General features: G+C 71.5%; 48 protein-coding genes and 8 pseudogenes (2 of these 56 running past the window's edge). 39 read left to right on the plus strand and 17 right to left on the minus strand.

Annotated elements, in window-relative coordinates; all coding sequences use genetic code 11:
- On the plus strand, positions 1-823 hold the end of the coding sequence (locus ACZ4W9_RS13120; RefSeq protein ID WP_467935249.1) for a fibronectin type III domain-containing protein. Its footprint begins 1,445 nt before the window's first position; only the last 823 of its 2,268 coding nucleotides appear in the window; the start codon falls outside the window, past its left edge; it ends in the stop codon at positions 821-823.
- Positions 824-1,114: 291 nt separating this feature from the next.
- Here ACZ4W9_RS13120 and ACZ4W9_RS13125 read toward each other — a convergent pair whose 3' ends face one another.
- Entirely contained in the window at positions 1,115-1,342 is a 228-nt protein-coding gene (locus ACZ4W9_RS13125; protein WP_229926847.1) for a ferredoxin, read from the minus strand.
- Positions 1,339-2,529: a cytochrome P450 gene (locus tag ACZ4W9_RS13130; protein ID WP_467935250.1), complete on the minus strand. Its 1,191-nt coding sequence runs from the start codon at positions 2,527-2,529 to the stop codon at positions 1,339-1,341. The genes ACZ4W9_RS13125 and ACZ4W9_RS13130 overlap by 4 nt, the downstream gene beginning before the upstream one ends.
- Before the next feature lie 176 nt (positions 2,530-2,705).
- Here ACZ4W9_RS13130 and ACZ4W9_RS13135 point away from each other — a divergent pair.
- Positions 2,706-3,200, plus strand: a pseudogene (locus tag ACZ4W9_RS13135) (IS701 family transposase); the annotation flags it as partial.
- 56 nt (positions 3,201-3,256) lie between these two features.
- Here the strand turns inward: ACZ4W9_RS13135 and ACZ4W9_RS13140 are convergent.
- Both ACZ4W9_RS13140 and ACZ4W9_RS13145 read right to left on the minus strand, forming a co-directional pair.
- Positions 3,257-3,364, minus strand: a pseudogene (locus ACZ4W9_RS13140) (IS5 family transposase); the annotation flags it as partial.
- 43 nt (positions 3,365-3,407) lie between these two features.
- Positions 3,408-4,346, minus strand: a complete 939-nt coding sequence (locus tag ACZ4W9_RS13145; protein WP_467935251.1) for an AEC family transporter — start codon at positions 4,344-4,346, stop codon at positions 3,408-3,410.
- Between the two features lie 677 nt (positions 4,347-5,023).
- Between ACZ4W9_RS13145 and ACZ4W9_RS13150 the strand changes: the two genes are divergently transcribed.
- From ACZ4W9_RS13150 to ACZ4W9_RS13230, 17 genes are all read left to right on the plus strand, one after another.
- Entirely contained in the window at positions 5,024-5,767 is a 744-nt protein-coding gene (locus tag ACZ4W9_RS13150) for an SDR family NAD(P)-dependent oxidoreductase (RefSeq protein ID WP_467935253.1), read from the plus strand.
- 41 nt (positions 5,768-5,808) lie between these two features.
- The gene (locus ACZ4W9_RS13155) at positions 5,809-7,233 is read left to right on the plus strand and encodes a 3-isopropylmalate dehydratase large subunit (RefSeq protein ID WP_467935254.1); all 1,425 of its coding nucleotides are present in this window, start codon (positions 5,809-5,811) and stop codon (positions 7,231-7,233) included.
- Between the two features lie 108 nt (positions 7,234-7,341).
- Positions 7,342-7,977 (plus strand): 3-isopropylmalate dehydratase small subunit, encoded by a 636-nt coding sequence (locus tag ACZ4W9_RS13160; RefSeq protein ID WP_467935256.1) that lies wholly within the window; start codon positions 7,342-7,344, stop codon positions 7,975-7,977.
- Positions 7,947-8,912, plus strand: coding sequence for an NAD(P)-dependent oxidoreductase (locus ACZ4W9_RS13165; protein ID WP_467935257.1), 966 nt, complete (start codon positions 7,947-7,949; stop codon positions 8,910-8,912). The genes ACZ4W9_RS13160 and ACZ4W9_RS13165 overlap by 31 nt, the downstream gene beginning before the upstream one ends.
- 70 nt (positions 8,913-8,982) lie before the next feature.
- A complete protein-coding gene (locus tag ACZ4W9_RS13170; RefSeq protein ID WP_467935259.1) occupies positions 8,983-10,011 on the plus strand; it encodes an NAD(P)-dependent oxidoreductase in 1,029 nt (342 codons plus the stop codon).
- A 90-nt stretch (positions 10,012-10,101) separates the two neighbouring features.
- On the plus strand, positions 10,102-10,743 hold the full coding sequence (locus ACZ4W9_RS13175) for an L-threonylcarbamoyladenylate synthase (RefSeq protein WP_467935260.1): 642 nt from the start codon (positions 10,102-10,104) through the stop codon (positions 10,741-10,743).
- 107 nt (positions 10,744-10,850) lie between these two features.
- Positions 10,851-12,587 (plus strand): GH3 auxin-responsive promoter family protein, encoded by a 1,737-nt coding sequence (locus ACZ4W9_RS13180; RefSeq protein ID WP_467935262.1) that lies wholly within the window; start codon positions 10,851-10,853, stop codon positions 12,585-12,587.
- 116 nt (positions 12,588-12,703) lie between these two features.
- Positions 12,704-13,525, plus strand: coding sequence for an alpha/beta fold hydrolase (locus ACZ4W9_RS13185; protein WP_467935263.1), 822 nt, complete (start codon positions 12,704-12,706; stop codon positions 13,523-13,525).
- Positions 13,525-14,769, plus strand: a complete 1,245-nt coding sequence (locus ACZ4W9_RS13190; protein ID WP_467935264.1) for an enolase C-terminal domain-like protein — start codon at positions 13,525-13,527, stop codon at positions 14,767-14,769. Before ACZ4W9_RS13185 ends, ACZ4W9_RS13190 begins: the two co-directional genes overlap by 1 nt.
- Entirely contained in the window at positions 14,766-15,518 is a 753-nt protein-coding gene (locus tag ACZ4W9_RS13195; protein WP_467935266.1) for an SDR family NAD(P)-dependent oxidoreductase, read from the plus strand. Before ACZ4W9_RS13190 ends, ACZ4W9_RS13195 begins: the two co-directional genes overlap by 4 nt.
- A gap of 129 nt (positions 15,519-15,647) precedes the next feature.
- The gene (locus ACZ4W9_RS13200) at positions 15,648-17,231 is read left to right on the plus strand and encodes an FAD-dependent oxidoreductase (RefSeq protein WP_467935267.1); all 1,584 of its coding nucleotides are present in this window, start codon (positions 15,648-15,650) and stop codon (positions 17,229-17,231) included.
- The gene (locus ACZ4W9_RS13205; RefSeq protein WP_467935268.1) at positions 17,228-19,174 is read left to right on the plus strand and encodes an ABC transporter ATP-binding protein; all 1,947 of its coding nucleotides are present in this window, start codon (positions 17,228-17,230) and stop codon (positions 19,172-19,174) included. The genes ACZ4W9_RS13200 and ACZ4W9_RS13205 overlap by 4 nt, the downstream gene beginning before the upstream one ends.
- Complete coding sequence (locus ACZ4W9_RS13210; RefSeq protein ID WP_467935270.1) at positions 19,171-21,018, plus strand: ABC transporter ATP-binding protein; 1,848 nt, start codon at positions 19,171-19,173, stop codon at positions 21,016-21,018. The genes ACZ4W9_RS13205 and ACZ4W9_RS13210 overlap by 4 nt, the downstream gene beginning before the upstream one ends.
- A 64-nt stretch (positions 21,019-21,082) precedes the next feature.
- The gene (locus ACZ4W9_RS13215; protein ID WP_467935271.1) at positions 21,083-21,379 is read left to right on the plus strand and encodes a phosphopantetheine-binding protein; all 297 of its coding nucleotides are present in this window, start codon (positions 21,083-21,085) and stop codon (positions 21,377-21,379) included.
- Between the two features lie 8 nt (positions 21,380-21,387).
- Positions 21,388-23,019, plus strand: coding sequence for a class I adenylate-forming enzyme family protein (locus ACZ4W9_RS13220; RefSeq protein ID WP_467935273.1), 1,632 nt, complete (start codon positions 21,388-21,390; stop codon positions 23,017-23,019).
- Positions 23,016-24,494 (plus strand): condensation domain-containing protein, encoded by a 1,479-nt coding sequence (locus tag ACZ4W9_RS13225; protein ID WP_467935274.1) that lies wholly within the window; start codon positions 23,016-23,018, stop codon positions 24,492-24,494. Before ACZ4W9_RS13220 ends, ACZ4W9_RS13225 begins: the two co-directional genes overlap by 4 nt.
- Positions 24,495-24,496: 2 nt before the next feature.
- Positions 24,497-25,363 carry a fumarylacetoacetate hydrolase family protein gene (locus ACZ4W9_RS13230; protein WP_467935326.1) on the plus strand — a complete coding sequence of 289 codons (867 nt, stop codon included), beginning with the start codon at positions 24,497-24,499 and terminating at the stop codon, positions 25,361-25,363.
- A 153-nt stretch (positions 25,364-25,516) separates the two neighbouring features.
- Here the strand turns inward: ACZ4W9_RS13230 and ACZ4W9_RS13235 are convergent.
- Positions 25,517-25,663 (minus strand): annotated as a pseudogene (locus tag ACZ4W9_RS13235) (IS701 family transposase); the annotation flags it as partial.
- A gap of 290 nt (positions 25,664-25,953) precedes the next feature.
- On the opposite strand from ACZ4W9_RS13235, the gene ACZ4W9_RS13240 reads away from it, so the two are divergent.
- From ACZ4W9_RS13240 to ACZ4W9_RS13250, 3 genes and pseudogenes are all read left to right on the plus strand, one after another.
- Positions 25,954-26,379 (plus strand): MarR family winged helix-turn-helix transcriptional regulator, encoded by a 426-nt coding sequence (locus tag ACZ4W9_RS13240; protein ID WP_467935275.1) that lies wholly within the window; start codon positions 25,954-25,956, stop codon positions 26,377-26,379.
- A gap of 98 nt (positions 26,380-26,477) precedes the next feature.
- A complete protein-coding gene (locus ACZ4W9_RS13245) occupies positions 26,478-27,368 on the plus strand; it encodes an NmrA family NAD(P)-binding protein (RefSeq protein WP_467935276.1) in 891 nt (296 codons plus the stop codon).
- 476 nt (positions 27,369-27,844) lie between these two features.
- Positions 27,845-29,322, plus strand: a pseudogene (locus tag ACZ4W9_RS13250) (NF041680 family putative transposase).
- A gap of 212 nt (positions 29,323-29,534) precedes the next feature.
- Here ACZ4W9_RS13250 and ACZ4W9_RS13255 read toward each other — a convergent pair.
- Positions 29,535-30,473, minus strand: coding sequence for an alpha/beta hydrolase (locus tag ACZ4W9_RS13255; protein ID WP_467935278.1), 939 nt, complete (start codon positions 30,471-30,473; stop codon positions 29,535-29,537).
- A gap of 107 nt (positions 30,474-30,580) precedes the next feature.
- Between ACZ4W9_RS13255 and ACZ4W9_RS13260 the strand changes: the two genes are divergently transcribed.
- Positions 30,581-31,216, plus strand: a complete 636-nt coding sequence (locus ACZ4W9_RS13260) for a TetR/AcrR family transcriptional regulator (protein ID WP_467935279.1) — start codon at positions 30,581-30,583, stop codon at positions 31,214-31,216.
- Between the two features lie 18 nt (positions 31,217-31,234).
- On the opposite strand, the gene ACZ4W9_RS13265 is transcribed toward ACZ4W9_RS13260, so the two are convergent.
- Both ACZ4W9_RS13265 and ACZ4W9_RS13270 read right to left on the minus strand, forming a co-directional pair.
- Positions 31,235-31,732 (minus strand): DUF6233 domain-containing protein, encoded by a 498-nt coding sequence (locus ACZ4W9_RS13265; protein WP_467935327.1) that lies wholly within the window; start codon positions 31,730-31,732, stop codon positions 31,235-31,237.
- 231 nt (positions 31,733-31,963) lie between these two features.
- On the minus strand, positions 31,964-32,110 hold the full coding sequence (locus ACZ4W9_RS13270; protein ID WP_467935281.1) for a hypothetical protein: 147 nt from the start codon (positions 32,108-32,110) through the stop codon (positions 31,964-31,966).
- Between the two features lie 102 nt (positions 32,111-32,212).
- Between ACZ4W9_RS13270 and ACZ4W9_RS13275 the strand changes: the two genes are divergently transcribed.
- From ACZ4W9_RS13275 to ACZ4W9_RS13290, 4 genes are all read left to right on the plus strand, one after another.
- Complete coding sequence (locus ACZ4W9_RS13275) at positions 32,213-33,043, plus strand: tyrosine-type recombinase/integrase (protein WP_467935282.1); 831 nt, start codon at positions 32,213-32,215, stop codon at positions 33,041-33,043.
- On the plus strand, positions 33,040-33,318 hold the full coding sequence (locus ACZ4W9_RS13280; RefSeq protein WP_467935283.1) for a hypothetical protein: 279 nt from the start codon (positions 33,040-33,042) through the stop codon (positions 33,316-33,318). Before ACZ4W9_RS13275 ends, ACZ4W9_RS13280 begins: the two co-directional genes overlap by 4 nt.
- Positions 33,315-35,534, plus strand: a complete 2,220-nt coding sequence (locus ACZ4W9_RS13285; RefSeq protein WP_467935284.1) for a tyrosine-type recombinase/integrase — start codon at positions 33,315-33,317, stop codon at positions 35,532-35,534. Before ACZ4W9_RS13280 ends, ACZ4W9_RS13285 begins: the two co-directional genes overlap by 4 nt.
- Positions 35,535-35,696: 162 nt before the next feature.
- Positions 35,697-36,068: a hypothetical protein gene (locus ACZ4W9_RS13290; protein ID WP_467935286.1), complete on the plus strand. Its 372-nt coding sequence runs from the start codon at positions 35,697-35,699 to the stop codon at positions 36,066-36,068.
- 269 nt (positions 36,069-36,337) lie between these two features.
- Here ACZ4W9_RS13290 and fxsT read toward each other — a convergent pair whose 3' ends face one another.
- Positions 36,338-39,193: an FxSxx-COOH system tetratricopeptide repeat protein gene (gene fxsT, locus ACZ4W9_RS13295; RefSeq protein WP_467935287.1), complete on the minus strand. Its 2,856-nt coding sequence runs from the start codon at positions 39,191-39,193 to the stop codon at positions 36,338-36,340.
- Positions 39,190-39,645 carry a hypothetical protein gene (locus ACZ4W9_RS13300; protein WP_467935289.1) on the minus strand — a complete coding sequence of 152 codons (456 nt, stop codon included), beginning with the start codon at positions 39,643-39,645 and terminating at the stop codon, positions 39,190-39,192. Before ACZ4W9_RS13300 ends, fxsT begins: the two co-directional genes overlap by 4 nt.
- Positions 39,646-40,619: 974 nt before the next feature.
- On the opposite strand from ACZ4W9_RS13300, the gene ACZ4W9_RS13305 reads away from it, so the two are divergent.
- Positions 40,620-40,874, plus strand: coding sequence for a hypothetical protein (locus tag ACZ4W9_RS13305; protein WP_467935290.1), 255 nt, complete (start codon positions 40,620-40,622; stop codon positions 40,872-40,874).
- 1,036 nt (positions 40,875-41,910) lie between these two features.
- Here the strand turns inward: ACZ4W9_RS13305 and ACZ4W9_RS13310 are convergent.
- Together ACZ4W9_RS13310 and ACZ4W9_RS13315 are read right to left on the minus strand one after the other, a co-directional pair.
- Positions 41,911-42,501 carry a hypothetical protein gene (locus tag ACZ4W9_RS13310; RefSeq protein WP_467935291.1) on the minus strand — a complete coding sequence of 197 codons (591 nt, stop codon included), beginning with the start codon at positions 42,499-42,501 and terminating at the stop codon, positions 41,911-41,913.
- Positions 42,502-42,876: 375 nt separating this feature from the next.
- Positions 42,877-42,978 (minus strand): annotated as a pseudogene (locus tag ACZ4W9_RS13315) (IS5 family transposase); the annotation flags it as partial.
- A gap of 76 nt (positions 42,979-43,054) precedes the next feature.
- Between ACZ4W9_RS13315 and ACZ4W9_RS13320 the strand changes: the two are divergent.
- On the plus strand, positions 43,055-43,654 hold the full coding sequence (locus ACZ4W9_RS13320; RefSeq protein WP_467935293.1) for a hypothetical protein: 600 nt from the start codon (positions 43,055-43,057) through the stop codon (positions 43,652-43,654).
- Positions 43,655-43,673: 19 nt separating this feature from the next.
- Here ACZ4W9_RS13320 and ACZ4W9_RS13325 read toward each other — a convergent pair whose 3' ends face one another.
- Together ACZ4W9_RS13325 and ACZ4W9_RS13330 are read right to left on the minus strand one after the other, a co-directional pair.
- Positions 43,674-43,976: a hypothetical protein gene (locus ACZ4W9_RS13325; RefSeq protein ID WP_467935294.1), complete on the minus strand. Its 303-nt coding sequence runs from the start codon at positions 43,974-43,976 to the stop codon at positions 43,674-43,676.
- Between the two features lie 152 nt (positions 43,977-44,128).
- Positions 44,129-44,725: a TetR/AcrR family transcriptional regulator gene (locus tag ACZ4W9_RS13330; RefSeq protein WP_467935295.1), complete on the minus strand. Its 597-nt coding sequence runs from the start codon at positions 44,723-44,725 to the stop codon at positions 44,129-44,131.
- Between the two features lie 271 nt (positions 44,726-44,996).
- Between ACZ4W9_RS13330 and ACZ4W9_RS13335 the strand changes: the two genes are divergently transcribed.
- Genes ACZ4W9_RS13335 through ACZ4W9_RS13350 form a run of 4 tightly spaced genes read left to right on the plus strand, consistent with a single transcriptional unit; the run spans position 44,997 to position 49,825 of the window.
- Positions 44,997-45,569: a 2Fe-2S iron-sulfur cluster-binding protein gene (locus tag ACZ4W9_RS13335; RefSeq protein WP_467935296.1), complete on the plus strand. Its 573-nt coding sequence runs from the start codon at positions 44,997-44,999 to the stop codon at positions 45,567-45,569.
- A complete protein-coding gene (locus ACZ4W9_RS13340; protein WP_467935298.1) occupies positions 45,566-46,558 on the plus strand; it encodes an FAD binding domain-containing protein in 993 nt (330 codons plus the stop codon). The genes ACZ4W9_RS13335 and ACZ4W9_RS13340 overlap by 4 nt, the downstream gene beginning before the upstream one ends.
- On the plus strand, positions 46,555-48,690 hold the full coding sequence (locus ACZ4W9_RS13345; RefSeq protein ID WP_467935299.1) for a xanthine dehydrogenase family protein molybdopterin-binding subunit: 2,136 nt from the start codon (positions 46,555-46,557) through the stop codon (positions 48,688-48,690). Before ACZ4W9_RS13340 ends, ACZ4W9_RS13345 begins: the two co-directional genes overlap by 4 nt.
- The gene (locus tag ACZ4W9_RS13350; protein WP_467935300.1) at positions 48,683-49,825 is read left to right on the plus strand and encodes an XdhC family protein; all 1,143 of its coding nucleotides are present in this window, start codon (positions 48,683-48,685) and stop codon (positions 49,823-49,825) included. The genes ACZ4W9_RS13345 and ACZ4W9_RS13350 overlap by 8 nt, the downstream gene beginning before the upstream one ends.
- 32 nt (positions 49,826-49,857) lie before the next feature.
- Here ACZ4W9_RS13350 and ACZ4W9_RS13355 read toward each other — a convergent pair.
- A pseudogene (locus tag ACZ4W9_RS13355) lies at positions 49,858-50,467 on the minus strand (class I SAM-dependent methyltransferase); the annotation flags it as partial.
- Positions 50,468-50,503: 36 nt separating this feature from the next.
- Between ACZ4W9_RS13355 and ACZ4W9_RS13360 the strand changes: the two are divergent.
- Positions 50,504-51,597: pseudogene (locus tag ACZ4W9_RS13360) on the plus strand (IS630 family transposase).
- Between the two features lie 185 nt (positions 51,598-51,782).
- On the opposite strand, the gene ACZ4W9_RS13365 reads toward ACZ4W9_RS13360, so the two are convergent.
- Positions 51,783-52,154: a hypothetical protein gene (locus ACZ4W9_RS13365; protein ID WP_467935302.1), complete on the minus strand. Its 372-nt coding sequence runs from the start codon at positions 52,152-52,154 to the stop codon at positions 51,783-51,785.
- 93 nt (positions 52,155-52,247) lie between these two features.
- Positions 52,248-52,661, minus strand: a complete 414-nt coding sequence (locus ACZ4W9_RS13370) for a winged helix-turn-helix transcriptional regulator (RefSeq protein WP_467935303.1) — start codon at positions 52,659-52,661, stop codon at positions 52,248-52,250.
- 233 nt (positions 52,662-52,894) lie between these two features.
- Between ACZ4W9_RS13370 and ACZ4W9_RS13375 the strand changes: the two genes are divergently transcribed.
- The 5 genes and pseudogenes from ACZ4W9_RS13375 to tpg form a co-directional block, all read left to right on the plus strand.
- On the plus strand, positions 52,895-53,788 hold the full coding sequence (locus tag ACZ4W9_RS13375; protein ID WP_467935328.1) for an NADP-dependent oxidoreductase: 894 nt from the start codon (positions 52,895-52,897) through the stop codon (positions 53,786-53,788).
- On the plus strand, positions 53,785-53,961 hold the full coding sequence (locus ACZ4W9_RS13380) for a hypothetical protein (RefSeq protein WP_467935304.1): 177 nt from the start codon (positions 53,785-53,787) through the stop codon (positions 53,959-53,961). The genes ACZ4W9_RS13375 and ACZ4W9_RS13380 overlap by 4 nt, the downstream gene beginning before the upstream one ends.
- 40 nt (positions 53,962-54,001) lie before the next feature.
- Complete coding sequence (locus ACZ4W9_RS13385; protein ID WP_467935306.1) at positions 54,002-54,652, plus strand: NAD(P)-dependent oxidoreductase; 651 nt, start codon at positions 54,002-54,004, stop codon at positions 54,650-54,652.
- Positions 54,653-54,805: 153 nt separating this feature from the next.
- Positions 54,806-57,029: pseudogene (gene tap, locus ACZ4W9_RS13390) on the plus strand (telomere-associated protein Tap).
- Positions 57,026-57,054 carry the 5' portion of a telomere-protecting terminal protein Tpg gene (tpg, locus tag ACZ4W9_RS13395; RefSeq protein WP_467935307.1) on the plus strand. Its footprint extends 529 nt past the window's final position, so the window shows 29 of its 558 coding nt (coding positions 1-29); the start codon lies at positions 57,026-57,028; its stop codon lies beyond the right edge, outside the window. The pseudogene tap and the gene tpg overlap by 4 nt, the downstream one beginning before the upstream one ends.

Genomic DNA, 57,054 nt, shown 5'->3' on the forward strand with positions numbered 1-57,054 from the left:
GACGCCCAACACCGACGACACGGACCACTACCTCGTCATGCGTGCGTCGACGTTCGGCGCGTGGGAGCAGATCGCCGTGGTGCGGGACGGCAAGTACCTGGACACCAGTACCCCGGCCGGCGTGCAGTTCGGCTACACCGTCCGCGCCGTCGACGCGGCCGGCAACGTCTCCCGCATGCCCGAGCCCGGCTACGGCACCGTCTACGGCAAGCGCCTGACGGTCTACGAGAAGCCGGCCGCGCCCGCCTCGGTCACCGCGACGGCCGCCAACGGCAACGTCAAGGTGGAGTGGACCGCGAGCACGTCGGCCGATGTGGCCGGCTACTACGTCTACCGTACGACCGGCACGGACCCGGCGACGGCCTACTCGGTCTCCCCGCTCATCACAGGGACGACCTTCACGAACGAGAACGTGCCCGCCGGCAAGACCTGGCACTACGTGGTGCGCGCCGTCAGCACGCACAGCCAGTGGTCCGACTTCTCGCCGATGGCCGAAGTCACCGTGCCCTGCTCGGTCATCACCGCACCGGCCACTCCCCGGATCACCGGGGGCGGCAGGGGCGCGGACCACGTCCAGCTCAACTGGGAGGCCGGTGCGTGCGACCAGGAGGCGACCGTCTCGTACAACGTCTACCGGTCCACGTCCGGCTCGGACGTCTTCACCCCTGAGCGCCGCATCGCCACGGGGGTTACGGCACTGACGTACAAGGACGCCGGTCTGGCGCGGGCGTACTACTACTACGTCGTCACCGCCGTGGCCGCCGACGGCGCCGAATCGGCCCCGCAGGCCGTGCCGTTCGGGATATCGATGATGGCGCCCTGACGCACCGCTCGATCCTCGGCCCCCGCCCATCCGGTCACCTCATGCTTCCGGACGGCGGGGGCCTTCGCGCCGGAGGACGGCAGCGCGATCAAGGTGCGTTCCCGCGTGCCCGGAGTCCGCCGTCACGGCCCCGCGCTCACCCGGACGGACCAGACGCCAGCCCCAGCGCCGCCGCTCTGGCCGGCGGGACGCCCTTGACGCCGGTATCCCCTGGGGGAGGGCCGTCGCCCGACCGCGAAGCCGCGCGACGAGGCATCGCGGTCACGGCGGGGGAGGCTTCGGACGCACTGCTCACGGGCGTGGCCCGATCAGCCGTTGCCCGGCACGTACTGAGATCGCCGTCGCCGGGCAGGAGTCCGCGGCGTCCAGCGCACGTTCGTCCTCGGGGATGTCCGCGGCGAGCGGCTCCGCCCGGCCCTCGTCGTCCAGCCGGTACAGCTCGGGAGCGATACCGGCGCACATGCCCGATCCCATGCACAGGGCGCGGTCCACCCCGGTCGTCCAGGACACCGCCCTCACCACCCCACCGGCATCTCGCGCGGACCACGGACCAGCATCTGGTCCTTCCACCGCACGTCGCCCGCGAGACGCAGACCGGGGAAGCGTTCGAGCAGGGCCCCCAGAGCCTCCTGAAGCTCCAGCCTGGCGAGCGGTGCGCCGAGGCAGTGGTGCACCCCGTGTCCGAACCCGAGATGCTGGACGCCGGTCCGGGTGATGTCGAGCCGGCCGGGGTCCGCGAACTTCAGCGCGTCGCGGTTGGCGGCGCCGATCGCGACCAGGACGGGCTCACCGGCACGGACGAGGGTACCGCCGACCTCCACGTCCTCGGTGGCGTACCTGGGGAAGCTCGCGCCGCTGCCCAGGGGCACGAAGCGCATGAGTTCCTCGACCGCGCCGTGCAGCAGCTCGGGGCTCTTGCGGAGTATCTCCATCTGCTCGGGGTGGTCGAGCAGCGTGTGCACGAAGTTGGGGATCTGTGTGGCCGTCGTCTCGTGACCGGCGACGAGGATGCCGTCGCACAGATCGACCAGTTCCAGTTCGCTCAGCCGGTCACCGGTGTCACGTGCCTCGATCAGGCCCGTCATCAGGTCGGGCCGCGGGTTGCGCCGGTGGTCCGCCACCAGTCCGGTCATGTAGGCCCGCAGTTCCTGCCTGTTGCGTTCCGACTCCGCAGCCGTCAGGGAGCTGGTGGAAAGCGCCGCGTCGCTCCACGCCCGAAACCTGGGGCGGTCCTCCTCCGGCACTCCCAGCATGCGGCAGATGACGGCGACCGGGATCGGCAGCGCGTAGTGTTCCACGAGGTCGGCAGGCTGCCCCATGGCCTCCATCTCGTCGAGCAGCCGGTGCGCCAGCTCCCGGACCGCCGGACGCATTTTCTCCACTTGGTGCACGGTGAACGCCTTCGCCACCAGCGTGCGCAGCCGCGTGTGCCCGGGCGGGTCCATGCTGAGGATGCCGCTGTCCTGGCTGCCCTCCGAATGACGTGGTGCGTCGTGCCGTAGCGCCTCCGCCCTGCTGAAGCGGCGGTCACCCAGAACGAGGCGCGCGTCGGCATACCGAGTGGCCAGCCAGGCGGGCTCCCCGTACGCCAGACGCACGCGTATCAGGCCCGGTTCCTCCAGCGCCGCCTGGTACGCGTCCGCCAGGCTCAGCCCGTCGGGCTCGTTGAACGGATAGGGGACGGGCTGTTCGGCCGTGACCGTCATGCCGTGACCTCCCGGTGGCTCGGTGGATGCCACTCGATGATCACGGCCGTTCACCGGCGTCGGCAACAGCGCTTTATCAGCCACCGGGCGGCCCCCCGTGGCAGCGCCACCGGACGATGGGGGTCGCTGCCGCCGGACGCCTGCACCTCAGCGTTACGCGTCCTTGCGGATCACCACCGTCCAGCCGCGCCGGCCACGTCGCCCTGGCCGAGAATCGGCTTCCCAGGCGGCAGGGCTCGCGCGGCCAGTTACGGTCCCGCTTCGCCGCCGTGCGCGTCCGCCCGGCCGGCCAGGCCGTCGAGCGTCCCATCCGGGCCGCCGCCTCGGCCGAACGATGCCGGTGGGACGGAGTGCTGCCCGACTGCTGGCTGCTGGTCGAGTGGCCCGGGGGCGCCGAGACGCCCGCCGACGACTGGCTGTCCAGCCTGTCTGCCAACACCCCGAAAACCGACCTGATCCGTGTGGCCAAGGTCCGCTGGCGCATCGAGCACGACTACCGCGAACTCCAGCACGGCCTGGGCCTGGACTACTTCGAAGGCCGGTCCTGGCCCGGCCGGCACCACCACGTCACCCTCGTGACCGCCGCCCACGCCTTCCACACCGAACAGCGTCTGACCCCAAAAACACCCACACCGGGCTCACTCTCCACCAGACCCTCGACGCCCTCCAGACGTTCGGGCACGTCCCGCCGGGGAGCGCCGGTCCGGGTCCGCCACCGTATGCCGTCTGCCAACTGCCGCCGCGTCCACACCTGCGGCCGACCTGGCTTGATGCCCGTCGGCAGCAGAGGCTCAAGCCGGGCCCACTGGCCGTTCGTCAGATTCCCACGTCCCACAGGACGTGATCAGCAACGAACAAGATCCACTTTCGCAACAGACCTAAGCGTGCAGGAGCGTCAGGACGATCGGCGTGGTGAGTGAGGAGAGCCCGGTCGACACCAGCAGGCTGGCTGCGATCGGACCCTCCATGACCTGGAAGCGGGTAGCCATCAGGTAGACGTTCGCGCCGACGCTGATCGAGGCGAGCAGCGTGACCACCTGCACCTCCAGGGTGGGCAGACCGAGGGTGACGGCCAGGCTCCACACGGCCAGCGGCTGGACGACGAGCTTGAGCACGCAGATCCCGGCGGTGAACCGCCACTGGGTGCGCGCCTGGTAGCCGGTCAGGGTGGCGCCGAGGGCGACCAGCGCGAGCGGCGTCGCGGCGGTGGCGAGCATCCCCAGCGGCTGGTTCACCACCGTGGGCACCGGTAGGCGCAGCAGCCCGACTGCGGTGCCGGCCAGGATCGACATCACCACCGGGTTCTTCGCCAGGCTCAGCGCCATCGCACGCAGCCCGGCGGCCGAGACCGAGCGGGTGCGGGTCCACTCGATGGAGACGGTCGCCAGGGTCCACAGCACCAGCGAGTTGAAGACCAGCACCATCGCCACCGAGGGCAGCGCCCGGTCGCCCAGTGTCGCCTCGGCCAGCGGGATGCCCAGCAGCACGTTGTTGGAGAGGACCCCGCCGAGAGCGAAGAGGATCTGCTCCGAACCGTCGCACCCCAGGATCCGCCGGGCGACGATCCGGCCTGCCACGAAAACAACGAGACAGCCGCCGAAAAAGGCCAGCAGGAGTTTCGGCTCCACCGAACCGAGGTCCGAAAGTTCGGTCATCTGCCGGAACAGCAGCGCGGGCAGTGCGACCGCGAACACAAAGCCACTCAGCCCTTTCCATCTCTCCTGCGGCCACGTGCCCCAGCGCGCCAGGCAGTAGCCCACCAGTACCAGGACAAAGAGAGGTACGGTCAGTCCGATATTTCGCGAAAGTGTATCCACGTCAATCCATTCATGTCATGTGTGCGCATGGGCAAGACTGCCGTCACGACACAGTCGCCCGCCACGCTTGTATCACCATGCGAGAAGCCAGCTTCGATCCGACCTGTCCATCTAAAACTGCTCCCAGCAGCGACTTTGCCTGCATTTCGAAAGGTTTCGTCCATCATTCGGACGAGACTTGCAGGGGGATCGGCAACGGTGCAGCATTCTGACTGAAATTACGGAGGCAGTTCCCGAGGGGTCGGACGCGATGCCGCACAGGCCGCCACGACGATTGATGGGAGCGCTCCCACGACGGGAGTGAAAGCTTCCACGCAGAAGTGAAGGGGTTTGTCTTGAGAGCAGCACTCATGAGAAGTGGAAACCCCAGACGCGCTTTCTGACGCCCCTGCGGGTAGAACCGCCGTATTATTTTGCGTGCCGTTCTGATCCTTTTTCAGATGCCGTCCGTTTTCGTCGGCGGCATTGTTGTGGCAGTCGCCACGGGAGTGGTCGCGGAAGTCGTCACGCGCCGTTGCGCGGCGGGTCGGCGCGCCCTGCCCGCCCGCTGCCGCCGTGCGCGTCTGCCTGCCCCCTTGCGCACCCTTCTCACCGTCACACGTTCCAACCTGGAGGTCACGTTGTCCGAGGTCGTAGACCCTGCGTTACCACTCACCCCTCACTCCGGCCTGGCCGGAATGTCCGTTATGGTCACGGGCGCGGGCAGCGGCATCGGTCGCGCGGCGGTCGCCGCGCTGGTCGCCGCGGGCGCCCGGGTGCTCGCGGTCGGCCGCACCGAGCAGACACTGAAGGAGACCGCGGCCGAGGCGGCCGGCCCCGGCGAGGCGTCCTGGACCCGGGCCGACATCCGGCGGAGTGAGGACGTGGAGGCCGCGGTGCGGGTCACCGAGGAGCGGTACGGCCCGCTGCGGGGCGCGTTCAACGCGGCCGGCACGTTCGGCCGCTTCGGCCCGCTGCACGGGGACGACCCGGAGAACTTCGCCGACGTGGTCGGCACCAACCTGGGCGGCGTCTGGGACTGCATGCGCCACCAGCTCCCCCGCATCCGCGAGGCCGGGGGCGGCTCGATCGTCAACTGCGCCTCGGTCGCCGCCCATCTCGGCCATGCCAGGAGCCCGCTCTACTCGGCCACGAAGCACGCCGTGATCGGGCTCAGCAAGTCCGCCGCCCTCCAGTACGCGGCCGACAACGTACGCGTCAACGTCGTCAGCCCCGGCTCGACCGACACGCCGATGCTCCGGTCGCTCTATCCGTCCGAGGAGGCGCTGGACGCCCGTCGCCACCGGGCGCCGCTGCGCCGCCTCGGCACCTCGCAGGACGTCGCCGGCGCGGTCCTGTGGCTGCTGGACTCCACCGCGAGCGGCTACGTCACCGGCCAGACCGTGATCGTCGACGGCGGCGTCACCGCCGGTTCCTCCTGAACCCCGTTCCGCCGTTCACCCCCACCCCAGAAAGGCCAGCCATGCCCGGCACCCTGTACGACAAAGTCTTCGACCTGCACGTGGTCCGCGAAATCGGCGAGGACCAGTACCAACTCCTGGTCGGCCTGCACCTGTTCCACGAAGCCACGAGCCCGCAGGCGTTCTCGATGCTGAGCGAGCGCGAGCTGCCGGTGGCGTACCCGGAGCGGAACGTCGCCACCGCGGACCACGTCGTGCCGACCGCGGACGTCGCGCGACCGTTCGCCGACCCCGAGGCCGAGGCCATGCTGTCGGCGATCGAGCAGAACACCGCCCGGCACGGGCTGCGCTTCTTCTCCCCGGCGCAGAAGGCGAACGGCATCGTCCACGTGCTGGGCCCCGAGAAGGGTCTGACCCAGCCCGGCATCACGCTGGCCTGCGGCGACTCGCACACCGCGACACACGGCGCGTTCGGCGCGCTGGCCTTCGGCATCGGGACCACGCAGCTGCGCGACGTATTGGCCACCCAGACCGTCATCATGAACCGGCTGCGCACCCGGCGCATCGAGATCAACGGCGAGCTGCGCGAGGGCGTCACCGCCAAGGACGTCATCCTGCACGTCATCCATGTGATGGGCCCCAACAGCGGGGTCGGCTACGCGCTGGAGTTCGCCGGTGAGGTCATCGACCGGATGTCGATGGACGAGCGGATGACGATCTGCAACATGGTGGTGGAGGCAGGTGCCCGGATCGGCTACTGCAACCCGGACCGCACCACCTTCGACTACCTCAAGGGCCGTGCGTTCGCGCCGCAGGGCGAGGACTGGGACACCGCGGTGGCCTGGTGGAGCTCGCTGGCCTCGGACGCCGACGCAAGCTGGGACGACGTGGTGGTGATGGACGGCTCCGCCATCGCGCCGATGGTCACCTGGGGCGTGCACCTGGGCCAGTCGGTACCCGTCAGCGGGCAGGTGCCGGGCGAGGACTCCGCCGACCCGGTGTCCAGCGCGGCGCTGGCCGACGCCCGCGAGTTCATGGGCGTGGAGGCCGGGCAGCCGGTGCAGGACATCGCCGTGGACGTCGCCTTCATCGGCTCGTGCACCAACGGCCGGGTCTCGGACTTCGTCGAGGTCGCCGAGGCGCTCCGGCGCAGCGGGCGCCGGGTGGTGCCCGGGGTGCGGGCCATCGCCGTGCCGGGCTCGGTGGCCGTGCGCAACGAACTGGTGGCGCTCGGGGTGGACAAGGTGCTGGTTGAGGCCGGGTTCGAGTTCCGCGAGGCGGGCTGTTCCATGTGCATCGCCATGAACCCGGACCGGCTGGTCGGCCGCGAGGTCGCGGCCAGCTCCTCCAACCGCAACTTCAAGGGCCGCCAAGGGTCCCCGACCGGCCGGACGCTGATCATGTCCCCGATCTCGGTGGCCGCCGCGGCGGTAAGCGGCCACGTGGCCGACCCGCGCGAGGTGTTCCCCGTCGCCGTTCTCGGCTGACGGCTCCCCGGCCGCCCCGCACAAGAACTCCGGACCTGACAGGTCCAGCAGACCTGCCACGCCCGACGAGCCCGACAAGCCCGACAAGATACAGAAGAGAGCACCGCCATGACGACTGCCACCGCGGTCCGCGACGTGATCTCCGGCCCGCCGATCGTGCTGGACGGGGACGACATCGACACCGACCGGATCATCCCCGCCCGGTTCCTCAAGAGCCTGACCTTCGACGCCCTGGGCAAACACGTCTTCGAGGGCGAGCGGGCCAACGCCCGTGCCGCCGGCCAGATCCACCCCTTCGACGACCCCCGCCACGAGGGCGCCAAGGTGTTGCTGGTCGGCGAGAACTTCGGCTGTGGCTCCAGCCGCGAGCACGCCGCCCAGGCCATCAACCGCTGGGGTGTGGACGCCGTGGCCGGGGTCAGCTTCGGCGAGATCTTCCGCGGCAACTGCGCCACGATCGGCCTGCCCTGCGTGACCCTGTCCCGCCAGGACTCGGCCGCGGCTCGCGCCGCGGCCCTGGCCGAGCCGACCGCCACCACCACCGTGGACCTGGCCGCCCGGGAGCTGCGGGTCGGCGCACAGAGCTGGCCGATCGACCTCAACGAGTCGCTGCGGCAGCGCTTTCTGACCGGCACCTGGGACACCCTGACCACGCTACTGGCCGGTGCCGAGGACGTGCGCCGCACCATGGAACGGCTGCCCTACCTGAACGGGTGGCGGACCGCCGCCGCTCCGACCGGCTGAGCGCCGCGGTGACCGGCGGCACAGAGATCACCGTCCCCGTGCCCAGCAGGCACGACCGGGTCCGGCGGCTCCTCGCCGCACCGCCGCCGGGCACACGGGTCCTCGGCTTTCCCGGCCCGCCCACCGACCGGGCCCAGTGGCGGGCCCGGCTGCGCGGCGCGGACACCGTGCTGCACTTCTTCGACGACGGCCGACTGCCCACCGACCTGCTGCTGGCGGCGGCCCCGCGCACCGTCGCGATCGCGGGTCCCGCGGGCGGCTGCGTGGACGCGGCGGCGCTGCGCGGGGCCGGGATCACCGTCCTCGACACGCCGGGTGCCGCCGTCCGGGCGGTCGCCGAACACACTGTCTCGCTGATCCTCCAGGCGGCCCGATCGCCCCTCGGCCACCAGCCGTGGGGCGGCCGGCCACCGCCGCCCGGCGTCGAACTGGAGGACGCGGTGCTCGGCCTGGTGGGCTTCGGGCTGGTCGCCAGGACCGTCGCCCGGCTCTGCCAGGGCCTGGGCATGCGGGTGCGGACCTGCTCGGCCCACCTGTCCGCCGCGGAGGCCGCCGCGCTGGGCGTGGAACGGGTTCCGCTCGGCGAGCTGCTGGCCGGCAGCGATGTGGTCTCCGTACACCTGCGGGCCGCGCCGAGCACCGCGGAGCGCCTGGACCGGAGCGTGCTGGGCCTGCTCCGGCCGGACACCGTACTGGTCAACACCGCGCGGGCCGACGTGATCGACATGGCCGCGCTGCGCGAGCTGGTCCGCGCCGGCCGGCTGCGCCGGGTGGCCCTGGACGTCTTCGACGTCGAGCCGCTGCCCGCCGACGACATCCTGCGCACCTCGCCCGGAGTCGTGGTGACACCGCACACCGCCTGGCTGACCGGCCGCTCCATCGACCGCATGGTGTCGCGGGCACTGCTCAACTGCCTGCCCAGGAAGGACGACTGATGCGATGTTAGACGCGCGGCGCGGACCCAGCGCGCCCCACGGAGGAAGTACCGTACACCGACGCGTCGCCGTGGGCGACGACCACGCCCTGGGGACCATCCTGGAGGGCGTTGCACGGCGACTCGCCGCACACGGCGTCGAGGTCGTCCGGATACCCGCCCGGCCCGCCCCCGCCCTGACCCGTTACGCCCCCTCCGGCGACATCGACGTCGTCGTCATCAGCTCCAGGACCGTACTGAGCCGGTCGGCGCTGCGCTCGGCCACCCGGCTGCGCGGGGTGGTCTTCCCGTCCATCGGCACCGGCTCCTGCGACTCCGACGCGGCCACCGCGCTGGGCATCCTGATCGCCAACGGCGCCACTCGCGAGAACGTACACAGCATGGCTGAGGCCAACGTGCTGCTGATGCTGGCGCTGCTCTACGAACTCCCGCGCAAGCAGGCGCATTTCGAGCAGCGGTGGACCGGTGCCGCACCGGTGACCAGCCGTACGCTGCGCGGCCGGACGGTCGGCTTCATCGGCTTCGGCCGCATCTCGCAGCGCATGACTCGACTGCTGGCGCCGTGGGAGCCGGGGCCGGTGCTCGCACACACCCGCTCCCCAGACCCCGCGGCGTGGCCGGGCGTGCGGTTCACCTCCGTCGAGGAGGTGCTGCGCAGCAGCGAACTCGTGGTCGTCAACCTCCCCTACTCGCCGCACACCCGGGGGATGCTCGGCCGCGACCGCCTCGCCCTGCTGCGCCCCGGCGCCTTCCTGGTCAACGCGGCGCGCGGCGGCATCGTGGACGAGGACGCCCTCGCCGAGCTGCTGTCCTCGGGGCGGATCGGCGGGGCGGCGGTGGACACCTTCGCCGTCGAGCCGCCGCCTCCCGACTCGGCGCTGCGCGCCGCCCCCAACGTCATCCTGACCAACCACGTGATCGGCCACACCGTGGAGATGTTCGACTCCTTCACCGACACCGCGGTGGAGAGCGTCCTGGCGCTGCTGGCCGGCCGGCCGCCCGAACACGTCGTCAACCCGGCGTGCCTGCCCCGGTGGTCCGAGCGCCTCGCGGCGTCCGGACCGGCCGGCGGCGTGCCCCCTGTCCGCTCCACCCCGTAGCACTCCTGACACCCCGAGTGCCTCGCACACTGCTGCCACCTTCGTCACTCCTGTCACTCTCGTCACCTCAACTGCCTCCAAGGAGCAGCCATGAGCATTCACGTTGCCGCCGACGCCGCGGGCATCGCCGCCGCTGTCAAGACGATCGCGGAGGGTGGCGTGGTCGTACTGCCGACCGACACCGTCTATGGCTTCTTCGGCGACGCCACCAACCCGGAGGCCGTGGAGCGCGTCTACGCGATCAAGAACCGCGACCGGGGCAAACCCTTTGTCATCCACACCCGCACGGCGGACGTCCAGCGCTGGGCGCACCTGACGCCCTCGGCCGAGACCTTCATCGAGCACTTCTGGCCCGGCCCGCTGGCGCTCGTCCTGAACAAGCGCGAGGTGATCGGCGACTGGTTCACCCACGGCCTGCCGACCGTCGCGGTGATGTCCAGCCGCAACCACGTGATGCGGGGCGTGGCCGAGGCGCTCCGGGTGCCGGTCTTCGGCACCACCCTCAACTACGCGGGCGAGACCGAGATCAAGACCTTCGCCGGCGCGCAGATCTTCGACAAGGACGTCGACCTGATCCTGTCCGGGGACGAACTGTCCCGCTTCGACAAGCCCTCCAGCATGATCGACTGCACCTCCGAGCCCGCCGCCGTGATCCGGCTCAGCGCCACCGGCATGGACGAGCTGCGAGCCGTCGTACCCTCCGTGGCGCTCGCCCCCGAGCGGCGCAAGTAGAGCACGGCCCCCTCACAGCCTCCGTACACCCGTGGTGGGACGGCCCGGCCGCCGCACCACAGCAACGAGCGGAACACTCCGCCGCTCCGCGAACGGGGAAAGGAAAAATGGAAACACTCATAGGTGGATCCGTAGGCTTCCGCACCAGGACCGCCATGGCGCTGGGACAGCAGAGGGCGGCCTGCCTGACGCCGGAACTGGCCCAGCGCGCCGTACTGGACGACCTTGTCTCCCAGGCCACCGGCACGGCCTTCGACCGCGAGCACGGTGTGGCCGGGATCCGTACGATCGAGGACTGGCGCGCCGCCGTCCCGATCCGCCCGTACCACGCGTACCGCCCCTGGATCGACCGCGTCATCGCGGGCGAGCAGTCCGTGCTGACGACCGACGAACCGTACGCTCTCCTCACCACCTCGGGCACCTCCGGGGACCCCAAGCTGATTCCCACCACCCGCTTCTGGCGCCAGCACTACCGCGGCCCCGCGCTGTACGCGCAGTGGGGCCTGTATTTCCAGCTGCTGGGGCTGGAGACGGTGGCGCCGAACACCGCGCTCGACCTGTCCTGGGACCGCACCGCGCGCCCCGGCCGGGTCGGTGAGCTGCCCGTCTACGGCATCACCCAGCGGCAGTACTCGATGGGCGGGAACGACTGGACCCCGCCCTGGTACGGGGCGCCCTGGTTCGCCGACACCGTGCCCGGCGAGGACCGGATGTACACCCAGCTGTGCTGGCTGGCCGACCAGGACGTCCGGCTCGTCGTCGCCGTCAACCCCTCCAAGCTCGTACGGCTCGCCGAGCAGCTCGCCGACCGCACCGACGACCTCATCCGCGACGTCCACGACGGCACCATCGGCCGCAGGCGCGTACCGCAGCTGCGCGCCCGGCCCGAGGCCGCCCGGCGGCTCGCGGCGCGGGCGGCGGCCCGGGGAGGCCCGCTCCAGCTGGAGGACGCCTTCCCGGCGCTGAGCCTGCTGGTCTGCTGGATGTCCGGCTCCGCGCGGCTCTACGAGCCGTGGCTGCGGCGGATGGCGCCGGGCGCGGCGATCCTGCCGTTCAGCACCACCGGCACCGAGGGCATCGTGACGCTGCCCATCGACAACCACCTCACGGCGGGCCCGCTCGCCATCAACCAGGCCCTCTACGAGTTCACCGAGATCAGCGACATCGAGGACGAGAGCATCGGCGCGAGCCTGGCGCCGGAGGAGGTGGAGGTCGGCAAGACCTACCGGCTCATCATGAGCCAGGCCAACGGCATGTACCGCTACGACACCGGTGACGCCTACCAGGTGGTCGGATGGACCGGCCGGACGCCCCGGCTGGAGTTCCTCGGCCGGGTGGGCCACACCGCTTCCTTCACCGGCGAGAAGCTCACCGAGAACCAGATCCACCTGGCCGTACGGCGTTCATGGGGGACGCCGGGCCGGCCGCTGCCGCTGTTCACCTCCGTACCGATCTGGGAGATGCCACCCCGCTACCTGCTGATGATCGAGGGCCTGCCGCCGGGCACGGACGCCCGCGCCTTCGCCCACAAGGTCGAGGAGTCGCTGTGCGCGCTGAACGGTGAGTACGCCGACAAGCGGTCCGGCGGCAGGCTCGCCCCGATCGGCGTGCACGTGCTCTCCGAGGGCTCGTTCGCCGCGGTCACCCAGGCGCGGCTGACCGCCGGGGCCGCCGCGGCGCAGGTCAAGCACCACTGGCTGCAACGGGACGGCTCCGTCGTCGAGGCGCTGCGGTCACTGGGACGGCTCGGCGGTCCCGCCCTGGTGCTGTCCCAGCGCGCCTCGGGTCTCTCCGGTGCTCCGGGATCCGCCGGCTCCTCCGTGATGCAGGGGACGCCCCGGTGACCGGCCTCGCGCCACGCCCGGCCGGGGCGCCACCGGAGCCCGTACCGGCCGCCGCAGTCGCGCCGGCTCGCGTACCCCGACCCGGATCCGTACCGGCGGAGCCGCGCCGGTACGCCGTGCCGGCCGCCGACGGGCTGGAGCTGGTCCTGCACCACTGGACCGGTCCCGGCGTCCGCGCCGCCCTGCACTACGTGCACGGCATCCAGTCCCACGCGGGCTGGCTGCGGGAGACCGGACCGGAGCTGGTACGGCGCGGGGTCGAGGTCTTCGTGCTCGACCGGCGCGGCAGCGGCCGCAGCGCCGGGCCGCGCGGGCACGCCCCCTCGGCCGAGGTACTGATCGACGACCAGGCCAGGGCCCTGGCGGAAACCGTGCGCCGGCGGTCCTGCGAGCGGGTGGCGGCGCTGGGCCAGAGCTTCGGCGGCAGCCTGCTCGCCGCCGTTCTGGTGGCGAGACCGGCCCACCTGGACCCGGTGGTGTTCTGCGCCCCGGCGCTCGGCCAGCAGCGAGCCCGCGCCGGCGGCGACCCCGAGCGGCTCGCCGCGCTGCGTGCGCTGCGCGGCACCGCTCCCGCGCCGCTGAGCCTGGCGGACCGGGACTACACCGACGACCCGGCCGAGCTGGCCCGGATGGGCGCGGACCCGCTGATGGTCCGGGAGGTGACGGCGGGCATGCGGGCAGCGATGGTGGGCCTGGAGGACGTCTACACGGCCGCCGCCTCCCTGCCGACCCCGCACCCGCCGCTCCTCGCGGTGCCGCGCCGCGACCCGGTCATCGACCTGGACGCGGCCCGGCGGGTGCTCGCGGAGAAGGCGCCGGGCACGGTGGAGCGCCGCTTCGTCACCGACCGGCACTACCTGGAGTTCTCTGCCGACCGCGTCGCCTACTGGGACTGGCTGGCCGCCGCCGTGCTCGACCCGCGGGGCGGTGGACGGTGATGCGGGTGATCGCGGTGCGGGCCACGGTGGCCGCGGTGCCGATGGACCGGCCGTTCGGTCACGCCGCCGCGCACCGGGACCGGACCGCCAGCGTGCTGCTCGAGGTCTGTACCGAGAACGCCACGGGATGGGGCGAGGCCGCGCCCCGGCCCTACGTGACCGGGGAGACCGTGCAGACGGTGGCCGGTCAGCTGGGCCGCCTCGACCCGGAGACGCTGGGCCGGCTGATCGGGCCGGGGAGCTTCGAGGAGCGCATCGCCCGGCTGGCCCGCACGGCGGGTGCCCCGCTGGGCCGGCTGCTGGACCCGGCGGCCCCGGCGCCGAGCGCGGCCGCCGCGCTGGAGCTGGCGTTGCTCGACCTGGTCTGCCGCAGCCACGGGCGCCCGCTGCACGACGTCCTCGGCCTGCTGGGCCTGCCGCCCGGCACGCTGCGGGACGCCCCGGGGCCCGTGGTGCCCTCCGAGGTGGTGGACCTCGCGCACGATCCCGGCGAGGTGCTGGCTTCGCTGCGCCCGCCCGCCCGGGCCGCGCTGCGGCACGTCAAGGTCAAGGTCGGCGCGGACCTCGGGGCCGCGCTCCGCCGGGCTCTGGCGGCCCGGGCGGCGAGCCCGCACACCACCTTGTCCCTCGACGCGAACACGGCCTGGGACCCCGGCGAGGCAATCCGCGCAGCGGGCGCGCTGCGCGCGGCCGGGGTGGACTGGGTCGAGGAACCGTTCGCACCCCGCGACTGGGCGGCGCTGCGCCGGCTGACCGGCACCGGACTCGGCGTGATGCTCGACGAGTCCTTCCGCGACGAGGCGGACCTGCGCCTCGCTGTGGAGCTGCGGGCCGCGACGCATGTCAACGTCCGGATCTCCAAGTGCGGCGGCCTGATCGCCTCCGCGCGGCTGGCCGCACTGGCCCGCTCCGCCGGGCTCGGCTGCCAACTGGGCGTGCAGGTCGGGGAGGTGGGGCCGCTGTGGGCGGCCGGGCGGACGCTCGGCTGCGCGCTGGCCGGGTTGCGGGCGGCGGAGACCGGCCGCCAGGACGAGTGGTTCCGCGAGCCGCTGACCGTGCCCGCCTTCGCGGTGGACCGGCATGCGCAGACGGCCCACCCGCTGCCGGGGCCGGGCTGCGGCGTCGTACCGTCCGCCCGCCTGCTCCGGGAGGTGCCGCACGCCGCCATCACCTCCGCCACGGCCACCGCCACCGCCGTCACCACCGGACCGGCATCCGCCGCTCATGAGGAGGAGATCGTATGAGCCGCCCGGAAAACGTCCTGATCACCGGTGCGGGCGCCGGGATCTGCGCCGAGGTCGCCCGGCGCCTCGCCGCCCAGGGCCACCGGCTGATCCTGGCCGACCGCGACGCGGCCGCGCTGCACTCCGTGGCCCGTGAGGTGGGGGCCGCCGCCCTGACCACCGAGCCGTGGGTGGTGGACGTCCAGGACGTCGGCGCGGTGGAGAAGCACTTCGCCGCGCTCGGCCCCGGCCTGCTGCCGACCGCGCTGCTCAACGGCGTGGGCGGCGACGCCCGGCGCCGCCCGGTCACCGACCTGCGCGAGAGCGACCTGCTGGACTCCTTCCTGCACAACGTGGTCACCGCCTTCACCCTGATGCGGCTGGTGGTGCCGGAGATGACCGCGCGGGGACACGGCCGGATCGTCAACCTCGCCTCGATCGCCGGCCGCAGCTACAGCGTGTTCAGCAACGCCGCGTACGTGACCGCCAAGGCGGCGCTGCTCGGCCTGACCAAGCAGTACGCCTGGGAACTCGCGCCGCTGGGGGTGACGGTGAACGCCGTCGCCCACGGGCCCATCGCCACCGACCGCATCACGGCGGCGTGGCACGCCAAGTCCGAGGAGGAGCGCGACGGGCTGACGGCGCAGATTCCCGTCGGCCGGCTCGGGACGGTCCCCGAGGCGGCGCACCTGGTCCTGCCGTTCCTCACCGGCCCGTCCGGGTTCGCGACCGGCGCCGTCCTCGACGTCAGCGCGGGCATGGCCATCTGACCGGGCCGGTCGGCCCACCGGGTGCTCCCCTCCGCCCGGCCCGGTCCCACCGGGTCCGGCCCGGCTGGGACCGGCCCGGTCCCGTCCCGTCCTGCCCCAACTCCCACTCTCCCGACCCCTGGAGTCACCATGCATCCCCCATTCGACTCGTTCGACGTGATTGTCGTCGGTTACGGCTTCGCCGGGGCCGCCGCCGCCATCACCGCCCACGACCAGGGCTCCCGCGTCCTGGTGCTGGAGAAGATGCCGCACGGCGGCGGCAACTCCCGTGTCAGCGGCGGCAACTGCGTGATCGCCCGGTCCGGCGACGGCGACCGCCGGCGCCTGGTGGACTACCTCCACACCCTCTGCCTGGGCAGCACCGGCCGCGATGTCGTCGAGGCCCTGGTGGACGGCGCTGCGGACCTTCCCGAGTGGTTCGCCGCGTTGGACGCCGAACTCTCCGTCCCCGAACAGCTGATCATCGCCGACACCTATCCCAGGACCCTCAAGGGCCCGGGCTTCCCCGCAGTGGCGGGCGACGGGATCTACTTCGACAAGTACTGCGTCGCCGGCTCCCCCGAGGTGCCGCCCTCCCGGCGGATGTGGGAGGCGCTGGAGGCGGCCGTCGAGGCCCGGGACATCACCGTGCTCTTCGAGGCCCGCGTCCAGGACCTGGTCCGGTCCCCCTCCGGCGAGGTGACCGGGGTCGAGCTGACCCTCCAGGGCCGGCCCGTCCGTATCGACGCCGCCCAGGGCGTCGTCATGACGTGCGGCGGCTACGAGAACAGCCCCGAGCTGATCTCCGAGTACGTGCTCCCGCCCGGCGTGCGCTTCGCCGGGAACCCGGGCAACACCGGGGACGGCGTACGCGTCGCGCAGCGTGCCGGGGCGGACCTGTGGCACATGTCCCGTACCTCGACGATCATCGGCTTCCAGAGCGAGGAGTACGTCGCCGCCTTCGGGATCTTCTTCCCGACCCACGGCTTCATCTACGTGGACCGCCACGGTGAGCGGTTCGCCGACGAGACGGGCCTGGAGCTGCACGAGTTCCACCGGCTGCTGTCGGAGTTCGACACCCACACGGTGGACTACCCGCGCCTGCCGAGCTGGGGGGTCTTCAACGAGCGCACCCGCCTGGCCGGGCCGCTGAGCTGGTCGGTCAGCGGCTACAACCGCGAGCTGTACCAGTGGAGCGCGGACAACTCCCGCGAGATCAAGATGGGCTGGATCGTCCAGGCCGACACAGTGGCGGAGCTGGCCGAGCGGATCGAGGTGCCCGCCGAGGCACTGGCCGCGACGCTCACCCGATACAACACCGCCTGCGCCGAGGGCGCCGACCCCGAGCAGGGCCGCAGCCCGGAGACACTGGAGGCCATCGAGGGCCCGTACTACGCGATCCGGCTGGAGCCGACGGTGCTCAACACCCAGGGCGGCGCCCGCCGCGACGCCCGGGCCCGGGTCCTCGACACCCGCGGCGCGGTCATCCCCCGGCTGTATTCGGCGGGCGAGTTCGGCTCGGCGTGGGGCGGGCTCTACCAGGGCGCGACCAACATCACCGAGTGCCTGTCGGTGGGCCGGATCGCCGGTCGCGAACTGGCCGCACTGGACCGCGTCGGCACCGGGACGACCGAGGATGCCGGCGCGGCCTGGGACGGCGGCGTGGTGGAGAGCGCCGAGGCGACCGCGGCCGCCGCCGCGGACCGGCGCGAGCAGGCGGAGATCACCAGGTGACCGGCCTCAGAAAGTACCTGGCGGGACGCACCCGCAAATGGGGCGCGGTGGTCCGGCTGGCCCCGCGCGGCGGCACCGTCGCCCTGATCCAGTCGCTGGCCATCAACGTGTCCATCGCGGTGCTGCCCACCGCCTTCGTGGTGTCCATGGGCGTGCTGCTCAACCGCATCGCCCGGCTGGACGGCCGGTCCGACTGGAGCACGGGCGCCGACCAGCTGCTCGTGCCGTTCGCGATCGCCATCGCGGTCTTCGTGACCCAGCAGATGCTGCTGCCGCTCCAGCTGGCGTACGGCGAGATCATCACGCGCCGGGTGGACGCGTACTGCATACAGCGGCTGATGCGGGCCGCGTCGGTGGACGCCGACATGGTCGCGCTGGAACGGCCCGAGACGCTGGACGTGCTGAACGACGCGCGTGCGGCACTGGACCGCGACCTGCCGACCCCCGGTGACGCGGTGGCCGGGGCGCTGGCGCTCCTCGCCCGCTACGGCCAGCTGATCGGCGCGCTGGTGCTGGTCGGGGTGGTGCTGTCGCCGGTGGCCGCCGTGGTGCTCGCGGTGACCGCGCTGACGCTGCGCTTCGGCCAGCGCGGCTCGCTCGGCCGGCTGTCCCGGCTGTGGTACAGCCTGGCCGCCACCCGCCGCGGCCTGGCCTACGTACGCCGGCTGGGGTCGGGGCCCGCCGCCGCCAAGGAGATCCGGGTGCTGGGCCTGCTGCGGTGGGTCCGCGAGCTGCACCAGCGCCAGGCGGACGCCTACTACGGCCCGCTGTGGCGGCAGCGCTGGAAGATCTCCTTCCGCCCGTTCCTGGCCTACGCGGCAATCGGTCTGGTCGGCACCGCCGTGGTCATGCGCTGGCTGGCGTCCGGCGCCGCGCACGGGGACATCACCATGCTCGACTTCGCCATCGCGGTGCAGGCGGTGCTGATCCCGATCCGCTTCGCCGCCTTCTTCCCCGAGTGCGACGTGCAGACGCAGTACGGGCTGGAGGGATACGAGGCGATGGTCCGCTTCGAGGAGATGGCGGCGGCGAACGCCCGCGACCGCGGCGAGGACAGCGCCGAGGACGCCGCCGAGGTCGTCGCGGGGAAGGCGGCCGCGGCCGTCCGCGAGCAGGCCGCGGGAAACCCCGCCGGACGTACCGCCGGGGCAGGGAAGGCCGCCGCGCCCGCCCCTGTCGGTACCGTCCGCTTCGAGGACGTCCGCTTCCGCTATACCCCCGACGGGCGCGACATCCTGCGGGGCCTGGACCTGGAGCTGCGCCCCGGCACCTCGACCGCGATCGTCGGTCTCAACGGTGCCGGCAAGACCACCCTGGTCAAGCTGCTGACCAAGCTCTACGAGCCCACCTCCGGCCGGATCACGGTGGACGGCGAGCCGCTCTCCGGCGCGCGGACGCGTGCCTGGCAGCGTCGGCTGGCCGTCATCTTCCAGGACTACGTGCGCTACGAACTGAGCGCACGCGACAACATCCGGATGGGCGCGCCCTGGGTGCCGGACGCCGCGATCGAGCCCGCCGCGAAGCGGGCCGGGGCCGTGTCGGTGCTCGACCGGCTGCCCGCCGGACCGGACACCGTGCTCTGCGCGAGCTACGCGGACGGCCAGGACCTGTCCGGCGGCCAGTGGCAGCGCGTCGCGCTGGCCCGGGCCTTCCACGCCGTCGAACACGGGGCCTCACTGCTCGTCCTCGACGAGCCGACCGCCCAACTCGACGTGCGGGCCGAGGTCGAGTTCTTCGACCGCTTCATCGACGTCACGGAGGGAGTGACCAGCGTGATCATCTCGCACCGGTTCTCCACGGTGCGGCGCGCGGACCAGATCGTGGTCATCGAGTCCGGCCGGGTCGCCGAACGCGGCAGCCACGACGAGCTGAGCGCGCTGGGCGGCCGGTACGCCGAGCTGTTCCGCCTCCAGGCCCAGCGCTTCGAGGAGGTGGCCTCGTGACGACCGGTGCGACGCTGGCCACCCGGCGGCTGCTCGCCATGGCCTGGCACATCGACCGTGGACGCCTGCTCAAGGCGATCGCGCTGATGCTGGTCGGCCTGCTGGCGACACCCGCGGTGGCGCTCGTCATCAGGCGGTTCGCGAACGCCGTCGTGCGCCACGACAGCGGCCGGGCCGCCGACCTGGCCCTGGTGATCGCGGGGCTGCTGCTCTGCGAGCTGATGATGACGCACTTCGCCCACCTGTTCCACTTCGAGCTGGGCGAGCTGATGGAGACGGCGCTCTACGACGAGATCATCACGCTCTCGAACGGCAGCGCCCGGATCGACCACCTGGACTCCCCGGAGTTCAGCGACACCATGGGCCTGGTGCGCGAGGACCTGGTCCGCACCCGGCATGCCCTGGAGGCGGTGCTGCTGCTCGGCGGCCTCGGTCTGCAACTGGTCATCACCACAGCCTTGCTGAGCAGCGTGGACCCCTGGCTGGTACTGCTGCCGCTGGCCGCCGTGCCGCCGGTGCTGATCTCCAACCGCGCACACCGGATCAACGAGCGCGCCAAGGAGGAGACGACGGAGCCGAGCCGGCTCAGCCGCCACCTCTTCGAGGTCGCCACCACCGCTTCCTCGATCAAGGAGCTGCGGCTGTACGCCGCGCAGGAGACCGTGCTCGCCCGGCAGGCAAAGGCGCTGGAGGAGGCCAACAACTGGCGCTGGCGGGCGTTCCGCCGGGGCGCCTACCTGCGGGCGGCCGGGCAGTCGCTCTTCGCCCTCACCTTCGGCGGGGCGGTGCTGGTCGTGGTGAACGCCGCGCTGGACGGCCGAACCACGATCGGTGACATCATCCTGGTGATCACGCTGGCCGTGCAGGTCAGCATGCAGGTGGCGAGCGCGCTGGCGCTGCACACCAAGCTCCAGGGCGCGGGCCGTACGTTCGAACGCCTCCAGGAGGTACGCGAACAGGTCGCCGACGAGGTGGTCCCGGCGGCCGGTACCCCCGGCCCGAGCGGCACCACGGCCACCTCCGCCTCCACGGCCGCCGCCACGGCAACGGCCACCCTTGCCCCTGTCATGCGCGACGGCATCCGTCTCGAAGGCGTCGGCTTCCGCTACCCCAACAGTGACCGCGCGGTGCTGGAGGACGTCAGCCTGCACATCCCGGCCGGTGCCTCGCTGGCGCTCGTCGGGGAGAACGGCGCGGGCAAGAGCACACTGGTCAAGCTGCTGTGCGGGCTCTACCGCCCCACCTCGGGCCGGATCCTGGTGGACGGCGTGGACATCGCCGCGCTGCCGCCGGACGCCTGGCGGTCCCGGATCGCGATGCTCTTCCAGGACTTCGCCCGGCTGGAGCTGCGGCTGCGCGACAACGTCGGTGTGGGCGACGTCGCGCGGGTCGACGACGACGCCGCGCTGCACGAGGCGCTGACGGCGGCGCGGGCCGGGGCGGTCATGGACCGGCTCCCGGACGGTCTGGAGAGCCTGCTCGGCCACGAGTTCGGCCAGGGCGCGGAGCTGTCCGGCGGCCAGTGGCAGACCCTCGGTCTGGCGCGCGCCTCGATGCGCACCGATCCGCTGCTGCTCGCGCTGGACGAGCCGGCCTCCGCTCTGGACGCCAGCGCGGAGCACGCCCTCTTCGAGCGCTACCTCGACCAGTCCCGACAGGCCCGGCGGCGCTCCGGCGCGGTGACGCTCTTCGTCTCGCACCGCTTCTCCACGGTGCGGACGGCGGACCGGATCGTCGTGCTCCAGAACGGCGGTGTGCTGGAGGAGGGCAGTCACGACGCGCTGGTCGCCCGGGGCGGTCTCTACGCCGACCTCTACGGCCTCCAGGCCCGCGTCTACCGGTGACCCGCGGCCGCCCGCCGCCCCGCACCCCGAACGCCCACAGCGCTCACCCAGCAGAGAGGCGAACATGCCCAACACCCGAGAGCCAGCCGAGCCCGACATCCGAGAGGCAGCCGTGTCCGACGTCAGCACCACCATCATGCGCATCTGCGCCGAATCCCTGAGCCTGGCCGAAGTCCCGCTGGACGCCAACCTGGTGCTGCTCGGCGTGGACTCCATGACCGCCGTCGAGATCGTCACCCGGATCGAGCTGGAGTGGGGCGTGGACGTCGTCGAGACGTTCTTCACGACCCCGACCGTCCAGGCCATGACCGCTGCCGTCGAGCGCGCCACCGCCGCCGACGACGCCACTTCCACGAGGTGACCCTTCCCGTGACCACCACGACACCCGCCACCGCACCCGCTTCGGCAGCCGCGCCCACCGCGCTGTGGACCGGCGAGCACCGGGCCGCCGCGAGCACCCTGCACGGCCTGCTCGCGTACGCCGCAGCCCAGCACCCCGACGCCCCCTACCTGCCGGCGGTGGAGGACCCCCGGCAGGCGCTGTCCTTCGCCGCAACGCTGGACTTCACCCACCACCTGGACGCCTACCTGACCGGGCGTGGCGCCGCGGTGGGCGACCGGGTCGGGCTGGTGCTGCCCAACTCCACGCTCACCGCGCTGCTCTTCCTCGGGGTGATCGCCACCGGCCGGGTACTGGTTCCGCTCAACCCCAAGTCCGGCCCCGCGGAGGTCGAGCACATCCTCGACCAGACCGCGCCCGCGCTGATCTTCAGCGACTCGGTACTGGCCCAGCAACTGGGCCTGCCCGAGCACGGCCGGCACCTCGTGGACGACGAGGCCGCGCTCTTCCGCGCCGTCATGGCGACCCCCACCGACCCGCACCGGGTGGCCGCGCTGTCCGCCGCCCGGGGCGACGCCGAGGTGGTTTACCTGCCCGACGTCTCGGGGCGGCCGAAGGGCGTCGTGCTGACGCACGCCAACCTGCTGTCGGAGGGCTTCGCGCTCGGCGAGCGCTTCGGCTTCACCGCCGAGGACTCGTTCCTGACCGTCATCGGGCTCTTCCACAACAGCGGTCAGGTCTTCTCACTGCTCACGCCGCTGTGGTGCGGCGCGCGCGGCGCGGTGGTCCGGCCCGAGGTCGCGATGCTGCGGTTCTGGCAGCTCGCGGACCGGCACCGGCCGACCTGGACGCTGCTGGTCCCCTCGTTCCTGGAGATGCTGGTCGGCGACGAGCGGCGCGGCACCCGGCCGACCCTGAAAGGCGTACTGGCCGGCGGTGCCCGGCTCAGCCCGGAGCTGATCGAGAGCTTCGAGGGGACCTTCGGGATCAACGTCCACCAGTGCTACGGCCTCACCGAGACCACCTCGGTGGCCACCGTGGAGGGCTCCGACGCGGTCGGCCCGCTGCGCCGCGCCCGGGGCAGCGCGGGCACCGCGCTGCCGTCCTGCGAGGTCGCCGTCTTCGACCACGAGGGGCAGCGGGTCGCCGCCGACGTACCGGGCGAGGTGTGGATCCGCGGCGACAACATCTTCGACCGCTACTACGAGCTGCCCGAGATCACCGCGGGCAAGCTCATCGACGGCTGGTTGCACACCGGAGACCTCGGCCGGATGGACGCGGACGGCAACCTCTTCATCCTCGGCCGTTTCGACGACCTGGTGATCATCGGCGGGGAGAACGTCTACCCGGCCGAGGTCGAGAAGCATGTGCCGCTGCTCGACGGCGTCGCACAGGGCTTCCTGGTCGCGGTCCCGCACCAGGTCATGGGTGTCGAACTCGTACTCGTCTACCGGCCGGAGGAGGGCGCCGCGCCCGCGCCGGAGCGCTGGCGGGCCGAACTCGTCCGCCACCTGAGCGTCTTCAAGGTGCCCCGCCGCTACGTCACGCTGGCCGAGCTGGGCCTGGTCGAGGTACCACGCACCCCGGCGGGCATGCTGGACCGGCGGTCCCTGGCGAGCGTCACCGCCGAGGCCCTGGGTGTGGACGGGGGCCGTTCGTGACCACCGACACCACCGAGGGGGCGGCGACCGCCCTCGTCGTGCCTTTCGCCGGCCCCGGGCTCGGCCGTACCCCGCTCACCTGGGGGCAGCGGACGATCTGGGAGGGGATCCGCTGGCTCGGCGAGGACCGGCACTACTACAACATCCGCCGCACGCTGCCCGTCCCCAGCCTGACCCCGGCTGCCGCGGCCGCCGCGCTGCGCACCCTGGTGGAGCGCCACCAGGCGCTGCGGACGTACTTCACCGACGGCACCGACGGCAGCGGTGACGGCATCGGAGGGCCCGTGCAGGACGTGCGGGCCGAGGGGAAGTTCACGGTCGCGGTGCGGCACGCGCCCACCGCGGAGGCGGCCGCGGAGACGGCCGCGGCGCTGCTCGCCGAGGAGGGCGGCCGGCCGTTCGAAGCGGGGCAGTGGCCGGTCCGCTTCTGCCTGGTGATGGTGGCGGACCGGGTGGAGTTCCTGAACATGGTCCTCGACCACCAGACCGCGGACGGTTCCGGTGCCGCTCTCGTCGTGGAGCAGCTCACCGCGCTGCTGAACGGCCGGCCGGCCGACGAGACGCCCGGGCAGGCACCCGACCCGGCGCCCGCCCGCTGGCAGCCGCTGGACCAGGCGGAGTACGAGACCGCGGGCGAGGGCGCGCGGCGCGGGAAGCTGTCGCTGGAGTACTGGCGGCGGCAGCTGGCCGTGGTGCCGCTCACGATGTTCGACATGCCGCCCCGGGAGCCCGAGGAGCAGCGGTTCTGGAAGGTCCGCCTCACCTCGCCGGCCGCCGCGGTGGCCGCGACCCGGATCGCCGAGCGCACCGGCCGCACCACCTCGGCGGTGCTGCTGACCGCGACCAGCCTGGTGCTCTCCCGGCTCACCGGGCATACCACCGGCGTGCTGCAGCTCATCGTCGCCAACCGCTTCGACGACAACCGTCGCGCCCTGGTCGCCGAGCTCTGCCAGGACGGCCTCTTCGTGCTCGACCGCACCGAGGTGGCGACCTTCGACGGCCTGGTCGAGGCCGCGTACCGCTCGGCGCTCGTCACCTACCGCTACGGCTTCTATGACCGGGTCGAACGGGACGCGCTCATCGCCCGTGTCGCGGCGGAGCGCGGTGGCGCGATCCGGCTCAGCTCCTACTTCAACGACGCCCGGCTCAACGACGGCTGGTCCGCGCTCCCGAAGGCCGCCACCGCCGATGAGCTGCGCGCGCTGACCGCCGAGACCGAGACGGACGTGCTCGGGAAGTGGGAACGGCAGGACTCGACGTTCTTCCTGGCCGTCAACGAGTGCGCGTACGCCTGCCGGATCAGCCTGCTGTCCGACACCGCGTTCATCAGCGTGGCGGAGACCGGTGCGGCACTGCGGGCCATCGAGGCGGCGCTCGTCGCGGCCGCGTTCGAGGACGTGACCCTCACGGCCGCGCTCGCCGCGTCGGACCTCGCACCGATCCCACGGCCCACCGGGACGGAGGCCGTGTCGTGAGAATGGCCAACGTCGGCGGCCGCGCCCATCTGGTACGGGCCGACGGGCGCGCGGTGGACATCGGGCGCGCGTCCGGCGGCGTCCTGCCGGCCGACCCGATGGAGCTGATCGAGCACTGGGACCGGGCCCTCGCGTGGGCGGGCCCCTACCTGGCCGAGCAGGCTGCCGGGCAGGCGCCCCGGCAGGACGGTTCGGTGCGGCTGCCGGACGGGGACCGGCTCGGGCCGCCGGTGCCCAGGCCCCGCCAGGTCTTCGCCGTGGCGAGCAACTACCGCGACCGGCCCGCCGTCGTACCCGGCGGCGCGGACCTTCCGGTGGTGTTCACGAAGTTCCCGTCCAGCATCACCCGGCCGGGCGCCGACCTGCCACTGCCCACCGCCACGGTGGACTGGGAGGTCGAGATCGTCGCTGTCGTCGGCCGCCGGGCCTCCGGGCTCACTCCCGAGCAGGGCTGGGCGGCGGTCGCCGGGCTGACGGTCGGTCAGGACTTCTCCGAACGCACCCTGCAACTCGGTGGTGCGGCGAAGCAGTTCTCGCTGGGCAAGTCCTTCCCGGCCTTCGGCCCGATCGGCCCGGTGCTGGTCTCCCCCGACGAGTTCCGGGACCCGGACCGGTTGCGGCTGACGTGCGAGGTCAACGGCGAGGTGGTCCAGGACGGCGACTCGGCCGCGATGATCCACCGCGTTCCCGACCTCGTCTCGGCCCTCTCCCAGATCTGCGAACTCCATCCCGGTGACCTGATCTTCACCGGCACCCCGGCCGGCCTGGGCATGTCCCGCACCCCGCCCCGCTACCTCCGTCCCGGCGACGTGGTCACCAGCCGCGTCGAGGGCATCGGCAGGTTCCGCACCACCTGCGTCTCCCCGTAGCCCGGCCCCCGAACCCGGCCGGTCGCCTCATCCGGGGCGGCCCGTACCCCCGCCCCCGTTCCCGCGTCACGGACCTTCCGGGTCCGCGTGGGAGCGGGGGGTGCCTCTATGTGCTCGTCGAGCCCGAGGTGGTCATGTTGCGGCTCCGGCGGGCTGCATACCGGCCGGAATGGCGTCACCGGCGTGCTCGGCGATCGTCCAGCGGGTCTTCTCGGCAGGTCCGCGAGCAGCCCCCGGCACGAACCCGCGCGCCCGGCGGCGCGGTTCCACCCGGGCGAACCGGCCCGCCACTCGCGCCATCAGGCCCTCGAATACCGACTGCCACCGGGCAGGGTTTACGCTGTGGCCCACGGCCACCGGCTGATCTTCGTTTGTCAACACAACGCACGATGATCAACGGTGACCGTCTTCGTCTGCGGACCGCCTCCACCAGCAAGATCAAGATTTACAGCTGGGGCACTGGAGTCGGTCAAAGTGGTTGGGGCGCGAGTGCCAGGCTGGGCTCGCGGAGGTGTGCATCTCCTGGTGAGTGGCGCAGTCCGCCGGCCCGCGGCCAGTATGCTGTTCGTCATCGGGCCGGGGAGGTCAGCGTGGACTATGGCGACAAGCTCTTCTGGCTCTCGGTTGTGATTCAACGCAAGTACGCGCAGATCTGCGCCGAGTTCGACCTGACCCCCTCGCAGGCCACGCTGCTCTGCGCGGTCAGGGACGAGCCGCGGCAGATGGCCGATCTCGCCGCGTCGTTGGGGATGACCAAGAACGCATTGAGCCAGCTGGTCGATCGCACCGCGCGGCGCGAGTTGGTCAACCGGGCAAGCTCGACGCAGGACCGACGGGTCGTCATGCTCAGCGTGACACCCACGGGGAAGGTGCTCGCCGAGGCCGTTTACGCCGAGGTCGCCAAGCGCCTGCCCGAAATCACGAGCAACCTTGGCGCCGACGACCAGCGCGATTTCGAGCGCGTGGCCACCGCCATCGTGGACGCCTCGGACCTCTCTTCGCCCGCCTCGAACTGACCCATCACGTCGTGAGGTCTCGCCACACCCATGCCTTGACGAAGTTCATGCCGTGAACTAATTTCATTCACGGCGTGAACTAATGAAGGGTGGCGGCGATGAGCACTCAGAAGACCGGCACGATCGCAGTCTTCGGCGCGACGGGGCAGCAGGGCGGGGCAGTAGTCGACGCGCTGCTGGACCACAAGGCGCGGGTGCGGGCTTTGGTCCGCGACCCGCAGTCCGACCGGGCTCAGGCGCTGGCCACCCGCGGCGTCGAGCTGGCGGCCGTGCGGGCAGACGACCCGGCGTCGCTGGCCGCCGCGCTGGCGGCGGTCGAGGGGTTCTCCTTCACGACCCCGGAGGCGAACAGCCTCGAAGAGATCGAGGCGGAGATCCGCATCGGTACCGCGCTCGTCGACGCGGCGGCCGAGGCGGGCGTCCCGCACGTCGTGTTCAACTCGGTCTTCGGAGCGGACCGGGAGCGGGGTGTGCCGCACCACGACTCGAAGCACGCGATCGAGGAACACCTGAGGAAGTCCGGCCTCAGGGCCTCGATGGTTCGCGCGACCGCCTTCATGGAGAACTTCGCGAGCGTGCTGGCACCGAGCCTGGAGCACGGGGAGATCGTGCTGAGGATGCCGCTGCCGGAGGACGTCCCTCTGAAGATGATCTCGGTCAGGGACATCGGCCGGGTCGCCGCCGCGCTCCTGCTCGACATCGCCCAGGCGCCCGGCGGAGCCGTCGAGCTCGTGGGTGACGAGCTGACGGGCCCCCAGATCGCCGCGGCGTTCGGCGCGTGCGCCGAGCTCCCGGCACGGTACGAGGCCCTCCCGGTGAGTGTGCTTCCCAACGACCTCGACAGGGTGATGTTCCGTGAGTTCGCGAAGGCGGCGGAACACCCTGCGGACCCCGCGGTGGTGCGCTCGATCGAGCCGGCCACCCTGGACCTGGTCGAGTGGATCCGAGCCACCGGCTGGACCGCGCACACGAACGCGGCTGGTTCCTGAACCTCCGGCCGCGATGAACGCCCGCGATCGTGCCCACGGTCTCGGCGCTCCGGGCACGGCAACGCATCCGCCAACGGTTGAAGTGGTCACGGAGCTCCCGGGGCGTGCCCGAGGCCGAAACCGGCACACTGGTTGTCGAGAGGCCGCCAGTCGACGCCGAGATGAAGATCCATGTCCAGGAGGCCCCGGGCCGCCGACCAAAAGACCTCACCGACTACGCCCGCGGGACCGCCGCGCCGGCGTCTGGACCCGTACAGCGGATGGCCGGAACAGGCTTGACCGTGCCGGCCATCCGCAACGGTGCCCGGCGCGTCTCTGACCGCCGCTGAGCGTGTCGTTTATCTGAAGAGGTCGAAACGGGCCTCGAACTGGGTCGCTCACCTGGGCATTCGCCGGACTTGGGCCGGGTCGTGGCTTGATCATGTGCTCCGGCCAAGGACGCACCGATCAGACCGAGGCCCGTGGAGACGAGTGTGCTGCAACGGACCCCCCCGCAGGACGCGTCGGAGACGTTGTCACGCTTCCGTGGCGACTTCTACAGCTACCTGTGCAGACGTGAGGACGCGCTGTTCGAGCTGGCTGACGCCCTGCTGTGCACGGACGGGCCGGTCAGGACGCTGGTGGACTTGCCGCTCGCCCCGGAACACCGCCGGGGCCACGGCGCCCTCTACGGCGCGTTGAACAAGGGCAGCCTGGACATCGACCGGCTTCGGCGGACGCTCGCGGGTACGCCGCTGCCGAGGGCTGCGGACGGCCGTCTCGTCCTGGCGGTCGACGTCTCGCCGTGGCTGCGGCCGGACGCGGCGACCTGCTCGGACCGCTCGTTCTGCCACACATATGGCCGCGGAGATGCCAAGCGTCAGATGATCCCCAGCTGACCGTACTCGATCGTGGCCGCGCTGGAGGCCGGTCGCGCCCCTTGGACCGCGCTGCTGGACGCCGTCCGTCTGGAGCCCGGCGCCGACCTCGCGGCCGTCACCACGCGCCGGGTCCGCGAGGTCGTCAAGCGGCTCATCGCCGCCGGCCAGTGGCGGCCGGGCGACCCGGAGATCCTGGTCCTGCTCGACCCCGGCTACGACGCACCGCGCATCGCCTACCTGCTCGGTAAGCTGCCGGTGCAGATCCTTGGCCGCCTGCGCTCGGATCGGGTCATCCGCCGCCCGGCGCCCTCCCGCGAGGAGTTCCACCCGGCCCATCCCGCAGGTGGCCGACCGCCCAAGCACGGTGGCGAGTTCGTCTTCGGCGACCCCGCCACCTGGGGTGCCGAGAAGGACGTCACCATCACCGACACGCGCCTCTACGGCACGGCGACCGCGCGGGCCTGGGACCGGCTCCACCCGCGGCTGACCCGCCGCTCGGCCTGGACCGACCACGACGAGCCGCTGCCACTCATCGAGGGCACCGTCATCCGGCTGACCGTCGAGAAGCTGCCCAGCCACGGAGTGAACCGGCCGGTCTGGCTGTGGTGGTCCGGCACCGACGCCACCGAGGCGGACGTCGACCGCTGCTGGCAGTCCTTCCTTCGCCGCTTCGACGCCGAGCACACATTTCGCATGCTCAAGCAGACGCTCGGCTGGACGAGCCCGCGGTCGCGCAGCTCGCAAGCGGCAGACCGCCGGACGTGGTTGGTCATCGCCGCCCACACTCAACTCCGGCTCGCCCGGCCCCTCACCGTCGACCTGCGTCGCCCCTGGGAGCGAAGGACCGAGCCGAACAAGCTCACCCGGCCCGCGTTCGCCGCAGGTTCCGGAACCTCCACGCGAAGGTGCCCTCTCCCGCGCGTGCACCGCAACCTCCCCGGCCCGGCCCCGGACGACCGCCGGGCGCGAAGAACCGGCATCGAGCACCCCGTCACGACGTGGGCCGCGTCCTCGCCACCGGCGAGGCACACACACGACCCACCCACCACAAGAAGAGGAGAAAGCCCCGCCGAACTGCGCTTTCGCCCGACTGACACCCTGTCCTTTGAGGAAGTCCTTCACTGCATGACCTGCCTCAAACACCCCTCAAAGGCTCGCGCCCGAACAACCGGAACCAGATAAACGACAAGGTATAAGGGTCCGAGCAGCCCCGGACCGGGCCGTTTCATTACGAGGGTCAGCTCGGTGGTGGTCGCTGTCCCGCGTGCGTGTGGCAGAGTTCGGCGGCTGGCGGTGCCAGGTCGGGTCAGTTGAAGGCCGTGGCCACGGCGTCCGAGAGCTGGTTCAGTATGTCCCGCGAGAGTTGCACCGAGCCGGTGAACGAGAGGAAGCCGTGAATGGCTCCCTCGACCGGGAGGTGCTGGACCGGTACGCCGGCGGCGGCCAGCTTGCGGGCGTAGTGGTCGCCCTGGTCGCGCAGGGGGTCGTTCTCGGCGGTGACGATGACGGCCGGAGCAAGTCCGGCCAGTTCGTCGCAGCGCGCCGGTGAGACCCGCGGGTCGGCGCCCTGGTCCGGGGTGCTGAGGTAGGCGCCCCAGAACCACTCGAGGTAGGAACGGGAGAGGACCGGGCCCGTCATGTTCTCGTACATCGAGGGGCTGTCGTCGAACCGGTCGACCGCCGGGTAGGCGAGCACCTGGAGCGTGATGCGAGGCCCCCCGCGGTGCAGGGAGTCCTGTGCGAGAACCGCGGCAAGGTTGCCGCCGGCGCTCTCGCCGAACACGGCGATGCGCTCTCCGTCGCCCCCGAAGCCCTGGGCGTTGCCGGCGACCCAGGTCAGCGCGGCATAGGCGTCGTCGACCGCGGCCGGGAAGCGGTGCTCGGGTGCCAGCCGGTAGTCGACGGAGACCACGACCGTGCCGGAGCGGCTGGTCACGATGCGGGCCATGTTGTCCTGGGTGTTCAGATCGCCGAAAACCCACCCGCCGCCGTGGAAGAAGAGTGTCACGGGCAGCGGCCCGGCATCCGGCTCGGTGAAAGGCCGGTAGATACGGATGGGTATGTCGCGGCCGTTGGCAGCGGCCGTGGTGTCCCGGACGTCGGCGACCGGTACGGGAGCGCCGGCCAGGGCGCCGAAGACGCGCCCGAACGCGCGGTTCTCCGCCACCGTCAGGGTGTGGGGAGCCGGTCCGCCTTCTGCGGTCACTTCCTTGAGCAGGATCTCGATCTGGGGGTCGAGGGGCATGGCACTCACCTGTCCGAAGAGACGGCCACCCGGTATGGAATGACCTTTCCAAGATGATCGGTAGGTCGTAATTGGAATGTCAATTCCAACTTGGGTAGCGTGGGCCTATGAGCGCACCAGCGAAGACCGGAGAGCCGAAGAGGCAGCGGCTCACCGAGGGGGGCCGCAAGACCCGCGAACGCATCATCGAGGCCGCCGCGGAGCTGATGTTCCACCGCGGCGCGGGGGGCACGAGCATCCCGGACATCCAGGCGGCCGCCGGGGTCAGCGCGTCGCAGATCTACCACTACTTCGGCGACAAGCAGGGCTTGGTCCTGGCGGTCATCGACCACCAAACGGACACCCAGCTCGCCCAGCAGCGTCCGCTGCTGGACAACCTGGACAGCATCGAGGCCCTGCGCGAGTGGTGCGACAGGGCAGGCAGCCGACAGGACGCGAGAGGATGCGAAGGCGGCTGTGAGATCGGCTCGCTCGCCAGCGAACTCGCCGACGGCGACCAGTCGGCGCGGACCAGACTCGTCTCCGCCTTCGACCGGTGGGAAGGCCCCATCAGGTCGGGACTCGCACGCATGCAGGCACGGGGCGAGCTGAGCGAGCGCGCCGATACCGCCGCGCTCGCCACCGCTCTGCTGGCGGCCATCCAGGGCGGCATGCTGCTGTCCCAGGTCCGCCGGTCGAGTACCGCCTACCGGCAGGCCGTGTCAGCGGTGATCGACCACATCGAGAGCTTCCTCGTCCGGTAGCGGCTTGGGGGCGTCAGCTCATCGCTGACACACTTTGACCCGCTGATACAGCGTTTCAGGGACAGGCGCTTGCGGTTCGCCGAAGCCGTGCTCGAAGCCCTTGAGGGCGGGGTCCAGTTCCGCGGCCGCGTCGCACAGCGAGCACAGTCGGACATCGGGCTGCTGTGCCACGTCCAGGGCCCGCTCCAGCGGCAGCACCGGCGCCTCGGCCGGAGCTTCGTCGCAGTCGACGGCGTGCACGACACCGCACCGGCCGGGCCCGCGGCCGCCGGCCTTCGCCATCACCCAGCCCGACGGACGGCTCGGCCCGAGTACCTGCTCCACGAGCGACGGCTTCGGCAGGTACTCAGTGGGCACCTGGTCGTATGAGACGCCGTCCACGGGCCGCACATGGTCCGGAGCGCGCACCCAGACCCGGTATTCGGCAGGCTCCACCGAGTCTCCGCTGCCGTTTCGGTACGCCGGTAGGCCGACCTCGTACCTCCAGCCGTCGGGCTCCTGGTGCCGGGACCGCAGGCGGGCGACGACCTCCTGTTTTCTGGGGTGGGTGAAGCTGTGGTGTGACGTGGCACGGGAGTGCTTCGTTGGTCTCCCGAGGCTCGTTCTCGGGGGGGCTCTGTGGCGGGTTGTTGCATGGACCGTCACTTCGAAGGAGTTGCGCGTGCGAGCGTTTCCTGTGGATCTGCCGTCCGGAGCCCGGTATTGGACCGTGGTCGATGACGAGTTGTGTGTCGTGCCTGTGGCCGATCAGTGGCTTCGGTTCCTGCGGTTCGGGCGCAGTCGGACGGAGCTGACCACCAGGTCGTACGCCAGCGGGGCGGCGTTCTCCTTGCGCTGGTGCTTGACAACGGGGCGGCGGTGGGAGGAGGCCGCCGTGGACATGGGGTTGTTCATGGTGTGGCTGCGCTACTCGCCGAGTCGGCTGGGCGCAGAGAACCCGTCGGTGGTGTGGGGGCCGGGGACGAAGCCGGTACGGGGCGAGCGGCGGGTGAAGGGGTGCTGGCCGCGGTGCGCGGACTGCTGTCGTACGCGGTGTCGGTAGGTGCGGCCCCGCGGTCGGTTCTGGGGCAGCTGTACGAGTTGGCGGACAGCCGAGACCTGCCGGAGGAGGCCGAGGGGGAGGAGACGGGCCTGTACTACCGGTTGCGGGCCCGGCACCGGCTGCAGGAGCCGCAGGCGGAGGTCGATCGGGCCTTGGACGAGGAACTCGTGGGGTTGTTCCTGGCGTGCCGCAGTGCCCGGGACCGGCTGGTGGTTCTCCTGCACTCCCGGGTGGGGTTGCGGCGGGGGCAGGTGGCAGGGCTTCGTCGCAGTGACTGTCATCTGCTGCCGGACTCCCGGGCGCTGGGCTGTGACGTGGAGGGCGCGCACGTGCATGTGCGGCGCCGGGCCAACGCCAACCGGGCATGGTCGAAGCCGAAGCGGGCCTGGGTCCAGCCGCTCGACTTCCTGGTCGTCCAGGGCTTCGACCAGTACGTCGACGAGCGCCTGGAGAAGCTGGGGGCCGGGGGTAGCGACTTCCTGCTGGTGAACCTGTTCCGCGAGCCACTAGGGGCGCCGATGGCCCCGGCGGCGATGGGCGAGCTGTTCGGCCGCCTGTCGACGCGGGCGAAGCTGGCGCGGAAGGTCGGGCCGCACATGGCCCGCCGAGCCTTCGGGAGCAATGTCGCGGACGCCGGCGGCAGCTGGGACGAGGTGCAGATGCTGCTGGGCCAGGAGCATCCCGGCTCGGTCGCGCCCTATGTGATCCCGGACCGCAGCCGGGTGCGCGAAGCCGTCGAACGGGTCCCCTTACCACGCGAGCTCTCCGGACGGGGCGAGCGGTGACCGCGCCCGTGCTCCTCGCCGCACGCCCTGGTGAGATCGAGGACCCCAGGACCCGGCAGATCGTGGATGCCCTGGACCCTGAGTTCCTGCGGCTCGTTCGGTGGGACTGGGGCCTGCGGGTGATCTTCTTTCCCAAGGACCATCCGGTGCTGGGCATGCCGGACTGCTGCGTGAAGGGCTGTACCAGGGGCGTGAGGTTCGGCCGTCCGATGTGCATGGGGTGCGAGCGGACCTGGAAGGACTCGGGTCTGTCCTGGAGGACTTCGCCCGGTTGACCAAGCCGCGGATGCTCGGCATGCGGCAGGAAATGTGCCGGGTGCCGCGCTGCGGACGGCCAGCGAAGTCGGCCCAGACGGAACTGTGCGATCCGCACCACCGCCAGCGGGTGGACACCCTGAAGCTGAGCATGGAGGACTTCCCCGACCACCCCGCGGTCATCCCGCGCTCGAGCACAGGGCCGTGCGAGGTGGAGGTCTGCTACCGGTTGCGCGACTACGACACCTCCCGCTATTGCAAGGCGCACTCGCTGCGGCTGAAGTACGCCCGCCGGCGTGGAGAGGTGAGCGACGAGGATGTGTGGCGGCGCACGACCTCGGCCGTCAACGCGGACCGAGAGCTGTGTCTGCGGGGCCTGACGGACCGGGTCGTCGCGGAGGTCCTCTACGGGCTTCAGGCCCGTACCGAGGAGGGTGCCCGGACGTGGGACCACTTCCTTCGGCCGTTGTGCGACCGGCTGCGGCAGATGCAGGCGCCGACCCTGGAGGTGCTGGCCGACCCGGACGTGTTCGCCATGCTCTCGCGCGTGAAGTCCACACGCGGCGTGGTGCGCACCATGCTGATGTGGCTGGACCGGCTCGGAGCGACGCCGGAGTCGGAGCGCCGCAAGGACGTGTGGGATCTGAAGATCTTCACGGGGCAGACCGGCACGCTGGACTTCTCCCGGATCTCGCAGTCGGCACTGCGCGAGGCGGTCAAGCACTGGGCATATGACGACCTCCCTCGGCGGCGAGGCAGGCGACCGGGCGGCGCCGTCCAGCCCTACGTGACTGCCATGAACCTGCTGTCGGAGAGCCTGCGCCTGCAACGCGAGGACGGCGGTATGCACCCACCGGATCTGCACCGCAAGGACATCGTCGTCTTCTGCAACTGGCTCGCGTTCCTGAGCGAAGCGGGCACGATCACCGCCCACACGCGCAGTAAGGCCGTACGTGCTGTCGCGCTCGTCCTGACCCGCATCCGAACCCTGGGCCTGACCCATCCGGGACAGCCGATGGCGGGCCTGCCGACCGACTTCCGCCTCCAACGGGAAGACACTCCGGACGAGCCTGAGGACACCGAGGCTGGCAAGGACCTTCCCGATGCGGTCGTGCGTCAGCTGTGCGACCACCTCGATGGGCTGGAGCAGCTCATCAGCCGCGAGGTCCGCGTGGGCACCGAGCTGCTGATGGACACCGGTCGGCGCCCCGAAGAGATCCGCGACCTGCCCCTCGACTGTCTAGGGCAGGACCCCGACGGCTCCCTGGTCCTGGTCTACGACAACCACAAGTCCTATCGAAAGGGGCGTCGGCTGCCGATCGGCAAGGCCACCGCAGGCGTCATCACCACCCAGCAGCTACGGGTGCGCGATATGTTCCCCGACGCTCCCGTCGCCGAGTTGAAGCTGCTGCCCAGCATGCGCGCCAACCCGCACGGTACCAAGGCAATCCACTCCATCGGCGAAGGCCACCGCACCTGGGTCGACGCGCTGCCCGACTTCCTGGTCCCCACCACCGTGGAGGAGAACGGGCAGGCGGTCACCCGGATGCTGCCCTTCGACAAGAGCCGGATCTTCCCCTACGTCTACCGGCACAGCTATGCCCAGCGGCACGCGGATGCCGGCGTGGCCCCAGACGTCCTCCAGGAACTGATGGACCACTCCGACCTCAAGACCACTCAGAACTACTGCCGAGTCAGCCAGGAGCGGCGGCGCGACGCCGTGGATCGAGTGGTCGCCCTGCGATTCGACCGCAACGGCACCCGCGTGTGGCGCAAGGCCCAGTCACTGCTGGACTCCGAGCAGGTCCGGCGGGCGATCGGCGAAGTGAGCGTTCCCTACGGCGTCTGCCAGGAACCCTCGAACGTCGCAGCAGGCGGACAGAGCTGCCCCATCCGGTTCCGCTGCGGGGGCTGCGACCACTTCCGCACCGATGTGACCTACCTGCCCGACCTCCAGGCGCACCTGGCTGACCTGCTGCGCAGCCGGGAGCGGCTGATGTCGGCATTCGCCGCCGACGACTGGGCGCGCAGCGAGGCCATGCCCTCCCAGGAGGAGATCCGTCGGGTGCGCCGACTGATCGAGCGGGTCAAAGCCGATCTCGGTGACCTCACCGCCGAGGAACAGGCCCAGATCGGCGAGGCCGTTGCCGTCGTACGCCGCAGCCGGAGCGTGATACTCGGCATGCCCCGCATCGGCCAACCCCTGCCCGACGTCCACACCACAAGGACCGCATGAGCACCGCCATGGCCGACGGCCGCCACGCGGACGGCGAACGCCGCCGCCAGCGCGTGAAGAGCGCCATCCAGCACGCCACCCAGGTCGGCACCACGATCAGCGTGAGCGGCATCGCCCGGGCAGGCCGGCGTCGACCGAACCTTCCTCTACCGCCACCGCGACTTGCTCGCCCTCATCCACGCCGCCGAACTCCAGCCGTCCGCCTCGGACCCCGCGGCCGGGCCCCCGGTCAGCCTAACCTCGCTCCAGGCCGACCTCGCCAACGCGCACGCCCGCAACACCCGGCTCACCGCCCAGATCCTGCGTCTGGAATGCTGGCTCTCCGAGCTGATGGGCGAGCACGCATGGCGGGAATCGGGACTCGGCGCCCCCGCCGACCAAGAAGAGCTTCAGCGCCGGGTCTCCCGCCTGGAGCAGGCCAACACCGAACTGTCGGCGCGCCTGGAGGAAAGCGAAGCGGAGTTGGAGGCTGCCCGGGCGGCCAACCGCGAGCTAACCCGGGCGCTGAACCAGAAAGGAGCCGCGGACCGATAGGCAAGGCTGCCAGGGCGGAAGTCCGGGGATGAGTTCGACTGTGGCGCGGTCCGGCGCCACCCATGGCCACGATTCCGCTGCACGGAGTGCGGCTCGACCTGTACGCCAGTAGCAATCCGTTCGGCATCCGGAAGCGGTCGGACAGCCGGTGGTGCTCGCTGCGGTGCCGTACGCGGGCATGGCGACCGAACCTTCACGCGGCACGGCGGTACCGACGGTGACAGTCAGCTCCTCGCCGTGTTTAAGGGAAAGACCTGCCGAGCTTGCGCTCAGCCTCCATACTCTCGCAGGTCTTCCCGGAACTGTACGGTGTCGGGATGGTCAGGGCCCAGGACCCTCTCGCTGTCGATGAGCAGCTGCTCCAGCAGCTCGATGGATTTCTCCTGTTGCCCCGCCGCCCAGTAGCAGGCGCTGAGGAATCGGCGGAGGTGGAGCATGTCGGGGTGGTCGGCACCCTGGATGTGCTCGAAGTCCGCCAATGTCTGTACACCGTGGGCAATGGCCTCGTCCACTCTCCCCAGCTCCGCATACGAGGCGGTGAGGATGTAGTGGAAATATGAGGTGAACAGGTGGGCGCCGCCGTCGAGTGCGGCCATCACCGATTTTCCGATTTCTACAACGTCGTCAAACCGCTCCGCATTGAAGTAGGCAAAGGCGAGATTGCCCCTTGCCATTAGGGTGAAAAAATCGTTAACTCCCAGTAAGCGTGTGCGGTGCGCGACGACCTGTTCGTGGAGGCTGATCGCCTCTTCTAAGCGGCCAGCCTCCATATAGATGTCCGCAAGGCTGCTGCGGGCTTCCAGACTTTGGGTGTGGTCGGCGCCGAAGACGCGCTCGTAGTCAGCGATCAGACCTTCCCCCAACATGACCGCCTCCGTCACCTGGCCGGCCTTCACGAGACAGCCGGCGAGCTGGGTCCGGGCCCTGAGGGTGTGGGGGTGGTCGTCGCCCAGGTGTCGCACGCAGTCGGCGACCGCCACCTCAAGGAGGGCGGCTGCGGCCTCCTTCTGCCCACCGCCCCGGTATTCGCCGGCCAAGGCTATGCGCGCGGTCACGGTGGCGGGGTGGACGGTGCCGAAGACCCGCTCGTGGTCACGGACGACCCGCTCCTGGAGGGCGATCGCATCCTGCTTCCGACCCGCCAAACTGTAATATCCGCTCAGGTCCGTGCGGGCGCTCAGCGTGTGCGGGTCGTCGCTGCCCAGTGCACGCTCGCAGTCCGCTGCGAGGGCCTCCTGGAGGCGTACTGCCTCGTCGAGACGCGAGGTCATCATGAGAATTCCGGCGAGCAAATAGCGGTATTCCAGCGTGTCGAGGTGATCGGGGCCCAGCACGTGCGCCGATTCTGCGGCCACCTGCTCCAGGAGGGGCATTGCCTCGTCTGGCCGTCGCTGCACTGCGTAGCAGGTGGCGAGGTAGCCACGGCTCTTGAGCGTCTGGGGATGGCTTCGCCCCAGTACACGCTCGCGGCCCTGGGCCGCGCGAGCGAGCATCGCCTCGCCTGACTGCACCTCACCCTCGTGAATGTGACAGCAGCCCAAATCGTTGAGGCTCTCCAAGGTGTCGGGGTGGTCGGCTCCCAGCAGTCGCGTGCGGTCGGCGACGACCCCGTCCAGGAGCCTCAGGGCTCGGTGAGACTCCCCGCTTTCCATAAGGGCTCCCGCCATGCGGTGCCGTGCGTGGAGTACTTCGGGCGTGTCGGGCGGGAACGTGGCCTCGTACACGCGCATGATCCCCTTCCACAGCGGCAGCGCCTCGTCATCCTGGCGCTGCTCGTGGAGGCGTTCGGCGGCGTCGAGGTACACCGGCAGGGCGGGAGCGTCGTCGTAGCCGTCCGGCACCGTGGAGACCAGTACCAGGAGGTGGGGCAGACAGAGATCCCACGTCGCCTGCGGTGCCGGGCTCGCCACACCCTCGGGGTGCAGGGCGTGGCGCAGGACGCGGGTTGCTTCGGTGCGCCCGCGCGCGGCGGGCAGGGGCGTCAGCGACAGCCCGGCGGGATCCGGAGTGCGGCGCAGGGTGAGTTGCAGGAGGCGGTGGATGCGCACCGCAGGGCCGGTCAGGTGGACGAGGTTGTAGGTCGCGAGGACGCCCAGGGCCTTGTTCAGTGTGCGTCCGTCGGGGCACAGGGGGGCGAGCAGTCCGCGTGGGCAGTCGTCGGGGGAGAGCCAGGCCAGGGCGTACAACAGAGTGATCGCCGCGTCGCTCTGCTCCTCGACGGCGGCCAAGGTCACGTTCCACACCCGTGCAATGGTGCGCTCGGGGTCGATGCCGGAAGCCGCCTCGTCCAGCATCAGCCCCAGGTCGTTGTAAAAAGAGACCAGGGTCGTCCCGGTCTGCCGCAGATAGGCGCCGGCCTGATGAAGGGCGAGCGGCAGGTTGCCCAGCGCGGTGGCCAGCGCACAGGCGTCGGCGTACTGCGGGCTGCAGCGGTCGGAGGACTCGCCGCAGGCAAGCTCGTAGAGAAGGTCAGCCGCCGAGGTGTCGTCGAGCACATCCAGGCCGACGGCCCGTGCGCTGGACCAGCCATGGGCGCGGCGGCTGGTAATCAGATGGTGGCCGCCGGTCAGCCCGCCCAGGTACGGCTCGGCGTCGCGTGGTTCGTCCACGTTGTCGAAGATCAGCAACCATCCGGGGTGCCACTGCAACCAGACACTTGCCCAGGCCGCCCGCGCCTCCACCCCGACGCTGGCCGCCCACTGGGGGTGCAGATACGCAGTGAGGGCGGCCAGGGAGGAGTCGATCTGCGCCGGGGAGTCTGCGTTGATCCACCAGATCAGACTGTAGTGCTCCCGGTTGCGGTGCGCGTAATGGACGGCGAGGGTGCTCTTGCCGATACCGCCCATGCCGTGCACCACGTGGGAGCGAGTCTGCTCCACACCCTCGTGTGGCCTGAACAGCTCGTGCAACTGCGTCAGCTGGGCGTCACGGCCAATGAACGCCCGGTCCGGCGGGTACGGAAGGTTCCAGGAGTGCGGAGGCGCGCCGACCTCCTTCGCGCTGTGGAGGTCTTGCTGTGTCAGCACGGTGACGCTGACATGGTCACCGGTGTTGGCGAACCCCGAAAGCGCGTCGGCCGCAATGGACCGGGCCCCGGAGGCATGGTGCGCGCCCGAGGCGGTCATGATGAGGTCGGGTCCGTCGTGTGGCGGCCGTGGAGCGTGATCTGGGCTCCGTCGGCCGTGCTGACGACGCCGATGTTGTCGCCTCCGACGGCCACTGACCGCTCCCCAGACGCGGTGACCGTTCGTGGGGCGCTGGCGAGCAGATTTCTCAACTCCTCGACCAGTTGCGGATCTTCGCTCATCGCGTGCCTGAGCTGCATGCGCAGGGCCGCAGCTCCGTCGGCGGCGGCAGGCCCGGTCGTCACCGCATCCTCGACGGCCTGCTGCAGCATGGCGCGCCGCGTCGGCGAGATGCGGTTCCAGACCTTGAGAAGGACTTGCCGTCCAGCGTTCACTGTCGCATCGGCGGCCGCATCCTCGGCGCGGGACAGGACGTTGACGCCGTATGCGGCGAGCGCGGCCGCCACGTATGGGCCCATCTGATCGACTACCTGGACGATCTCAGTTTCCATATCCGCTCCCTCGACTCGACACCCCGTACGTACCCCGAAGGGACATCACATGTACCCGGTTCGGTTCCGGGTCGTCGGGGGGCTGCAGAGTACGCCGTCCCCCGACGGCCCCGCCTGCTGACCGACCTGGCGCATCTGCTTCCTTGGAGCGGCACGATCGGCCACCCGAGTCCGAAGCTTCAGCCGCAACGCGGTACCGGATCATGGCCTGCCAACACTTCTGACAGCAACACCGGTTTCGGTCGTCACACCATCGACGCTGAACCCTCCACCCAAGTCGAAGGTCAAGTTGTGGTCGACGCACCGGAAAGGATCGCCCCCACCGCGAGTGCTCCCGCCCGCGCGCATCACCCGAATCGGCGATCGCGCAACGCCTGTTGCGACTGCTAGCGTCGGGGCGCCTGGCGCTGAGCTGCGGACATCCCCCCAGACCTGCCTCGCGCCACAGCATCTACCCCAGAGAACTCCTGGTCCCCGGGCAGCAGCACCCTGATGAACACCGGCACCGGCACTGGTTCCGGGTTGGAGGACATCGTCATACCCCCACCGTACGGACGGACGCCGGGACAGCGACGCCCGGCGCGACCTGCCCGGGCACCGGCCTCTGTCCACAGGCCCGCCATGGGGGACTGGCCGCATGAGCGATGACGAGCAGCAGCAGCCGGCCCCGCGCCGCGGCAAGGTCCTGGAGGCCCTCGCACGGGCGGAGCAGAAGGTGTTCACCCCGCCCGCGCGGAAATACGCGAAGGCTCAGGTGAAATCCCTTCTCACGCGGGCGAAGGGGACGACGCAGGCCCTGGCGGAGCGCCTGGGCTGTCTCGCGCCGCACGGTGGAGCGCTACCGCGCCGGGACGCTGACGACCCCGCAGAAGCGCCTGCGGCCGCCCTGGCGGAGGAGACGGAATCCGAGTGGCAGCCGCAGGTCAGAGCGCAGGCACGGCACCAGGCGGCCACCTCCAGCGGCATGATGGTGGATGTCACCGCATACTTCCGGATTCACCTGCACGGGCAGCTCGGACGACGGCCGCGAGCGCACCATCACCACGGCGATCTCGCCCACCTACGCGAAGCAGATCCTGGATCTCCAGGAGGCCGGTGCGACGGAGGAAGACCTGCATCCGATCGTTGCCGAGGCCGCCGCCGAGTCGTATTTCACGCAACAGGGCACCCGCACCGCTGGCCTGCGCGCAGATTTCACGCACGTATCGGAAATCGAGTTCCGGTTCTGACCCGGCCGAATTGCAGACCTGCTAGAAAGGAATCCGACGGGCCGCCGTGCAGCGCTTTGGCGGCGGCCCGCTCACAAATCCACACAACGAAAACGAGGCCGACGATGGCCACGCCCTGACCGCCCCGGCGCACCGCTCGCCCCGCGCGTCGCCGCGCCCCGTGAGCCGGTCGACCCCGCCCGCATCGGCCGGCGCGTCGTACGGCGGCGGACGAAGGGCATGGACGCCGCCGCCCGCGCCCTCGAGGACGCCCGCTTCGATGCGTGGCGCAGGCTTCCCGGCACGAGGACCTGGCCGCCGGCGGGCGGAACTGGCGGAGTGGGAGCGGATCGACCGGCTGCTCGCCGCCGCCGGGCCGGGCACCGTGTACGACCCGGACCCCGACGACGTCGTCCAAGCCGAACTCGCCACGGAGGCCGCAGCCGCCGCCGAACGGGGAAGCCGCCGTACGCGAGGCGCAGCGGATCGCGGCCCGCGCCGACGAGCTCCAGGCGCTGCGCGAGCTGGGCACGCTGGAGCAGGCCGAGCCCCGCGAGGGCGACGAAGCCGTCCGCCCCGAACTCACCCGCCGCGCCGGGTGGCACGTCCAGGCCGACATCGACGCCTGGCTCGCCCGCGCCCTGGCCGCACACCGCGGCCACTACGCCGATCCGGCCGCCCGTGAGGCAGCCGTCGGCCTCCTACCGCAGCCGGTCCTCGCGCACGCCGCGCTGCTGTCCGCGCTCGCCCCCCCCGCCCGGTCCCGGCCGCCGCCCCGCGGGCTGGCGGTCGCGGCCCGGCTCGCCACCACCGCACCTGAAGCCACCAGTGACCTGGCCGCGTTCCTCGCCCGGGCCCGGTTGCAGCGCGGCATTCGCACGGCCCGTTCCAGCATCCTCCAGCCTCACGCTCGGTTGTCCCCCAGTCCGCCGGCGTCTGGGGGACTGGGGGACTGGGGCCGAAGTTGCCTAGAGCACCGCCTGAGGGAATTGGGGGGCTGTCTCTCCAGGCAGTCGTGTTCCTGGCAGGCGGTCTGGGGGATGGCCGCCGGGGAAACTCACGGTTGCGTACAGGTCACGCGGGCGAACAGGTCCAGTGGGACAGAGCCGTGGTTGGTGGCCCGCATCGTCCACCCCGTGGCCGTCGGGAACGACTCGTTGAAGTCGACCGCCGGGTTGCCCAGTCCGCCGCCTCCGGTCGGCACCTCACCGGGCCCGCATTCGACGTGCGCGGTCCCCGTGGCGCCCTGCGCCAGTCTGGTCGGGGCGCTGGCGTGGGCGCTGTGGGGGGTGTCGGTGCACCGCACCCAGGTCTGCAGGATCGTGGAGCCGGGCCCGTGGTTCGTGACCCGGCCCACCCACTCCTGGCCGATGTCGGACGACTGGCTGATGTAGGCCTGCCCGTGGTCGGACCCTGTGTTGCGGGAACCGGCGTCCGGTCCGCCGCCGGTGGCCACCTGCCCCGCGTCGCAGGCCGCGCGGACGAGCGCCGTCTGTCCCGGCGGCACGTTCACCATGTCGCCGTGCCGGGTCGTGTGGCGCTGGGAGGTGCAGATCACCACCGGGGTGAAGGTCTGCGGGCTGTTCGTCTCGTTGTACACGTCACCGGCCCAGCTGATGCCGCTGGGCCACGTGGCGGTCAGGAACACGCCGTTGCTCGAGGTCTGCAGGCCCCCTCCGGAGGGAACCTGGCCTCCCTGACAGGGGACGTTGGTCGTGCTCGCCGAATGCGGGGCCACGGTGGAGGTCCTGCCCACGACGATGGTGTGCGGGGCCCGTGCCTGGGCGGGGGCGGAAGATCCGGCGTCTGCCGGGGCCGCCCCGGTCCAGAGGGCTGTGGCGCACAGGGCTCCGGCGGTGCCCAGCACGGCCAGGTGGTGACGTCTCACAGTGCCTCCAGGTGATCGAAGTGGCGGAAACGTCAAGACCAACATGCCATATGCGCATAAAATCGACATATGCGGCCACCGGAACGGGTGACAGCGGGCGGCCGGACGGCCTAGGGTCTGTTGCGAAAGTGCTGGTCGCAGCCACTCGTTGATGGCTGCGGCCAGCACGGTCGCTTCGTGGCGGACGGCGAGTTTGTCGTACCGGGTGGCGACGGCCCGGTGACGCTTGAGCCGGTTGATCGAAGCACTCGTCCGGGCACGGCGCCCTCACAAAGCGCTCCGTCCACGCCCCGCGTTCTGGGAGGCTTGCCGCATGCGCGAGGACGTGGACGAGGATCTGGCCATGACGTCGTACGCCACCGCACAGCGGCGTGGTGACTGGGCCTTCCAGTGCGATGTGACCGCCGTGTTCACGGCGTCGGACGGCACCCGCGCCTACGCCCTGCTCGACGGCGTCGGCGACACCCCGGCTGTCCGCTCCTGGACGCGTGCCGCCGCCTTCCTCCTGGTCCGCGCGGCCGCCGGGAGCGCGAATGCGGAGGCCGGGCCGCGCGCCGAGTACGGCCACTACGCCGCCGACCCCGCCCGCCCCGCCGGCCACGATCTGCCCTGCGCGGCGGCTATTGTCGCCGTCCACGTCCCCGACGGCCTGTTCTCCCTCGCGTGGTCCGGTGACGCCCGCGCCTACCTCCTCCTCGACGGACACCTGCGCCTGCTGACCGAGGACCACAACGCCCGCCGGGCGACCGACGGCGGGGACCGCAGCCTGATCACCGCCTGCCTCGGGGAAGCCCGCGGCGACGAGGAGACCGAACGCCTCTGGGGCCACCGGCCATCGAGCACCCGCGCGGTCCCGCTCGACCGGGCTGGCTGCTGCTCGCCTCCGACGGCGCCCGCGAACCCCACGAGGTAGCCGGCCACGACCTCGCCGGCTACCTGACCGGCACTCCGCGCACCGACCTGGTCGCCGCCGACACCGCGCTGCGGGCCGTGGTACTCGCCGCGGCGGGAGGCACGGCCCCGTCCAGCCGCCGGAGAAGCAGCGCCGGATCTTCCACCGCATCGGGCAGCTCGCGGCGGCCATCCACACCAGCGCCCCGCCGCGGCCGGGCGAAGGCGGCCGCCATGCCCGCGATCGGGACCGCGACGAGGCGTCGGCACGCCGGACGGTCCAGCAGCGCCCCGGCCACCGCGTTGCCCAGGGCGCAGGACTCGTGGCCGCCGCTGTTCCGCACCGGCGGACCGGGCCGGCGGAGCAGGCGCCGTACCTGCGGGCCGCTCGGCCCGAGCTGCAGCCTCGCCGGCGGGAGCGGGGGAGCGGCATTCCCCTTCCGCAGGGGTCTGGTCCGGGCCGTGCCGAGGGCGGCCGCAGGGTGGCGGTGCGGGTTCAGGGGCAGCCCGGCGCTTCGCCCCGGGGAGCCCCCGTACGCAGTCCGTCCATGACCAGGTCGAGGAGCCGGGCGGCGCGGGGCCGCCAGTCCTCGCGGGGGTCGAGCTGCCACAGGCCGGCGATGGCGAGGAGGAAGTCGTCCGCGGTGACGCCGGGCCGTACGGTGCCGGCGTCCTCGTTGGCACGGAGCAGGAGTTCCGCCGCCCGGGCCACCGGCGTCGGGGACGGCTTCGCGGGGCCGCCCGGTGCGCTGGTGACCTGCCGGATCGCGTCGGCCAGTCCGGCCTTCGTCATGGCGAACTCGGACAGCCGGTCCATCCAGGCGCGCAGGGCCTCGTCGGGTGCCCGGCTGCCGAGCAGCTGCTCGGCGCTGTCCGCGACCTGCTGCATCTCGTGGCGGTAGATCTCGAGGACGAGCGACTCGCGATTGGGGAAGTTGCGGTAGAAGGTGCCCTGTCCGACGCCGGCCTTCTTGGCGATCGCGCTGAGCGGGGCGTCCGCGCAGCGGGACAGCTCGACGAGAGCCACTTCCAGGATGCGCTCGCGGTTGCGCTGCGCGTCGGAGCGCCGGGGTGAGTCCTGCTGCTGAGGCACTCGTCCTCCTCAAGGGGCGTGGCCAAAGCTCGCCCTTGCTAAGCGGACAGCTGTCCGTTAAGTTTCCAGGTAGCGGACAGCTGTCCGGTCACGTCCACCATAGCGGCGGACGCGGCCCTGTGGCAGCCGCCAGCTGCACTGTTCGGCCCCAGCACCCCGCACCTTCGCTTCGCCCCCGTGCGGCTCCGGCCCGCACGACGGAGATCCCCGGGCCGCCCCGGCCTTCCCGGCTGCCGCCCCATCTGTCCTGGAAATGCGAAAGAAGCAGCTCATGGCCTCATCGACGTCCAGCGTCATCACTTTGAAGATCAACGGCGAGAAGCACACACTGCCCGTCGATCACCGCACCACCCTGCTCGACGCACTGCGCGAGCGACTCGATCTGACCGGCACCAAAAAGGGCTGTGACCAGGGTCAGTGCGGGGCCTGCACGGTCCTGCTGGACGGACGCCGGGCCGTCGCCTGCCTGCAACTCGCCGTGGCGGCCGAGGGTCGGGAGATCACCACCATCGAAGGCGTGGCCGACGGCGAACGGTTGCACCCCGTCCAGCAGGCCTTCCTCGATCTGGACGGCTTCCAGTGCGGCTACTGCACCCCGGGCCAGATCTGCTCGGCGATCGGGGTGATCGAGGAACACGCGGCGGGCTGGCCGAGCGCCGTCACCGAAGACGTCCGCCCCGAAGCGGGACCACCGCCCCTGACCGTCGACGAGATCCGCGAGCGGATGAGCGGGAACCTGTGCCGCTGCGGCGCGTACGTCTCGATCGTCGAAGCGGTGGCCCGCGCGGCGGCAGCCCGGACGCAGGGGCACCCCGTGACGGGTGCGAAGGAGACCGTGGCATGAGGGAGTTCAACTACCAGCGGGTGCACGACGTCGCCGGCGCCGTCGCACTGCTCGACGCCGATCCGGACACCCGCTACCTGGGCGGCGGCACCAACCTCGTCGACCTCATGAAGACCGGGGTCGAGCGTCCGGCACGGCTCATCGACATCCGCGAGCTGCCGCTCGACCGGATCGAGACGACGCCCGAGGGCGGACTGCGGATCGGCGCCACCGTCACCAACGGAGACCTGGCCGCCCACCCCGAGGTCCGGCGCCGCTACCCGGCGCTCGCCCAGGCGGTGCTGGCCGGCGCGTCGGGACAACTGCGCAACATGGCCACGGTCGGCGGGAACCTGCTGCAGCGCACCCGCTGCGGCTACTTCACCGACATCACCCAGCCCTGCAACAAGCGGGTGCCCGGCAGCGGTTGCCCCGCCCTCGAGGGCGAGCACCACAACCACGCGATCCTGGGAGCGACCGAGCACTGCGTGGCCGTGCACCCCTCGGACATGGCCGTGGCACTGACCGCCTTCGACGCCGTCGTCCACTTCGAAACGGCCGACGGCCCCGGGAAGACGCCGCTCGCCGACTTCTACCTGCCCGTCGGGGACACCCCGCACCGGGAGACCACCCTGCCGCCGGGCGCGCTGATCACCGCCATCACGCTGCCGTCCGCCCCGGTCGCCGCCACCTCCCGCTACCGCAAGGTGCGCGAGCGCGCCTCCTACGCCTTCGCCATCGGCTCCCTCGCCGCCGCACTCGACATCCGCGACGGCGTCGTCCGGGACGCGCGCCTGGCCTTCGGAGCCGTGGCGTCCCGCCCCTGGCGCGCCCTCGCCGCCGAGCGGATCCTGACCGGCGCACCGGCCGGCCCCGAGACCTACGCCGCCGCGGCGGACGCCGAACTGGCGGCGGCACGGCCGCTGCCCCACAACGGCTACAAGGTGGACCTCGCCCGCAACCTCACGGTGGCCGTCCTGACCGAACTCGCCGAGGAGGCCGCCCGATGACCACCGTCACCACCGGAACATCCGCGCGGACGGCTTCCGTCGGCACCGGCCACACCCGTGTCGAAGGCCGTGACAAGGTCACCGGCGCCGCCCGGTACTCGGCGGAGGTGCCCTTCGCCGACCTCGCCCATGGCTGGCTGGTGCTGTCCACGGTCGCCCGCGGCCGCATCCTCGGCCTCGACACCGAACCCGTCCTCGCCATGCCGGGCGTCCTCGCCGTACTCGACCACCGCAACGCCCCCCACCTCGACACCGAATACACCGGTCTGCTGGGCAAGCCCGACCCGACCTGCGCCGTCTTCCAGCACGACCGGGTGCCGCACCGGGGCTGGCCGGTGGCGCTGGTCGTCGCGGAGACGTCCGAGCAGGCGAGGGAGGCCGCCGAAGCACTCGTCGTGCACTACGAACAGGAGCCGCACGAGACCGAGTTCACGGGCGAGCACCCGGACGCCTACCCGGTGGACGGCCATATGCCGGGCGTGACGGAGAAGGGCGACCTCGACGCCCAGCTGGCGTCCTCGGCCTTCGTCGTGGACGCGGAATACACCACCCCCGAAGAGCACCACAACCCGATGGAACCCCATGCGGCGACCGCCCGCTGGGACGACGGACGACTCGAGGTGATCGACTCCAACCAGGGCGTCACCTGGGTCGCCGGCGAACTCGCGAGCCTCTTCTCACTCGACCCGGCCTCCGTGCGTGTACGCTCCGAACACGTCGGCGGTGGCTTCGGCAGCAAGGGGGTCCGCGCCCACCAGGTTGCCGCGGTGATGGCCGCGACCATGCTCCAACGGCCCGTCCGGGTGGTCCTGACCCGACGCCAGATGTTCTCGCTGGCCGGCCACCGCAGTCCCACCACCCAGCGGGTCCGGCTCGGCGCCGACCCCGACGGACGCCTGCGCGCACTGGAACACCGCTCGCTCAGCCGCACCTCCACCGTGTACGAGTTCGTCGAACCGAGCGCCGGGGTGGCGCGGGTGATGTACGACGCCGACGCCCACCACACCGCCAACCGCGTCGTACGGCTCGACGTGCCGTCCCCGACCTACATGCGCGCCCCGGGCGAGGCACCCGGATCGTTCGCGCTGGAGGCGGCGCTCGACGAACTCGCCGAGAAGTGCGGGATCGACCCGATCGAGCTGCGCCTGCGCAACGAACCCGACAAGGGGCCGGTGTCCGGCCTGCCGTTCGCGGGCCGCAATCTGGCCGCCTGCTTCCGGGAAGGGGCCCGCAGGTTCGGTTGGGCGGACCGGGACAGGCGCCCCGGACTGCGCCGGGAGGGCCGCTGGCTGCTCGGCACCGGCACGGCGGCGGCCTCCTTCCCGTCGGGAGCCGCCCCCTCCACCGCGACCGCGACCGCGCATCCGGACGGCACCTTCACCGTCCGGATCTCCGCAGCCGACATCGGCACCGGGGCCCGTACCGCGCTCTCCCTCGTCGCCGCGGACGCCCTCCAGGTGCGGCCCGAGCACGTCCAGGTGCGCATCGGCGACAGCGACTTCGGACCGGCGATGGTCGCCGGCGGCTCCATGGGCACCCGCTCCTGGTCCTGGGCCGTCAGGGAGGCGGCCGGTGAACTCCGCGAACGGCTGGCCCTCGGCGCCGACGTCCCCCCGGAGGGTCTCACGGTGCGATCGGACACCACGGAGGCCATCGGAGCCCTCGCCCCCGCCGAACGGCATTCCTTCGGAGCACAGTTCGCCGAGGTCGCCGTGGACGTCACCACCGGCGAGGTGCGGGTGCGGCGCATGCTCGGCATCTTCGCGGCGGGCCGGATCGTCAACCCGCTCACCGCGCGGAACCAGTTCCTGGGCGGCATGATCTGGGGCATCTCCATGGCCCTGCACGAGGAGGCGGTCCGGGACCGCGCCTCCGGCGGACACGTCGGCGCCGACCTCGCGGGTTATCACGTGGCCACCCACGCCGACGTGCCCCGCATCGAGGCCGACTGGATCGACGACACCTACGACGACGACCCGGTCGGGATCAAGGGCATCGGTGAGATCGGCGTCGTCGGAGCCGCGGCCGCCGTGGCGAACGCGGTCTGGCACGCGACCGGTGTACGCCACCGCAGCCTGCCCATCCGGCCCGACCGCGTCCTGTCGGCCGCCGCGGGGGCCCGGGATGCTTGACCTGGCAGCGGAACTGCACCACTGGACCGAGGAGGGCCGGGAGTTCGCCGTCGCCACCGTGGTGGCCGTGGGCGGCAGCGCCCCGCGCGGTCCCGGCGCCGCCCTCGCCGTCGACCGTGCGGGCACCGCCATCGGTTCGGTCTCCGGCGGCTGCGTCGAGGGCGCGGTGTACGACCTGTGCAGCGAGGCGCTCCGGAGCGGCGAGAGCGTCCTCCAACGGTTCGGCTACAGCGACGAGGACGCCTTCGCCGTGGGACTGACCTGCGGCGGGACGGTCGACGTGCTGGTCACACCGGTGGGCGCCGAGGCGCCCGTCCGAGCGGTCCTCGGCGCGGCGCTGTCGGCCGCCGCCCAGGACGAACCGGCAGCCCTCGCCCGGGTCGCCCGCGGCCCCGCCGAACTCCTCGGACGCGCCCTGCTGGTCCGGTCCGACGGCACGTCCCAGGGCGGTCTCGGCGGCCACCCGGACCTGGACCGGACCGCGACGGCCGAAGCCCGGGCGCTGCTGGAGGCGGGCCGCACCGGCACGGTGGAGCTCTCGGCGGACGGTTCGCACTGCCCCGGCGGGCTGACGCTGCTGGTCGAGTCGAACGTGCCGCCCCCGCGCATGATCGTCTTCGGCGCGGTCGACTTCGCCGCGGCGCTGGCCCGGGCCGGCAAGTTCCTCGGCTACCACGTGACCGTCTGCGACGCCCGCCCCGTCTTCGCCACCCGCGCCCGCTTCCCGGACGCCGATGAGGTCGTCGTCGACTGGCCGCACCGCTACCTTCGGCGTACCGCGACCGACGCCCGTACCGTCCTGTGCGTGCTCACCCACGACGCGAAGTTCGACGTACCGCTGCTGAAGGCGGCCCTTCGGATGCCGGCCGCGTTCGTCGGCGCCATGGGCTCCCGCCGCACCCACGACGACCGCGACCGGCGGCTGCGGTCGGAGGGCCTGACCGAACGCGAGCTGGCCCGGCTCCGCTCACCGATCGGCCTCGACCTCGGCGCCCGCACACCGGAGGAGACCGCCCTGTCGATCGTCGCGGAGATCGTCGCCACCAGCCGGGGCGGCACGGGCGTCCCCCTGACCGGCGGGAGAACTCCGATCCACCACGAACTCGGGGGAGGGGGAAGCCCGGCGGTCGCCTGAACGCCCGCGGGGCGAGCGGAGCGCTCGCCCGGTCACCGGGGCTGGTAGGCGCTGACCAGTACAGAGACGGTGACCTCGTCGGGCAGGAGTCCGTCGCCGTCCAGGTCCGCACGGCTCACATGGCGTGCGCTCGGTGTCATCCCCACCAGGTCGAGGGCTTCCCGCCTGGTCAGGGGCGCGGAGTAGGCGACCTGTTCGGTGTCGGCGGCCCCGAAAAAGGGGTTTAGCGCTCGGTGCGGGCGTTGTGCCTTGGCCGGGTCGGTCGCGGCCATCGCGGCGACCCGGCCACGCGGTTCGGTCGGATGCCGACCGGTGGGACGGACGACGACCAACCCGCCGGGCGGGCGCAGCAGCCGGTGGAACCCGGCTGGGTCGCGCGGAGCGAACACGCTCAACACGCATCGGTCACCGCACCGGCCAGCGGGAAGGGACGGAAGACGTCCCAGGCCGCCGCGGCGGCTCGGGCATGGGCTCGAGCCGCCGAGCGCAGCGCGCGCACCGACGTGTCCAGCCCCAGGCCCCGGACATCCGGTCGAGCACACCGGCCAGGTATCAGCCCGTCCCGTACCCGACGTCCACGGCTGTGGCGCGCTCGGCCCCGGAGCCGGCCGCCAGACGGGCGACGGCCTCACGGATGCGCGCTAGTGACCTGAGTCAGAGATTCATCGTGGGTTTGGTGTGAATCGTCGTGGACCGAAGATCCCGCCGTTGTCGGTAACGGATGCTCAGCGTGCCGTGCTTGAGGGATGGGTGCGTCGCCGCTCGACGGCTCAGGCTCTGGTCCTGCGTTCCCGGATCGTGCTCGAGTGTGCCCAGGGATACTCGATCATGGAGGTGTCACGGCGGCTGAAGGTCGCTCCGGACACGGTCCGCACCTGGCGAAGACGCTTTCTCGACCGCGGCCTGGACGGCCTGTCCGACGAGCCCAGGCCAGGTGCCCCCGGAAGATCACCGATGCCGATGTGGAGCGGGTCATCGTCAGGACACTTGAGGAGAAGCCGCCCAACGCGACGCACTGGCTGACCCGTTCCATGGCAGCGGCGACCGGAATGTCCCAGTCGGCCATCTCAAGGATCTGGCGTGCCTTCGCCCTGGCCCCGCACCGCTGTGAGACATTCAAGCTGTCCACGGACCCGCTGTTCATCGACAAGGTCCGCGATGCGGTCGGCCTCTACCTCGACCCGCCGGAGAAGGCCCTGGTGCTCTACGTGGACGAGAAGTCCCGGATCCAGGCCCTGGACCGTTCGCAGCCGATCCTGCCGATAATGCCTGGCGTTCCTGAACGCCGCAGCCACGATTACGTCGGTGCCGGCACCACCACCCTCTTCGCAGCCCTGGAAGTTGCCAGCGGCAAGGTGATCGGCTCGACCCACCGCAGGCACCGAGCCGCCGAGTTCAAAAATTTCCTGGCCAAGCTCGACAAGGAGGTCCCCACAGCCCTCGACATCCATCTGATCCTGGACAACTACGCCACTCACAAGACACCCGCCATCAAGAAGTGGCTGTTGGTACATCCCCGCTTCCACCTGCACTTCACGCCCACCGGCTCATCGTGGCTGAACCTGGTGGAACGGTGGTTCGGCGAACTCACACAGAAGAGACTCCGCCGCGGTGTCCACCGCTTCGTCCAGGCTCTTGAGCGCGACATCAGGGCACGGGTCGCCGACTGGTACGACAGCCCCCGGCCCTTCGTCTGGACGAAGACCGCCGACGAGATCCTCAACAAGATCGCCGCCTACTGCCAGAGATCTCTGACTCAGGTCACTAGCTAGACCTCGTCTTCTCCGGCCACGGCCACAGGGCGTCGACCCGGATGCCCTCTAGCTTCTCTGGTCGACGGGAGTTCCGCTTGCCGGAGCACTTCAGCACACAGCCCGGGGCCGCCTCTTGGCCATGGTGATGTGCTCCGTGGCCTGGGCGCATCCCGGGTATCCGGCCGCCTGCGGCAGGGTGGCGTTCAGGTCGACCTCGAACCGCACGTCACCGGGCGGGCTGCCTCGATCGCGTGGACCTGCAACGACGTCAGCGGGAACACCAGCTTCACACGGTGCACCGTCACGACGGGCGTGTACGCGAGGTTCGCCGTGGTCCTGCCGAGCCGGGATTGCTGCACTGGCGCGGTGTCGAAGCCGAACAGCTCCGCCTCCAGGGCGAGGACCTTTCCTGCCTCGTCGAACGGTGACACCCCGACGGTGAGCTGGACGTTCAGCTCGTGGCCACCCAGGGCGCGGCGCAGCCACGTCTGATCACTGCTGACCGCCACGGTGAAGCGGATGTCGCCCCCAAGTGTGTGGGCGAACCGCTGATTCTGCCGGGTGTCGTCTGCCACGAGGGTGACAGCCGCTCTGCCACGTGAAGTGTCAGCGCCTCTGTCATGAGGTGGTGTGTGACTACGTGAGCGGCTGGAGGCGTTGCTGCCGTATCAGCCGGCGGTGGCTTCGCTGTCGTAGCGGGCGCGGTTCGCGGTGATCTCGTCGTGGTGGGTGCCGGCCCAGTCGACGAGGGCGGTGACGGCGTCGAGGAGGGTGGTGCCCAGGTCGGTCAGGGCGTACTCGACGCGCGGGGGCACCTCGGGGTAGGCGGTGCGGGTGACCAGGCCGTCACGTTGGAGCTGGCGCAGGGTGTGGGTGAGCATGCGCTGGGAGATGCCGGTGACGGCGTTCTGCAGGTCGGTGTAGCGCAGCGGGCCGTGCTCCAGGGTGCCGATCACGAGCACGGTCCACTTGTCGCCGGCCCGGTCCACGATCTGCCGGATCGTCTCGCCCTGCTCGGCAGGCCAGCGGGCGCACGGCCCCGACAGCACGGCGGCCCGCTCGTCCTTCGCGTCGGCCCGCATGACGCACCTGCCTTTCCGGTTCCGCACACGCGTGTGCCTTTTGTAGACCTCTCCATGGTGACGCACCATGGGGTTACGCACCAATCGTCCGTAACACCTCTATCGGTGTGTAGTGGGATATAAGCCCGGCGTGAACCCCGCGGGGGTGGCGCCGGCGCCCGCGAGAGAGAACGCGTCACCCCCCATCACCGCTCGGGCGGCACCCGCCCGCCTTCTGGAGGAAGATCATGACCATGCGCGCCGCGACCGTTTCCCGTTTCGGCGGCCCCGAGGCCGTCGAGATCACCGAGCATCCGCTCCCCGTACCGGGCGAGGGGCAGGTACGCGTCAAGGCGAGGGCTGCCGCGATCAACCCGGTGGATGTCGCCATGCGCTCCGGCGTCTTCGGCGGTCAGGGCCCCGTCGGGCTCGGCTTCGACGTGGCCGGCGTGGTCGACGCCGTCGGCCCCGGCGCCGACTGGAAGGTGGGCGAGCGCGTCTTCGCCGTGGTGACCGGACACCACAAGCCGCTGGGCACCCACGCGGACTACATCGTCGTGGACGCCGGCATCCTCGCTCCGTCCCCCGCCTCCCTCGACGACGTCCATGCCGCCACCCTGCCGCTGAACGCCACGACCGCCTCCCAGGTGCTCGACCTGCTCGACCTGGCGCCGGGGCAGAGCCTGCTGGTCGTCGGCGCGAACGGCGGAGTGGGCGCCCACGCGGTGGAACTGGCCCACCAACGGGGCCTGAAGGTCACCGGGGCCGGGGACGTGGCCGTCGAGGATTTCGTCCGGGCCCGCGGCGCCGATCACTTCCTGCCCCGCGACCAGACCCCCGAGCCCGCGTCCTTCGACGGCGTCCTGGACACCGCGAGCCTGGGTGCCGCCGCGCTCGCCGCCGTCCGCGACGGCGGCGCCTACGCCGGCCTGTGGCCCGGCAGCGAACCCGCCTCCGAGCGCGGCATCCGCGTCGAGGCCGTCAGCGTACGGTCCGACGCCGCCCTCCTCGCCGACCTGTCCCGCTTGGCCGACCAGGGCGTGCTCTTCGCCCGCGTCGCCAAGACCTACCCCCTGACCGCCGCGGCCGAGGCCCACGCACGACTCGCCCAGGGCGGCCTGCCCGGACGCATCGTCCTCGTGCCGTGAACCGCTCACCCGCCGACGACGGCCCCGGCGGCACCGTGTGCAGGTGCCGCCGAGGCGCCCACCCCGCCCGGCTCCCGCACACCCCCACCCACGTCGACCGCCTGGACGGCCCTGCCAGCAGCGCCGCCAAGCTCACTGGCGCCCTCAACGAGTACTCCGCCCCCCTCACCTGACCCACCGCACGGCGGCACCACGAACCACGGAGGACATCCCATGACGAACATCGCTGTCTTCGGCGCCAATGGCACCATCGGCTCCGCCATCGTGCGCGAGGCCCTGCGCCGAGGCCACCGCGTCACCGCGGTCGTCCGCGACCCCGCGAAGGTCACCGAACGGCACGCCGACCTGGCCGTCACCACGGGCGACGTCCTCGACCCCCAGTCGGTCACCGCCGCCGCGAAAGACCAGGACGTCGTCGTCAGCGCCGTCGGCGGCGGTGACGGACCCGGCCACCTCGCCACCATCCGGCCCGCCGCCGAAGCCCTCACCGAAGGTCTGCGCACCCTCGGCGCCCGGGCCCCCCGCCTGATCACCGTCGGCGGTGCCGGCTCCCTGCGCACCCCCGACGGCAAGCAGGTCTGGGACGCCCCCGGGCTGCCCGACTTCCTCCTGCAGATCATGCACGCCCACGGTGACGCCCTCGACCACTACCGCACCGTCACCGACGTCGACTGGACCAACCTCAGCCCTGCGGCGACGATCGCCCCCGGCGACCGCACCGGCGTCTACCGGACCGCCCTGGACGACCTCGTCACGGACGAGAACGGCGACAGCACCATCTCCGTCGAGGACTACGCCGTCGCCCTCCTCGACGAGATCGAGCGGCCCCGCCATCACCACCAGCGCTTCACCGTCGGCTACTGATCACCGCCCCGCGCGATCAAACGTAAACTTTCTCGCTGGCTTCGAATGGCACCACGCCAACCAGCCCTGAACGCTGTCCGTACGCAATATGCTCGCTATACGTACGCCATAAGTACGCTCCGAAGGATAGGATGTGCGGTCAGGAAGTGTTCCATGTCCGAGTTGTTCGACGCAGTCGATGCGCTGGTCGCGTCCCGGGCAAGCTGCCGCCACCGGCGGAGCGCAAGCGGCTGCGTGCCGCGCACGGCCTGACGATCGACGAAGTGGCCGCCGCGCTGCGGGTGCGCCGGGCCACGGTGTCGGGCTGGGAGGCCGAGCGCGACGCCTACGCCCGGCTGCTGGACAAGCTGGCGGAGCTCTATCCCGCCGACGCCATCGCCGCGCCGGTTCAGGACGCCACAGCGCCGGCCACGTTCACCGCCGCTTCCGCCCCGGCGGAAACGCAGACTCTGTCCATAGGCCAGGCGCCCGACGCTGCGGACATGACTGCACCCGAGAACACCCAGGCCCCTGTCACTGCTCCCGTTGCCGCTGCTCCGGCGGCCGCGCCCCGTCCGGTGCGCACCACCAGGACGTAGTCGACGTCGCGACGGCCGGGTGCGAAGAAGGCGGCCCCGGCCGGTACTCCGGCGGGCGGTGCCGATCCGCGGTTCGAAAACGGGCCGCTCGCGGTCGTCGATGTCGAGGACGGCAAGGTGCTGGCGCACTGCACCGGCGGCCTGGTCCTGGACGTGCCCGCCAAGAGCATCCCGGCCTTGGTGGACTGGACGCTGCGCGAGGCGAAGCTCGCCGGGCCGGGCAAGGACGCCGACCCGCTGCTCGTGCTCACCGAAGCCGCCCTGGAGCGCTACGGCCTGCCCGTAGCCCTCACCGAGGAGGAGCGGCTCGCCGGACGGATCCCGGAGGGCCACAAGGTCATCAAGCAACTCGCGTGCGCGGAATGGAAGCTGACCAAGTGCGGCTTCGGCCCGTGGGCGCGGATCTACCGCCCCGCCACCGGCTCGGAGCGGGCCCGCGTGCAGCTGTGCATCCCGTCGTGGGGAGGCTGGACACCCGGCACTGGGGTGAGGCCGGGCAGCTCCCGCCGGCCGAGCTCGCCCGTGTCCTGGGCGTGTACGCGTCCCGGGTGATGACGCCGCGCGGCTCCACCGCTGTGACCGGCCTGGAGCTGATGACCGCCCTGCACCCGCCGACGCGCCCCTCCGAGCCGGATGCCGACGGCAAGCGGCACTCCGAGCACAACCCCGGCTCGCTGGGCAAGGACGCCATCGACCCGATGAACTGGCCGCCGTGCGAGGTCCCCGACGGCCACCCGGTCCTCAAGGACCTGCCCCGCTTCCACGTGCGGGGCCCGGGGGAGAAGCTGTTCGAGGAGGCGTACGACCGGGCGCGCCCGATGACCGACGCGGAGTGCACCCTGCGCTTCTTGGTCGGCATCGACGTCAACATGGCCTTCGCCGCCGGCGCGAACGGTCTGACCGTCGGCCTGGGCGAGGCGACGCACGTCAAGCAGCCGGTATTCGACCCGAAGCTGCCAGGCTCGTGGCTGGTCGACCTGTCCCACGTCGACCTGTCCCGCGTGAAGGTCGGCAAGGAGTGGGTGGAGCTGGACGGCGACCTGCTGCCGAGCCCGTTCACGCCGAAGGGCGAGCGCCCCGAGGGCCCGGCCTGGTACGCCACGCCCACGGTCGCCTACGCCCAGGAGCTGGGCTACGAGGTGCGGCCGATCAAGGCGTGGGTCCGGTACGACAACGGCCGGTACCTGGACGGTTGGTACAAGCGGCTGCGGGACGCCTTCCTCGCCACGATGGCCGACCTCGGCGTGCACACGGATATGGAGCCGGCCGACTTCCTCGCGGCGATGAACGGCTACAAGCAGCGTGACCCCGAGCTGGCGATCGTCGTGTCGGCGGTCAAGGCGACGGTGAAGGGCGGGCTGGGCAAGCTGTGTGAGCGGCCGCGCGGGGAGGGCTGGCGGCCGGGCGAGCCGTGGCGCACGCTGTCCCGCCCGACCTGGCGGCCGGACATCCGCGCGGCGGTCATCTCCCGCACCCGGATCAACCTGCACCGCAAGATCGTCAAGCACGCGGCGTTCACGGGTCAGTACTCCATCGCGATCCTGTCCGACTGCGTCGTCTACGCCGCGAACGGCGGGTCGCCGCTGGACTTCCTGCCCTACCGGGACGGCACCGCGCTGCCCGGCGGCTTCAAGCTCGGCATCAACCCCGGCCTGGTCAAGCACGAGGGCACCCAGTCCGTGCTGTGGGGCGAGGAAGTACGGGAGCGGTTCAACGCCCCGGAGCTTAACCTCGCCCGGTACATCAAGGACGGCACCGTCACCGACGTCGACAAGGAGAGTAGGAGTAGGCGGCGATGAGCCTGTTCGGGGACGGCCTGGAGGC

Source organism: Streptomyces sp. NPDC029296, assembly GCF_055569255.1.

What these genes read in the sequence shown, in the direction of transcription:
- ACZ4W9_RS13130 (WP_467935250.1), bottom strand. Translation starts at nt 2,529, where the DNA reads ATGACGGTCACGGCCGAACAGCCCGTCCCCTATCCGTTCAACGAGCCC.
- ACZ4W9_RS13150 (WP_467935253.1), top strand. Translation starts at nt 5,024, where the DNA reads ATGTCCGTTATGGTCACGGGCGCGGGCAGCGGCATCGGTCGCGCGGCG.
- ACZ4W9_RS13155 (WP_467935254.1), top strand. Translation starts at nt 5,809, where the DNA reads ATGCCCGGCACCCTGTACGACAAAGTCTTCGACCTGCACGTGGTCCGC.
- ACZ4W9_RS13160 (WP_467935256.1), top strand. Translation starts at nt 7,342, where the DNA reads ATGACGACTGCCACCGCGGTCCGCGACGTGATCTCCGGCCCGCCGATC.
- ACZ4W9_RS13175 (WP_467935260.1), top strand. Translation starts at nt 10,102, where the DNA reads ATGAGCATTCACGTTGCCGCCGACGCCGCGGGCATCGCCGCCGCTGTC.
- ACZ4W9_RS13180 (WP_467935262.1), top strand. Translation starts at nt 10,851, where the DNA reads ATGGAAACACTCATAGGTGGATCCGTAGGCTTCCGCACCAGGACCGCC.
- ACZ4W9_RS13190 (WP_467935264.1), top strand. Translation starts at nt 13,525, where the DNA reads ATGCGGGTGATCGCGGTGCGGGCCACGGTGGCCGCGGTGCCGATGGAC.
- ACZ4W9_RS13195 (WP_467935266.1), top strand. Translation starts at nt 14,766, where the DNA reads ATGAGCCGCCCGGAAAACGTCCTGATCACCGGTGCGGGCGCCGGGATC.
- ACZ4W9_RS13200 (WP_467935267.1), top strand. Translation starts at nt 15,648, where the DNA reads ATGCATCCCCCATTCGACTCGTTCGACGTGATTGTCGTCGGTTACGGC.
- ACZ4W9_RS13215 (WP_467935271.1), top strand. Translation starts at nt 21,083, where the DNA reads ATGCCCAACACCCGAGAGCCAGCCGAGCCCGACATCCGAGAGGCAGCC.
- ACZ4W9_RS13230 (WP_467935326.1), top strand. Translation starts at nt 24,497, where the DNA reads ATGGCCAACGTCGGCGGCCGCGCCCATCTGGTACGGGCCGACGGGCGC.
- ACZ4W9_RS13245 (WP_467935276.1), top strand. Translation starts at nt 26,478, where the DNA reads ATGAGCACTCAGAAGACCGGCACGATCGCAGTCTTCGGCGCGACGGGG.
- ACZ4W9_RS13255 (WP_467935278.1), bottom strand. Translation starts at nt 30,473, where the DNA reads ATGCCCCTCGACCCCCAGATCGAGATCCTGCTCAAGGAAGTGACCGCA.
- ACZ4W9_RS13260 (WP_467935279.1), top strand. Translation starts at nt 30,581, where the DNA reads ATGAGCGCACCAGCGAAGACCGGAGAGCCGAAGAGGCAGCGGCTCACC.
- ACZ4W9_RS13270 (WP_467935281.1), bottom strand. Translation starts at nt 32,110, where the DNA reads ATGAACAACCCCATGTCCACGGCGGCCTCCTCCCACCGCCGCCCCGTT.
- fxsT (WP_467935287.1), bottom strand. Translation starts at nt 39,193, where the DNA reads ATGACCGCCTCGGGCGCGCACCATGCCTCCGGGGCCCGGTCCATTGCG.
- ACZ4W9_RS13300 (WP_467935289.1), bottom strand. Translation starts at nt 39,645, where the DNA reads ATGGAAACTGAGATCGTCCAGGTAGTCGATCAGATGGGCCCATACGTG.
- ACZ4W9_RS13305 (WP_467935290.1), top strand. Translation starts at nt 40,620, where the DNA reads ATGTCACCGCATACTTCCGGATTCACCTGCACGGGCAGCTCGGACGAC.
- ACZ4W9_RS13320 (WP_467935293.1), top strand. Translation starts at nt 43,055, where the DNA reads ATGCGCGAGGACGTGGACGAGGATCTGGCCATGACGTCGTACGCCACC.
- ACZ4W9_RS13335 (WP_467935296.1), top strand. Translation starts at nt 44,997, where the DNA reads ATGGCCTCATCGACGTCCAGCGTCATCACTTTGAAGATCAACGGCGAG.
- ACZ4W9_RS13340 (WP_467935298.1), top strand. Translation starts at nt 45,566, where the DNA reads ATGAGGGAGTTCAACTACCAGCGGGTGCACGACGTCGCCGGCGCCGTC.
- ACZ4W9_RS13345 (WP_467935299.1), top strand. Translation starts at nt 46,555, where the DNA reads ATGACCACCGTCACCACCGGAACATCCGCGCGGACGGCTTCCGTCGGC.
- ACZ4W9_RS13350 (WP_467935300.1), top strand. Translation starts at nt 48,683, where the DNA reads ATGCTTGACCTGGCAGCGGAACTGCACCACTGGACCGAGGAGGGCCGG.
- ACZ4W9_RS13370 (WP_467935303.1), bottom strand. Translation starts at nt 52,661, where the DNA reads ATGCGGGCCGACGCGAAGGACGAGCGGGCCGCCGTGCTGTCGGGGCCG.
- ACZ4W9_RS13375 (WP_467935328.1), top strand. Translation starts at nt 52,895, where the DNA reads ATGCGCGCCGCGACCGTTTCCCGTTTCGGCGGCCCCGAGGCCGTCGAG.
- ACZ4W9_RS13385 (WP_467935306.1), top strand. Translation starts at nt 54,002, where the DNA reads ATGACGAACATCGCTGTCTTCGGCGCCAATGGCACCATCGGCTCCGCC.